The sequence below is a fragment of the Eubacterium sp. An3 genome (genome assembly GCF_002159465.1).
Lineage (GTDB): Bacteria > Bacillota > Clostridia > Lachnospirales > Lachnospiraceae > Anaerobutyricum > Anaerobutyricum stercoris.
In genome coordinates this window covers 1-57,671 of sequence record NZ_NFIR01000017.1, presented here as the reverse complement: position 1 = coordinate 57,671, position 57,671 = coordinate 1, and the positions used below count along the sequence as shown (strand labels likewise).

The following is a 57,671-nucleotide window of genomic DNA, read 5'->3' as shown; positions in this document are numbered from 1 at the left end:
CATCAAGCGGATCGCCGACATTTCCACCGCCGCCGTTTCCATTTCCGCCGCTCTCAGATAATTTGATGTAGATGAATGCCAGTGACAGAGCAATAGCACCAAGGGCGATCAGTGTCAGATCGGAGATTGCTGCCAGACAGAAACCGATGGCAAAGAATGGCCATACTTCCTTGGTAGCCATCATGTTGATAACCATTGCGTAACCTACAGCAACTACCATACCACCGCCGATAGACATACCGTCTGTCAGCCATGCAGGCATGGACTCCAGGAATCCCTGTACAGTCTCAGCCGGGATAACCAGAAGTGCGGCAGCAGGAATGGCAATACGAAGTCCCTGCATGATTACAGCAACGATGTGCCATGCTTCAACACCCTTGAAATTACCCTTTTCAGCAGCTGCATCCATACGATGTACACATGCAACAGAAAGAGTACGAACGATCATTGTTAAGAACAGACCGGCTACAGCCAGCGGGATTGCCACTGCGATGGCTGTGCTGACACCTTCTGCACCCTGTCCGCCCAGAACAAGGATAATAGCGGATGCAACGGAAGCTAACGCTGCGTCCGGTGCGATGGCAGCACCAATGTTTGCCCATCCAAGAGCAATCATCTGGAGAGTACCGCCTAAGATAACGCCGGCTTCCAGATTACCTGTAACAAGACCAATTAATGTACAGGCTACCAGCGGCTGATGGAACTGGAATTCATCCATGACTCCTTCCATTCCGGCAAGAAAGGCAACTATTACAACTAAAACGATTGAAATAATTGACATATACTTTTCCTCCTATACTTTTCTTCTTCGAGCTCTAGCAACCAAGCTCTGCTTTTGCTTTTTCAATAATTGCGTCCATATTGTCTTTAGAATCGCTTGGAACCTTGCGGACATCGAAAGAGATACCGAGTTTTTTCAGTTCTTCGAAAGTTTCAACATCCTCTTTGCCCAGAGACAATACTTTGCTGACAGCTACTTTACCGACAGAGTGAGCCATGGAACCAATGTTCAGCTCTTTGATGTCCACGCCGCCTTTAATAGCTTCAAGAGCATCCTGCGGAGTTTCAAAAAGGAGCAGTGCTTTGGTATTTCCAAAACGAGGATCCTTGGCTACCTGAATCATTTTGCTGACAGGTACTACGTTCGCTTTTACTCCTGGAGGCGCCGCTTCTGTAATCATGCTCTTACGCAGATTATCATGAGCCACACCGTCAGAAACAACGATGATACGGTTCGGGCCGGTTGTCTTGGTCCAGGCTGTCGCCACCTGACCGTGAAGCAGACGGGAGTCAATACGCGCCAGCACATATTTGATCTTACCATCGCCTACTACAGTTCCCTCAGGCAGAGCGCCTCTCGGCTGTCCGTCGGAAACTGCCGCTGCCGCCGGTTTTTCTTCCTTCGGCTCCAGAGATTCCGGATAAATTCGAACGCCTTCTTTTGCGCTGCCGGAAATCTGAACGGCAAGTTCATGAGCGGTTTCCATCATCATACGTGAAGCGTATGCGTCAATCAGCATCGGAAGATTTAAGCCGGCAACAATCGCCCACTTATCTTCATGTCCGGCAATCAAGCCATTGGACTGATTGAATGGAGTACCACCCCATAAATCAACAAGGATCAATACCTGTTCCGGATCTTCAAAGGAGGCAACGGCTTCTTCCATTTTCCTTCTTACATCATCCGGACCTTCGCTTGGCTGCAGTGTCACAGCTGCCACATTCGGCTGCTCACCGAAAATCATGGACGCTGACTGCAGGATACCCGTAGCAAAATCACCATGGGTTGCAAGAATAATTCCTACCATTTGTTAATCACATCCTTTCTCTCCTGTTAGAAATCATTCAATATTATCTATCTCAAAATTTGAAACAGTCGTTGTCTGAAAACTTCATCCGGTACATTTTCTTCCGCCTGAAGCTTTCGTATGTTTTCTTCCACATCCGGATTGGCAAGAATCCGGTAAAACGTATTAAAGAGCATCGGCTTTTCTTTGAGCATCTCCGAAGATACCGCAAACAAAAATGCGCACTGTATTCTTGAATCATCCCACAAAAGCGGCTGATTCATTCTCGCAACCACCAATCTGGTAGAATGTACCAGAGCAGGATTCCCATGGGGCAGCGCGATATGACACAGACTGGTGGAAGATATCTTCTCCCTGTCCAGCACCGTCTGCAGGTATTCTTCTTCCACATAATCCTCCTCCATGAGAGGACGCACCATAGCTTCCACCGCCGCAGGCATATCTTTCTCGTCCAGATGCAGTATGATTGCTTCCAGAATATTCATCTCCAGAAGACGATTGATCTGAATCTCCCGGATACATTCACCGATTTTTTTAATCTCCCTGCCCGGAAGAGCCATGGAAATATACACAACCGGCAGTTCTGTTTTGATAATACGTTCCGTGGTAACAATACAGTCACATTCCGGAGCCTCCAATTGAGAAAATTCCTGCAGGGAATACATTCCCGTAATCTCCACATTGGAAAGCTTTCTTTCAATCTTGGCGCGTATGATCTGCGCCGCTGCCGCTCCAAAGTGACATACTATAATAATTTTTGTTTTTTCCCTCTCATCCTTCGCCCGCTCAATGGCAGCCTGAAAATGGATGGCAAGATAAATCAGCTCATCATCTTTCATGGACAGTTTGTACATGTCGGAAATGTAATCGGCTGCGATCGCCGCCATCTCAAATCCGAATGGATACTGCCTTTTCATGGACTTCACCGTATAAAAATCAGTCTCCACGTCCATATGATTGCCCCGTAGCATCGTTGTATACAGATGACCCGACAACCCCTGGATCAATTCTTCATCCTGGCTGAAATCCACGCTGAGCTTCTCACGAACAGCCTGCAAGATCTCTCCCACCGGCAGGCTCATCTTCTCCATAATCTGATCCCGGCAGGCAATCTTCTGCTTACGCAGCGATAAAAGCAGCTGATAGAGATAACGCAGCTCTTCTTCGTATTCCGGAAGATGAAGCGTATGACAAAGCGTGCGAATCCATTCGTACAGTCCTTCAAATTCCGGTTCTTCACCGGAGTCTCTGCTGTTAATCTTTGCCTTTTCTGTGCTGGCACTCTCCCCATGACGGGCCATGAACAGAATATAAAGAAAAATCTGCTGCATGGATTCATCTGTAAACCGGAACCATTTCACTTCCTGAAGCAGCTGAATCGCTTTCTGCGCCCGCTCTGTCTGGTCTTCCGTAAAATAATCCAGAATCGGAAAATGCAGTTGATGGAACTGCTTAAGCGCCGCCCCGTAATCTTCTCCAAACAAATAAGGGAACATGATTTTCACAAAGAGTTCCCTCCTTCTGTTCTGTGACGCAGCGTACCTGATACCATAGTGACGCTGAGACTGGACGTCGTCCGGATACTTCTTCATAATAGAAGCAAGCTGTTTTTCCGCATAAGATTTGCTGACCAGAAGCGTATCCGCAATATCCTGAATGATGAGAAAATCATCGTGAAGTACGAGAAGAAGCAGTACTCTTCTCTCAAACTCCATCTCGAAGCGGGGGATACTCATGTTCATCACGTCGGCGAACTTCTCATGACCACTGATCATCACGCGATTACCGGACATAAATTGAATGATGATCCCAAACTCTTCCAGAGCTTCAGATAAATCTTTCAGCTGATTCTTCAGAGTCTTTACGGAAACCTCCAGATAATCCGACATGGAGGACAGATCCACCACATCGTAGTCTTTGAGATATCCGATCATCTCCATATCTCTCTTTGTGAATCTCATGATTACACACCACACCTCACTTCTATAGAATTTATCAAAATTATTCTTAAGATAAAACTCATTGTTTTTTCATTATCTGACCAAAACATGTGCTTAACTTACAATTTTATTTCATCACATTTACAATTTTTTTTCAAGGGAAAATTCATTTTTTTATAAAAAAAATGTGCTTTTTATACGAATTCTTCGTCATTTACCCTCTCTCTGCCGGCTTTTTGTCAATAAAACTATCGTCGTTGAGACAAGAACGCCCAAAACAATGCAGAAGAAATATAGCATCACATGATTTGTCGCTCCGATAAAACCTATGATGGGTCCCCCATGAGGAGCTGCCGAGGTCACCCCCAGAAAGGCTGCCGCCGCTCCGGACACGGCGGAACCGATGATTACCGCCGGAAGCACATGTTTCGGGTCTGACAGGGCAAAAGGAATGGCTCCCTCGCTGATGCCTATCATTCCCATAAATATTGTATATACCCCTGCTCCCCGTTCTTCTTTTGTAAACATTTTGCCTCCCACAAGCGCCGCCAGTCCCATGGAAAGCGGCGCCACGCCGATGGCGGCTGACGCAATGCCCATTATCTGCAGATTTCCTTCGGCTATGGACGCCACTCCAAAGAAAAATGCCACCTTATTGATGGGGCCTCCCATATCGACGCCAATCATGGCTCCGAGCACTATACCGAGCGGGATCGCCGTAGTCACATTTTCTGATAAATATACCAAAAGTCCGTTGAGGCTGCGCATAGCAAATGCGATGGGCCCTCCAAGAATACATATAAAAACCAGCGCTGTGACGCTGACTCCCAGAAAAGGAATCACAAAAATCGGCATCATAGGTTTTATGGATTTGGGAATTTTCATGGAATTGATACCTTTTACCAGATAGCCGACCAGGTAGCCAACTACAATACAGCCAAGAAATCCGGTTCCCTCTCCCGTCCCCAGCAGTTCTCCGTTTGTGGCGATCATGGCTCCAAGCATCGCCGGCGCCAGCGCCGCTCTGCCGGATATGGATACGGCGATAAAGCCGGCCAGTATTGGGTACATCAATTCAAAAGCCAGCAGACCGATCTGATGCATTTTGTTCCAGAAAACAGAATTAATGAGCAGACCGTTCGAGGAACTTTCGCCTGCAAACGCCTGAGATAACGAGATGAACAGCCCTCCTACCACGACAAAAGGAATCATGTAGGACGCTCCATTCATGAGCTGATGCAATACTGCCGACTGCTCTTTGCCGGAAGATGAGAACAAAGAGGTTTCCCCTGCTTCTTTTTCATCGTCTCCTGCCGTTTCTCCCATCTTCTCTGCCTTCGCCTCCATATCGAGAAACACCTGTCTGGTATCTTTCAACACCGGTTTGATGGATATCCGGTATATCTTTTTTCCCCGGAACCTCTCTATTCCCTCTATGGCAACATCCGCAGCGATTATCACATAATCTGCCTCGGCAATCTGCCTGGCTGTCAGCATATTCTCCGTTCCCTGAGATCCCTGGGTCTCGATGTGCATCTCGTAGCCTAATTTTTCCCCTGTAATCTCCAGCCGTTCCGCAGCCATATAGGTGTGAGCAATACCTGTGGGGCATTTGGTGACCCCAATGATCTTCATGCTTTTCACCTCATTTCACGCAGCATATAATCATATAACTGATTCTTGTCCGTACAATGTTTAAGATTATACACAAATTCATCGTTCATCAGCTTCCTGGCAAGCATCGCCAGTGTTGGAAGATGTTTATTTTTCTCCGGTTCCGCCGGAGTGATGGCAACCACCGCAAGATCCACAGGTTCTCCGTCGATGGCCTCCCATTCCACCGGCCATGCAAAACGTACGACAGCAAATACCGGGTCGCATAACCCCCGAATTCTTGCGTGGGGCATAGCGATTCCGCCGCCGAATCCCGTGGAATCAAGCAGCTCTCTTTTGCGAAAGGCATCGATCAGCCGCAATTCATAGGCTGCATTGTGCCTGGAGCAAAGATGGCTGATAATACGAATCGCCTCTCTTTTATCCCTGGATTCTACCTTTATGTTGTCAAAAATCATTTCCCTCTTTACTATCGTGCTCACTTTCCTCACCTCCGGTCCTCGTATCCTGTCTTGTCGATACATACAATGTATCAGAATTATATGTGAAGTAAAACTCCTGATTTGTCTTGCTGGTACCTGTGTATTTACGGTTTATATCCGCACAGCAAAACACAGCGGAAACAACTATTTTAATAAACAGTCATTTCCGCTGCGCCACACCTGTTATTCAGATCAGTTTCAGCAAAAACTCCACAATGAGCACAGCCGCGCAGGCGCCGGCTGCCACCACGATCAGGCTTCCTTTTCTGTATGCCAGGATCACCGCCGCGACCAGTCCCGCCACTGCAGAAATCATACTGCCTGTGGCGTAAAGAATCGCCGGAAAAGTCATAGCCGCCAGCACTGTATAGGGTATGTAATATAAAAAAGAATTCAACAGCCGGTTTTTTATTTTCTTCCTCACCAGAACCAGGGGAATCACCCGAATCAGATAGGTCACCCCCGCCATGACGATAAGATATGGCAAAAAAATCATAAAATCCATTCAGACTTCCTCCTCCACCGGAAACAGCACTGCACCGGCTGCCGAGGCGATAACCGCACAGATAATGATAGCAAATCCACTGGAAATCCCCGCAAATACCGGAACATATTTGAGCAGGACGCTGATGGCAACTGCCAGCAGCACCACTGCGGACACTTGTTTATCCTCGACTGATTTGGGCACCACAACGGCGATGAACATGCCGTAAAGGGCAATACCCAGCGCATTGGTGAGAATTTCCGGAAGTACATTTCCCAGAAAAGCGCCAAAAAAAGTGCCCGATGTCCAGCCGATCACCGGCAGAAACATCAAACCCCCAAAATAACTTTTTGCGATGGGCTCATCCCTCTGGATAGCCGCTGCAAAAATCTCATCGGTAATGCCAAAACCGAGAATCCACCGCCATATCCCCCGAAAACCGCTGTCGACTTTCTGGGAAAGAGCGATGGACATGAGCATATACCGTGCATTGATGACAAGCTGCGTCAAGGCCATTTCCAGGAGCGTTCCCGCCTGAGCAATAACTGTTAAGCCGGCAAACTGACCGGCGGAAGTCAGGTTGGTAAAAGAAATCAGCACTGACTCGAATATGCTGCACCCGCTCTCCACCGCCAGAATTCCAAAAGCAAAGGAAACAGCAAAATACCCAAAACAAATGGGTATTCCGTCACGAAGCCCCTGCTTTAAATATTTTCCTTTCATCAATCTTTCCACCCATTGATTCTCATGGCAGGCATGCAGCCGGAAACAGCCCTCGCTGCTCCGTCCTGCGCGCCCTGTCCTTCATTTATGCTTCTATTATGCTTCGTCAATGGCCTTTCCGATATCATGTCTCATATATTTGTTATCAAAATTTACCCACTCGGTGGCCGCATAAGCGTTCTTTCTGGCTTTCTTCAAGTCCGCACCCTTGGCGGTGATGCCGAGAACCCGGCCGCCGTTGGTTACGATGCCTTTGTCAGTCTTTTTGGAACCGGCATGGAAGCAGTAATAGCCGTCTTTATCCTTGAAGTTCTCCAGTCCCTCGATGACAAAGCCTTTCTCATAGGATACCGGATATCCATCGGAGGCAAGAACCACACAGACTGCCGCGTTATCTTCAAACTGCAGATCAATCTCATCGAGCCGTCCGTCAATGCAGGCTTCCATCACGTCAATAATATCGTTCTTCATCCGAGGCAGCACCACCTGTGCTTCCGGATCGCCAAAACGGGCGTTGTATTCCAGTACTTTCGGGCCGTCTTCAGTGAGCATAAGACCCGTAAACAGCACGCCCACAAACGGACGTCCTTCCGCTGCCATAGCGTCCATGGTCGGCTGATAAATGTATTTTTCACAAAATTCTTCCACTTCTTTTGTGTAGAACGGGCTCGGAGAAAATGTACCCATTCCTCCGGTGTTAAGACCGGTATCCCCGTCCCCGGCTCTCTTGTGATCCTGGGCGCTGGTCATACATTTGATAGTCTTTCCGTCACAGAAGGCCAGCACGGACACTTCCCGGCCGGTCATGAACTCTTCGATGACCATGGTATCGCCGGCGTCGCCGAACTTCTTCTCTTCCATGATGGTCTTCACGCCTTCTTTTGCTTCTTCCAGCGTGTTGCAGATGAGAACACCTTTACCGAGAGCCAGTCCGTCCGCCTTCAGCACGATCGGCATCTTAGCTGTTTCCAGATAAGCCAAAGCCTCTTCCTTAGAGGTAAAGTTCTCATAGGCCGCCGTCGGAATCTTGTATTTCTTCATCAGATCCTTGGAAAATGCCTTAGATCCCTCGATGATAGCTGCATTTTTTCTAGGGCCGAATACCCGGAGGCCTTCCGCCTCAAAGACATCAACCACACCGCCCACCAGCGGGTCATCCATGCCGATGATGGTGAGATCCACTGCATTTTCTTTGGCGAAAGCCGCCAGTTTTTCAAACTCCATGGCGCCGATATCCACGCACTCCGCATACTCCGCAATACCGGCGTTGCCCGGCGCGCAGTAGATCTTATCCACTTTATCACTTTTGGCAACCGCCCATGCAATGGCGTGTTCTCTTCCGCCGCTTCCAACAATTAATACTTTCATCGCGCATCCTCCCTATTCGTCTATGGTAACCTTACGTCCGTCCACATGTACTTTTCCATTGGCAATGAGGTCAATGGCTTTCGGCAGAATGACCCATTCCGCCTGTTCCATGATCCGCCGCTGCAATACTTCCGGGGTATCGTCCTGCTCCACCATCACCGGCTTTTGCAGAAGAATCGGCCCTGTATCCGTACCCTCGTCCACAAAATGCACGGTAGCTCCGGAGACTCTCACGCCCCGCGCCAGTGCTTTCTCGTGGACATGAAGGCCGTAACATCCCGTTCCGCAAAAGGACGGGATCAGGGACGGATGAATATTGATGATCCGGTTCTCATATTCTTCGATGACGCAAGGCGGCACCACAACCAGATAACCGGCCAGCACCACCAGGTCGATTTCCCGCTCTTTTAACGCTTCCAGCAATTTCTGATTAAACTCTTCTCTTGTGTCAAAGCTTTTCGGAGACAGCAAAAGGGCTTCCACGCCGTATTTTTCCGCCCGGGTGAGGGCGTAGGCTCCGGCGTTATTGCTGATGACCACCCGGATCTCCGCATTGGTGATCCTGCCGTCGTCAATGGAATCCATGATGGCCTGAAGATTAGTTCCGCCGCCGGACACAAGCACCGCCAGCTTTAACATATGGTCACTCCCTTTTCTCCGGCTTCCACTCTGCCGACAATCCATGCTTTCTCTCCGGCCTCGGTCAGCGCCTGCACTGCCTTGTCCGCATCCGCGGCATCAAGGGCCAGCATCATACCGATACCCATGTTGTAAGTGTTGTACATCATTTCCTCGGCAATGTCGCCTTCCTTTGCCAGAAGACGGAAGATCGCCGGTACTTCATAGCTGTTCTTATCCACAACGGCCCGCACGCCTTCCGGGAGCATCCGCGGGATATTCTCATAGAAACCGCCGCCGGTGATATGGCTGCACCCCTTGATGGTTACATCGGCGTTCTTCACAGCTTTCAATGCTTTCACATAAATTTTTGTCGGAGTCAGCAGCGCTTCTCCCAGGGTCATCCCCAGCTCTTCTTTATACTCTTCCAGTGCCTCCCTTTCCATCGGAAACACCTTTCTTACAAGCGAGTAACCGTTGCTGTGAATACCGGAGGACGCAATGCCCACCAGCACATCGCCGGCCTTGATGTTCTCTCCGGTGATCATATCTTTTTTATCACAGACGCCCACGGCAAATCCTGCCAGATCATACTCATCTTCTGCCATCAGTCCCGGATGCTCTGCTGTCTCGCCGCCAATGAGCGCCGCCTCAGACTGGAGACATCCTTCAGCAACTCCCTTTACGATCGACGCGATTTTCTCCGGATAATTCTTGCCGCAGGCAATGTAATCCAGGAAAAACAGAGGTTCTCCTCCGGCGCAGGCGATATCGTTGACACACATGGCAACACAGTCGATGCCGACGGTGTCATGCTTATCCAGAATCATGGACAGCTTCACCTTTGTGCCGCAGCCATCTGTGCCTGACAGAAGAACAGGCTCTTCCATCTCCTTAATCTTACTTAATGAAAATGCACCGGAAAAACCTCCGAGACCTCCCAGCACTTCCGGCCGCATGGTCTTTTTTACATGTTCTTTCATGAGTTCCACCGACTGATAGCCGGCCTCAATATCCACGCCTGCGTTCTTATAATCCATAACAGACTCCTTTCTTCTCTGACATCTGTATATTGAAGTGTATTTTTGTTCCTTTTTCTCATTGTAGTCTGAGCCGGACTCCGCCGCGCAATCAGACAATTACATCTGTTTCAGGTACTCTTTATATCCGATGGAATCAAGTTTCTCCGCTTTCTCTACCACCTGGTCTTTGAGCTTCGCAGAATATTCTTTCAGCCTGCCAAGAAGCTCCGCGTCGGATGTGGCAAGAATCTTCGCCGCCAGAATACCTGCATTGGCAGCTCCATTGATAGCGACTGTGGCAACAGGAATACCGGACGGCATCTGCACGATGGAATAAAGTGAATCCACACCGCCCAGATCGGAGGTCTTCATCGGAACACCGATGACCGGCATCGGAAAGATGGCCGCGCACATGCCCGGCAGATGCGCTGCCTTACCTGCGCCGGCGATGATCACCTTATATCCTCTTTCCTCTGCGGATTTCGCATATTTAAAAAACTCTTCCGGCTCTCTGTGCGCAGAAATAATCGTCATCTCAAAATCAATACCCAGTTCTTCCAGAATATCCGCTGCCTTGCTCATGATCGGCATATCGGAGTCGCTTCCCATTACAATACCTACTTTTGCCATGTTATGTTCTTCCTTTCTTTTTCTATACAAATGCGTTCTTCAGATCTTCCTTCATATCGAGGACTGCCTGACGGCTGGCGTCTCCGAAGTTCTCCGGTCCGTACACATCAGACTTCTGATATGCACAGATGATACCGCGGCTGGAGTTAACGATAGCTCCCAGTCCATCCTCATTGAAAAATGGAGCAAGGTCTTTGCCGGTTCCTCCCTGCGCGCCGTATCCCGGCACCAGAATATAGTTCTTCGGCATCAGCTTACGAAGCACAGCTCCCATCTCCGGATAGGTCGCGCCCACAACGGCTCCCACGTAGCTGTAGTCGTCGCCCATGTGCTCCTCGCCCCACTGAGCCACCTTTTCCGCCACGATCTCATAGAGCGGCCGGCCGTCGATGAGACGATCCTGGAACTCGCCGCTGGACGGATTGGAGGTTTTGACAAGAATGAACATGCCCTTCTTTTCTTCTTTACAAACCTTGATGAACGGTTTTACTCCGTCGGAGCCCAGATAAGGGTTCACTGTGATGAAGTCCTCTGTAAAAGGAGAGTAGATCTTATCGCCCACCTGCACCTTTCCCACATGACCGATGGCGTAAGCCTCGGAAGTGGAACCGATATCACCGCGCTTGATGTCGCCGATGATCACAAGTCCTTTGCTCTTTGCATAGTCACAGGTACGCTTGAACGCCTGCATACCCGGAATACCGAACTGCTCATACATGGCCACCTGCGGCTTCACCGCCGGAATCAGATCGTATGTGGCGTCAATAATTCCCTTGTTGAACTGCCAGACAGCCTCAGCGGCTCCCTCCAGTGTCTCCCCATATGCATCAAAAGCGTCTTTTCTGATGTGCTCCGGCACATAGGAAAGCATCGGATCCAGTCCGACAACGATAGGGGCATCTTTTTCCTTAATGTTCTTAATTAATTCCTGAATCATCTTGTCCCTCCATATCTTTTCTTGGTCAGTCTCAGCGCGGCTTCATACCGGCTTTCGTTCCGCCGTCATGCCGCTCGCTGAAAACCCATTGGTACATTCTAGCATACTTTTATCCGGCTGTATACACAATCTTCCCGCCGCAGATGGTAAAGCGCACCTTTCCGCAGAGCTGCGCGCCCAGGAACGGGGAATTGCTGGCCTTGGAGGCAAAACGTTCCACCTGCCATACCTGCTCCGGATCAAAGATCACCAGATCCGCCGCCTTTCCCACCGAAATGTCTCCGCAGTCAAACTGATAGAGCTTCGCCGGATTGACGGTCATTTTCTCCAGCAGGCTCATCATGGACAGGTATCCACTTTTTACCAGGTTGGTAATTCCCAGCGCCAGCGCTGTCTCCAGCCCGATGATGCCGCTCGGCGCGGCAGTAAATTCTTTCTCTTTCTCCTCCGCAGAATGAGGCGCGTGGTCGGTGGCGATCATGTCAATGGTGCCGTCCATGAGCCCCTCGATGATCTTGGTCTTATCCCAGCTGGTCCGTACCGGCGGATTCATCTTGCACATGGTTCCGTAGTTTGGCACGTCCTCCTCTGTGAGCGTGAAATGATGGGGCGTCACTTCAGCGTACACTTTCGCGCCTTTGCTTTTGGCGTAGCGCACCAGATCCACCGATCTTCCTGAAGAAATGTGCTGGATATCCACCTTTGCGCCGGTCTCCAGAGCAAGCATCACATCCCTTGCCACCATCACATCCTCAGATACTGCCGGCGCGCCGCCGATGCCCATCTGCTCACTGATCACACCTTTGTTAATGCCGTTTACTTCATTTAAGGACGGATCCTCCTCATGAAGGCTGATCGGCATATCCACCTTAGCCGCCATCTCCATGGCTTTCCTGATAAATCCGGCGTCAGTAAGCGGGATCCCGTCATCGGTAAACCCGCAGGCCCCGTGACGAACCATCTCCTCAAAGTCCACCAGTTCCTTTCCGCCGAAGTTCTTCGACACGGCGGACACCTGCTTCACATGGACAGGCAGTTCCTTCGCCCGCTCCAGAATGTCATCAAGGACCTCCGGACAATCCACCACCGGCTTTGTATTTGCCATGCAGACCACCGTAGTAAAGCCGCCGGCTGCCGCCGCCGCACTTCCGGTCTGCAGATCTTCTTTATAGGTAAATCCCGGATCCCGGAAATGTACGTGCACATCCACCAGTCCCGGCGCCACCACGCAGCCGCCTGCGTCAATGACCTGCTCCGGCTCTCCAAAGTCTCCCTGCTGACCGAAACCGGCTATCTTTCCATCCTTCACCCACACATCGGTCACTTCATCCATGCCGGTGGCGGGATTCATTACTCTTCCATTTTTTATAAGAAGCATATGGACTCTCCTTTTTCATTCTAATCTATAGCATCTTCATCGGTATTACTGCTGGCGCCATCTTCCTGCAAAATGTCTTCCACCAAACCTCCGGCGCCCGTCTCCATCTCGCTCTCGCTGGTCTCCGTCTTCTGAAACGCATCATTGAGCCGAAATGTTCCGTCAAGCACAAAGCGGCCGTCGAGGATAATCGGTACCTCTACCCGCTCTTTATTGACAGCCACGATACGGCCCAGGGCTTCATATGGAATCGTGATATCCGTATGGCAGTTAAAATACGCCTTTTTCGGATTCTCCTTTCTGAGCACAGAGCACTCATTATCCTTGGCGATGATCTCTTTGCCATCCGGATTAAACACGCGCACATCTTCCGAATAAGAATAACATGTATCGCCAAGAGCCACATGAGGCCCCATTTTTTCTGCAATGAGAATCGGCAGTTTGGACATAATATCATATTTAGCCGCCATCACATAGGCAGTGGTATTTGTTCCGATGGCGAACTCTCCCATCGGAAGAGTATCCCGGTTGAACAGCAGGTTTTCTTTAATAAACTTCCTGCCTTCCTCTTCCTCCGCAAAATTATCGCAGGAATACTCAGTCACCATACCATCCTCAAACTGAATCCGCAGATTCTTGTAACACAAACCGTTCAGATAAACTTTACCCACATGCAAAAGTCCGTTCGTTCCCTTCAGCCTCGGAGTAGTGAAGACTTCTCCCACCGGAATATTTACATCTGCCAGACAGTTTTCAAACTTTGTCTGCGTCTCCGGATCCTCAAGATCCGTAAGGGCAATGGTCAGGTTGGTCATGTTGCTGCCCCGGCCCATGATCTTCACAAAGGCCGCGCGGTCCAGTACCTGAATCATATTCTGCTGAATCTCTTTATATTTCTCTTTATCCAGATTATTGACCTTCCGGACTTCCTCAAAAATCTCCTCAAACTGCTCCCCGATGGAAGGCAGCGGATAGGCGATGATCGTAAAGCTCCGCTCATCCTGATTGATAAATTCATTCATCAGCGCATTGGATTCCGCCGAATATTCCACCAGCAGGTTCTGCTGCCGCTCGCTGAGACGATAGGCCTCAGGCTTGCTCTCCGGCTCAAACGGAACCTCTCCGAACACCTCGAAGCAGGCCGGCCCGGCAAAGCCCTCCGCCTCCTCGGCAAATGTTTCATAGGCCTTGCGCATGCAGGTCAGCTTCCGGTCCAGCATCCGCTTGTCAAAGTAAATGGCCTCGTCAAACCGGTGATCATAATCGTACTGCTCATTCGGGTTGGAGGAAATGTATCCCACCTTCAGGTTCTGTCTCTTATTCAATGTATTGACCGCAGCCCGGTAAATGACCGGCTCCAGTCCCATTTCCCGGAACTGATAAACCGCAGCCCGGATGATCCTCTCAAATCCGATATTATAACGGATATTGACCGTTTTCTTTTTGGACAGATCCACATTTTTCAGGGCAAAGCCTTCCCGGTAGCCGTCCGTAAATGTAAAGGCGATCTCATCGATCTCCTCCTGCAGCAGGCTGCTCAGATACTCCGCCATGCGAATCTCATTTTCTGATATATATTCTCCATAAGAATACAGATAACGGATATTTGTAAGATCTGCGCCCATTACGATAGATGTGGCAAAAGAAAGGGATGTATCAAACATCTCACGTACTCTCCAGCCAATCCATTCCTCGGCATAATCATATAAAAACCAGTAAATTGCATCCTTCACCTGATGATAGCTCACATCTCCGCTTTCAAACATACAGTAAATCTCAATGAACAACTCATTAAGATATGTCATTTTTTCCAGATTCTGCTCAAAACAAAATACTCTCTCTGAACGGAGTTCCGCATACAGAAAACTCAGAATCCGTCCATATTCTTCTCCAATAGACTTTACGGCGTACGCAGGATTGGCAAAAGAACTCTCATAATTTTCCGGAAAAAGCTCTTCATAAAACTTGCGGTTCTCCCTCTGCAGCTCTTCGAGAGTACAGCTGTCCAGAATTCCGTCATACACAGCCGCATAGATAGCTCTGCATTTTTCAAGAAAAGCCGCCGTCTGCTTAAAATACCGGGACACTTCTCCCTCCGGCAACTCATTTTTGCCGGAAGCGATCTCGCGGATACGCTCTGCCGCCAGTTCAAACCGCTCTTTCACCGCTTCATTTTCTTCTTTTAATAATACTCTGTAATCCATATAACACTCCGTCCTCCCTGTCAATAACTGTTCACATCCATATCATTGTATTACAGCATAATCAATGTAATACCCAGAAAAATAACTGCGACATTCAGACAGATACCTGATATCTTAAATCTCTGATTCGTCTTTACATCGTCATAGCTGAGTACGCCCCAGATGACGCCAAAAAAAGCAAGAATCACCAGAAGGCATCCAATAAGCCCTCCTGCAATGCCTATATTTCCATGGCTTACTATGGAAACCAGCATTAATATTATAAATCCGACAAGTTCCACTATTCCCATAATCAATGTTATGACTGCGTTTTTGGAAACCTTTTTTTCTGTAAAAGATAAAGCATTTCTCGAAATCATTTTCTACTCCTTTTCCCTTCTGCTGTTTTTCCGGCAACGTTTCCGCACGATCCGAAACACTTTAAGCGCCAGACAATAGCAGACCCAGCCTGCCAGTCCGCCCAGGGTGTTCATCAGCAGATCGTCCACATCGAACACACCGACCCTCGTCACAAGCTGCAGGCTCTCTATACAGAGCGTAAACAAAAATGTATATATCAAAATCCGGATAAAACCGGTTTTTTTCGTTCTCCACAAAGGTATCAGCATTCCCACCGGAAAAAAAACCAGAAGATTTCCCATCAGATTCAGCAGAAATGCTTCCGTGCTGACATAATTCCGGTACAAAATAAAACGTCGTATCTCCGCAAATGGTATCAGATTATATCGATACGTACTGTATCCTTCTACCCGGCCCAGCCGGTCACTGAATAACACAAAATATAACACCACACAGCCGTATATGATTAAAAGGAAAAAACTAACTGCACCAATCTTCTTTCTGGTTATTTTATTCAATATCCCCATTTCCTTCCATCACATAATACACGCAGGAACCGGTTTCTAAAAAACCGGCTCCTGTTTCTGTCTGTCATACGGCCAATCCATGCCGGGGCGGTCTCCCCGAAGATTAAATCATAATATTTTTTCTGGCAGACAGCGCCCGCGCCCCATTGATGATCGTCAACACTCCCAGACTGATTCCCACAGCCATGCAGAGAATGCCCACAACAATTCCTGAAGCGCCGATTTGATTCAAAGTCTTAAAAACTTTTTCATTCATAAAAGCATCAAGCCTCCTTATTTCACACCATACTGCTCATAATAAGCGTCAATTGCTGCCTTTATCTCGTCATTAATAATTATTTGACCTTTGTAAGGTTTATTATACAAATGTTCCACAACTTCTGCCATGGTCACGATGGCCGTGGTCTTAAATCCATAAGTATCACGAATCTCCTGCAGGGCGCTCTTCTCGCCCTGACCTCTTTCCATACGGTCCACAGAAACAACCAGTCCGATCACCTTCACATCTCCCTGAGCCTTTACGATCGGCAGCGTCTCCTGAATAGAGGTACCTGCTGTAGTCACGTCCTCAATGATCACAACTTTATCGCCATCCTGAATCGGGCTTCCCAGCAGGATTCCTTTGTCGCCGTGATCTTTAATCTCCTTGCGGTTGCTGCAATACCGTATATCTTCGCCATACTTTTCAGAAATAGCTATGGTCGCTGCAACGGACAGCGGAATACCTTTGTATGCCGGTCCAAACAGCACGTCAAAATCCAGACCGAACTGATCCTTGATTGCCTGTGCATAATATTCTCCCAGCCTCTTCAACTGGGAACCTGTCCGGTAAAATCCTGTATTCACAAAAAACGGCGTCTTTCTGCCACTCTTGGTCACGAAATCGCCAAACTTCAAAACGTTGCAGTCAATCATAAACTCAATAAACTCTTTCTTATACTGTTCCATATATTTCAACCTCCGTATTGATGGACGCGGGCTAAGCCCCGCTGCGCCCTTATTTTCTTTTTGCATTTCTTTTCCATCATAACATACCCTCTGGATATTTTCAATTGAGGAAATTTTTTTATACAAACAAAAGAAAATACGTTATAATATAGCCAAATCCAGACACATATTATATATGGAAGGAGGCACAGCCGTGGGAAGATTCGTTAATCCGGATATTCTTTTTCCTGACATATCATCACTGGCTGATGCTCTGTCGGGTATCCACACCGCGACCGGCACAAAATTTATCTGCCTTGCCTACCTGACAGGCATCCTTCCCATCAAAAAGGTAAGAACCCAGTCTGCCCTGAATAACTTTGAATAATATGGTAACTTTTAAGCGAAAAGATGATGTGTTGACGCTGCTCATTCACCTCGGCTATCTGGCTTACAATCAAAATACCCAGACTGCCTTTATTCCAAACGAAGAAATTCGCACGGAACTGGCAAACGCGGTGGAAATATCTTCCTGTCCTTAAACAGTATACCGGTGACATTCTTTTAATCGGAATTAATTATGATAAGAAGAGTAAGACACATCAGTGTGTGATTGAGAGAATTGAAGGGTGAGTTTTCAATTGTGAAAACCAAAAAAAGAGCTGTTTTATGAATCTTTCTCCAATTTCTTGAATTTCAATCAAACTTTCGGAGCAGATTCATAATATAGCTCTTGTACTTATATTTTTGTTATATAATCATTTTTTATAAATTATTTTCCATAAAATCCAGCAAGGCTTTAGGCAATTTCCCCACCTGCCTCTCTGAATTTCTTCACATATTTTTCTCGATGGAATTACTTACCAGAATCAGTATCACCGGCTGGACGGCCACCATTACCCCGGTAAAGATTGCCGGGATAATGTAATCCATAAAGATAAATGCCACTGTGATTATGCCCAGCAATGTCATGTTTATCATATTTGTAATATTTCCTGCTTTTTCTTTGATGGCAATGTTTCTCTCGTCCATCACCTCAATGCGGTAATCTTTATCTTTCTCCATCATTTTATCATGCCAGAGACTGACGTGAGAAGCTGAAAAGAGAACTGCAAACAGAATTGCCAGTCCCGCATCTGCCACTTCCGGCAGATCCGTCACTACAATAATCAGAATAACAAGCGCCGCAGCAATGTAACCGCCATACCATATGATTTTCTTATTTTTCATCGTCATCCTCCTCATAAATAAAAATATCTTCAATGCTCATTTGAAAGTATCTCGCAATTTTAAATGCCAGAATAATAGAAGGATTGTACCGGCCGTTTTCCAGAGAGCCGATGGTCTGGCGGGAGACTTCCAGAGCCGCCGCCAGTTCTTCCTGTTTGATGCCTCGTTCTTTTCGCAGCTTTTCCAGATTATTTTTCACCATGTCCCCCTTTCATAGCTGTTTTATTACGCCCAATGCAGTTTCTATGATGTTTTGTTCTATTTTCTCTTGCAGTAGCTTTCAATGGAAAGTTTGCTTTCCATATTTTCATTATACAGGATTACGGACAAATGTCAAGTTTACTTTCCATAAAAAGCGCATAAAAGGCGCGTTGTTTTTTGTCATCCTGACGTTTCCAAAAAAATGTTTCTCCTTTCTCCAATATGCATCACCTCACAAAAAAAGACATGGCCGTCTGCCCCTCCTCTCCCGCACAATCAGATCTGCCATCTGACACAGGAAGAACAGTTTCATCTGCCATGTCTTTTTCCAAAATATTTAATTATCAGCCATCAGCGATTTGAACAGCCATTACATTTTCCCGGCCATTCCCGGTTTGGCCGCCTACATACACCCGATAATCTCATTGATATCCTCGATATGATACCGCTCCATATATGCCTTGATGCCGTCCAGAACTTCCATGGTCGCCCGTGGATTGTGGAAGTTAGCTGTACCGACCGCCACCATGGTGGCTCCTGCCATCATGAGCTCTATGGCGTCTTCACCGGTCATGACGCCGCCCATGCCAATGATCGGCAGGCTGCAGGCTTTGTGCACCTGGTAGATCATTCGGACCGCCACCGGTTTGATGGCCGGGCCGGACATACCGCCGGTCTGGTTGGCCAGGATAAATTTCCTCCGGTGAATGTCGATCTTCATGCCGGTGATAGTGTTAATGAGGGAGAGGGCGTCGCTGCCGCCGGCCTCCGCTGCCTTTGCCATCTCGGTGATATCTGTGACATTTGGACTTAACTTCATGACAATCGGCTGTTTTGCTTTCGCCTTGATGGCCTTTGTAATCTCATAGAGGGCGTCCGGATTCTGTCCGAAGGCGATGCCGCCCGCCTTTACGTTCGGACAGGACACGTTGATCTCCAGCAGGTCTACCGGCTCGTCGGAAAGACGTTCCACCACTTCCACATAGTCTTCCACGGTGCGGCCGCAGACATTGACGATGATGGATGCATTTTTTTCTTTCAAATGCGGAATATCTCTCTCGCAGAACAGCTCGATGCCCGGATTCTGCAGACCGACAGCGTTTAACATACCGCCGTAAGTCTCAGCGATCCGAGGGGTCGGATTACCCTCCCACGGCACGTTGGCAACGCCTTTGGTGGTCACGGCGCCGAGAGCGGAGAGGTCAACAAATTCTTCATATTCTGCGCCGGAGCCAAAGGTTCCGGAAGCAGTTGTCACAGGATTTTTAAATGTCACTCCTGCCAGCTTCACTTCTAAATTCATGAAAATACGACCTCCTTTGCGTCAAATACCGGACCATCCTTGCAGATGCGCTGGTTGTTCACGTTGGTGTGATGATCTTTTTTCTTTGTTTTGCAGATACAGCCAAGGCAGGCGCCGATACCGCAGGCCATTCTCTCTTCAAGAGAGATCTGCGCTTCCATGTCATGGGCTTCGGCGTATTCTGCCAGTGCTTTTAACATCGGCATCGGGCCGCAGGCGTAAATCACTTTTCCATCCACGCCGGCCTCTTTGATGGCGTCGATGACGGTTCCTTTTGTGCCGCAGCTGCCATCCTCCGTGGCAACGACCACATCGGCATAAGATTCAAATTCATCCTTTAAGAACAGCTCGTCTCTGTATCCAAGGACCACTGTCTTTTCACAGGAGAGCTGCTTAGCCAGCTCAAGCATCGGCGGGATTCCGATACCGCCGCCCACGATGATCGCTTTCTCCTCTTTCATGGTAAAGCCGTTGCCCAGCGGTCCCAGCACCTCCAGAGAATCGCCTTCTTTCATCTCAGAAAACAGTCTGGTTCCCTCTCCGGCAATCCGATAAACGACCCGGAGCGTTCCTTTCTCCGCGTCAATGCCGCAGATACTGATAGGGCGAGGCAGAAGCTTCGTGCCATCCTCACAGTACATGGCAATGAACTGTCCCGGCTTTGCCTCCTTCGCTCCCTTCGGAAACGACAGCACCATATCGTAAATATCCGTGCCAATGCATTTCTGGCTGACAATAACTGCCCTTTCTTTCACCATATGCATGTACCTCCATTTTTTCTTCTATCTGACGCACTTGCTGCGTCAATAATGGTAGATTTGGAAGTTTACTTCCAAACTTTCATACTTTTGTAAATCTACTCTTTTTAACCTTTATCTTGTGATTCATTTAGTATTATAATCCGGATTTTCTCAGCTACCCGAGCTTCCTAACGAATACCGGCAGCGGCGGATTATTTGGCCGGTTATAAAATGCTTCCACCAGAACCATATACTGCTTAGGGTCAAGTTCCCGCAGCCAGGCAAGCACCCGCTCCTTTTCCTCGAAGCCAGAATCCCCGCCGCTGTAGATCATCAGCGAAAGAAGACCGCCCTCTTTCAAGAGCGCCAACGCTTTTTCCAGCGCCGGCAAGGTTGTGTCAGGCTTTGTGGCAAGACTGTGATCGCCGCCGGGCAGATAGCCGAGATTAAACATAATCAGGTCTGCGGAGCCTTCCGGAAAATATTCATCCATATGCTCATGGCCGCAGAGGACGAGCCTCACCCGCTTTCTGCCCGATTCATCCTGCAGAAGCGCCCAGACATTTTCGCCCGCGCTGTCACCGGCGGCATCTTCGCCCGGATTCTTTCCTCCATTGTTATCATCACTGGCGGCCGGTCGCTGCTCCAGGCGCTCTTCATAACCATTTTTAATCATCCGTGCCTTTGTCTTCTCCAGTGCCATTTCCTGAATATCCATGGCAAGAATCTCTCCGCCTCCCTCTCCGAGCAGATCACATAGAAAAAGGGTATCCTTTCCGGTTCCCGCCGTGGCGTCGATAAAACGCGGAAGCGGAAAACACGGCTCTGTTTCCGCTCCACAGTTCTCCAGCATCTGCCGGATTCTCATCTGGCACCAGTCTGTAATCGCAAATCGATTCATCATGCCAGCAGGAAATATCCTGCCACCAGGATACCAAGCACAATCCGGTAGACGCCGAAAGCTTTAAAGTCATTTTTCTTCACATATCCAAGCAGGAACTTGATGGCAAGGATGGATACGACAAAAGCCACCACCATGCCTACCAGAAGAATAGTTATCTCATATCCGGTGTAATTGAAGCCGAATTTGATCATCTTTAAAAGGCTGGCTCCAAACATGACCGGAATGGAAAGAAAGAAAGAATATTCTGCAGCCACATATCGGGAGGTTCCGATGAGCACCGCTCCGAGGATAGTTGCACCGGAACGGGAGGTTCCCGGGATCAGCGCAAGAATCTGGAAACATCCGATAAGAAAGGCTGTTTTTACACTGACAGATTCCAGCGTGGTCATTGACGGGGTTCTGCTCTTATTGTAGTTTTCAACGACAATGAACAGGATACCATAAAGAATCAATGTAAACGCCACGGTCTGCGGATTGTAGAACAGAGCGTCAATCTGGTCATTAAACGGCAGACCTATGATAGCCGCCGGCAGACAACCGATGATCACCTTACCCCACAGACGAAAAGTATCTTTTTTCTCCACTTCTGTTTTTTTGGGACTGAATGGATTCAATTTATGGAAATACAACACACAGACCGCCAGGATAGCGCCAAGCTGGATCACAACAAGAAACATTTCCATAAAGGCATCAGAAACATTGAGCTTCACAAATTCATCCACCAGGATCATATGTCCTGTGGAACTGATGGGCAGCCATTCAGTAATACCTTCCACGATACCCAGCAAAATTACCTTTAACATCTCTAAAATCATTTTGTTACATACCTCCTGTAATCATACGGCAGTACCGGCTCTGCCAAAAATACAGTTTATTGTATCACATATGTCTGCTCTTGTGGGCACCTATTTCTTTAGACTTCCTTTCAATGCCCCGGCCGAACGGAAACCGGCCGCACAATCAGGAAATCGTTGCGATCATTCCCTGTTCTGTCAGAAACCGAAGCGAAAATATCTTTGTACGGGGATTTTTATCAAAACGCAGCGTAACTTTATCTCCGTCAATCTGCACAACGGTTCCCGTACCATATTTTTTATGTTTTATCCGCTGCCCCGCTCGAAAAGACTCCGTACTATAACGTATTTCGGCAATATACCGGGAAGGCTTCGCCTCTTTCTGGTACATTTCTTTCACCGAATAGAGAAAAAGGTAGGTTTTCGCCCGGGTCAGCGCCACGTACATGAGCCGCCGCTCTTCTTCCAGATCCGCGTCTTTCACCGCCTTTTTGTGCGGGGTGACGCCCTCGTTCATATCCATGACAAAAACCACCTCATATTCAAGGCCTTTGGCACTGTGCATGGTGGTGAGCGTCACCCCCTTATTGTCCATGCGGCGTCCGGCCTCTATCTGCTTTTTGAGTTCCTCTCCATATTCTTCTATATATGCGAACCATTCTTCTACCGTATGGTACTCTTTGGCACTTTCCTGGATTTGATCAAGAATCTCCGTCAGATCATCAGGATTCATTCGACGAAAAGATGCGTACTCCGCCAGATATTCCTCATAACCGACGCTGTTTCTTATGTACTGAACAGCAGCGTAGGGTTCCATTTTTTTGAGCAGATACAAATCCATCTCCAGCTTATCAATCTTTTCATAAAGCCAGCGTTTGCCGAAAGTCTGCTGCTTAAGCGCCTTCAAGTCCACTTCCGGATCCGGGAGCATTTTCCTTGAAATGTACCTTTTCGGACGATTCATGATCTGAAGAAACAAGCTTCGATCTCTGGCTCCCATGGCAAGCTTCAGATAAGTCACAATATTTTTTGCGATCCAATGTTCAAAAATATTAGGCAGGATATCCCTCATCTGAAAAGGAATATTGTATTCCATGAGACGCCCGGCAAGGAGTCTCGGCTGAGTATTTGTCCGGAAAATAACCGCGATTTCTTCCGGCGGAATCTCTTTTTTCAAATAAAAACGAATGCCATTTACAATATCGCCGCACTCGGCACTCACTGTGTCAAACTGCCGGTATACGATGGGCGCCCTGCTTCCCCGGGCGGCTGTGAGATCCTTATCAAACCTTTTTGTATTGTGACTGATCAGTCTTCTTGCCCCGTCCACAATCTCCTGGCTGCACCTGTAATTGATACGCAGTATCATCTGTTTTGCCGCTGGATAATCTTTTTGAAATCCCAGCATAATTTCCGGCTTCGCTCCCCGAAAGCGGTAAATAGACTGATCGTCATCACCGACAATAAAAAGATTCTCTCTTTCTCCCGCCAGCATTTTCACGATCTCATACTGAATCCGGTTGATATCCTGAAACTCATCTACCAGAATATACCGAAACCGTTCCTGCCACATTTTCAAAATATCCGGTCTTTCACGAAGCAGCTCATAGCAGAATACCAGCATGTCGTCAAAATCCAGCATCTGGCGGCTGCGCAGCCGCTGTTCATATCCATTATATATTTCCTGAAACAAATCATCAGCGCAGTTGCTGCTGTGATACAGGGACAGATCCATCATCTCGCCTTTGACATAACTGATCTCATTTAAAATACCTGTGAGAAATTCCGCCTCATCTTCGATTTCCAGCTCTTTCTCATCAATCATTTCCTTGACATAATTCCGCCGTTCTTCTTCTCGGACAATATTCCTTCCTGTATACCGGTACGCATAACGAAGTATCATGAAAAAAACAGAGTGAAAGGTACCAAACATCACCGGAGTCTGTTCACTCTCCATCAGTTTTTTAAATCGCTGCTCCATTTCTCTGGCCGCAGCTCTGGTAAATGTGATGACCAAAATATTGGAAGGATGTATCCCCGCCTGCTCTATGAGCCATTTGACACGGTATGTGATCACCAGCGTTTTACCGGAACCCGGACCTGCCAGAACCATGGCGGGGCCATCTTTATGGGTAATTGCTTTTTTCTGTTCTTCATTAAATTCTGCGCTCATGTTTCTCATCCTTTATGTTTCCGCCGGGGTTCAAATTGCCTTCCGGTTAAAATGTATACTGCGTCAGAAAAAGGGTGTTTGTACAAACACCCTTTCTCCTCTGTTCCAAAAAATCTTTCTGCGATATCATACTGCCAGAAAAATAATTCTGAATATATTTTTATTTTGCAACTGATTCCAAATATTCTTTGACCTCTGCCTCTGTAACCAGCGACATTGCCTTCTCAGCAACGGCGTTAGCTTCCTCCATAGTCCAGAGAGAAATTGTCTTTCTGGTTGCCAGAATGGATGTTGCGCTCACGCTGAACTCATCCAGTCCAAATGACAGCAGCAATGGTGTCAGCAGCGGATCAGCAGCTGCTTCACCACACATGCCTACCATAGTTCCCTCTGCCTTACCGGCTTTGATCACTCTCTCAATGGAGCGGAGTACTGCCGGATTATAAGTGGAGTACAGATAAGCTACATCCGGATTACCACGGTCAACCGCCATAGTATATCCTGTAAGGTCGTTTGTTCCGATGCTGAAGAAATCCGCTTCTTTTGCAAAAGCATCTGCCATCAGGCTGGCTGCCGGTGTCTCCACCATGATACCAACCTGGATATTTTTATTGTATGGAATTCCCTTCTCGTCAAGCTCTGCCTTAATCTCATTGAGCATTGCCTTCACTGCACGAAGCTCATCCACACAGGAAATCATCGGCACCATAATTTTGATCTCGCCGTAAGCGCTCGCACGAAGCAGGGCTCTTAACTGCGGACGGTATAAATCTTCTCTCTTGAGACAGAGACGAACGGCACGGAATCCGAGGAAAGGATTCTCTTCTTTGCCAAGACCCAGATATGGAATCTCTTTATCTCCGCCGATATCCAGAGTACGGATGATGACCGGTTTACCTTCCAGTGTCTCAGCCACCTTCTTATATGCCTCAAACTGCTCGTCCTCTGTAGGAACCTGTGGACGATCCATAAAAAGGAACTCTGTACGGAACAGACCTACTCCTTCTCCATCGCACTCCACAACCTTCAGAGCATCTTCCGGTTTTCCGATGTTTGCACAAAGCTCAACTACATGTCCGTCGGCCGTTGCGCTTTCTTTTCCTACAAACGCCTGGAGAGCAGCCTTCTCAGCCAGATATTCTTCTCTCTTGGCAGTGTACTCCTTGAGCGTCACCTCATCCGGAGATACGAATACCTGTCCGCTGGAACCGTCCAGAACAACGGTCTGTCCGTTTTCCACCTTGCCCACAATTCCTTCGATACTTAATACAGCCGGAATCTCCAGGGCTCTTGCCAGTATTGCAGAATGAGAAGTCTTGCCGCCAATCTCAGTCAGAACTCCGGCCACATTAGCAGGGTTGATGCCCGCTGTCATTGATGGAGTTAAATCCTCTGCTACAAGAACAGTTCCCTCCGGCACCGCTGCCAGATCGATATCTTCCACATCGAGAAGAATCTTTAACAGTCTTGTCTTAATGTCACACACATCTGTCGCTCTCTGCTGGAACATCTCGTCTTCAATAGAGGAAAACATCTGTGCGTACATGTCGCATACCTGCTCAACTGCAGCTTCTGCGCACATTTTCTCATTTTCAATATTTGAGTTAATCTGCCCGGTCATTTCCGGATCCATTAACAACAGGACATGTCCTTCTAATATTTCTGCCTCTTTTGCCCCCACGCGAGTCTTCATGTCTTCTGCCATCGCCTGCGTCTTAGCAATACATTTCTCCAGTGCATTGTTAAAACGTTCTTTCTCAGCAGCGATATCGCTGACTGCAACGTTATCATATGCCAGAGACGGTTCCTTCACAATCACTACGGAACCGATACCAATTCCGGCAGATGCACCAATACCAGTATACATGATTTCCACCTCTATATTATTAACTTATTCTTATTCTCCCAGACCAGATTCGATTAATTCGACTGCTGTCTTTAAAGCTTCTTCTTCGTCTGGTCCGTTACATTCCAGTTCAATTTCAGAACCGCATTTAATACATGCGCCAATAATATTGAGAAGGCTCTTTGCATTGATGTCTTTGCCGTTGAAGTGAATTGTTACATCGCTCTCAAACTTAGCAACGCCTTTGGCAAAAACGCCTGCCGGTCTCATGTGAAGTCCCTGTGGATTGTTGATTGTGATTTTTTGTGATACCATAATGTTCTTCTCCTTTTCTTTAAAAAGTTATGGAACAGCTTCACTGAAAGCTGCCGTCATGTTATAGAATAACAGAATAAAAATAACCGGATCAATTCACTGCTGGTAGATGCATTCGATTAGTATTATACGTATTGCTGTCCACAGAAACCTGCCGACGGCAACCTGCACACGCGATACCGCAGAACCGCATATTATTCCTTTATCATTCCTTTTGAAATGATACTCACAACATGCAGTATAAACAAAAAAAGAACTGTCATACATCACATTTTAGATAAAAATACAATGATATCTGCTCCCTGTGAAAATATCTACAGACTTTTTTTCATTTTTTGCTCCCCTTAGTTATTTTATAAGACTAATTTTACCATTGTTTGGATATAGTGTCAACCGATTGCCCGGCAAATATCTTTATATCCTTGTGGATAAAAAAGTCATTTCTTTCTGCGCATTCTCATCGTCAGGAAACAGTCCGCAATATTCCTGCACCGCCTCATAAGCCGCCTCATAATCCTGAGAACGTTCATAGATAATAACCTTCTGATACATGAACTCTCCCTTGTTTTCTCCTCCGGCAGCAATTCCCTGCTCCGTAAAAGCGAGAGCATTTTCATAATCTTCCTGCTCAAGATAAATATCGCAGATGTCCTTCAAAAATAAACTGTCCTCTGTTTTTTCCCAACCCTGCTTGTAAATCTCCATGGCCCGTTCATAATCGCCGGCCTCTCTGGCACATCTGCCTTTTAACTGATAATATCTGGACTCGCCGGGATCTGCAGCTATGAGACTGTCATAAATCTCCTCAGCCTTCTCATAATCAGCAAGCTGATAATAGCTCTCCGCCAGATAGCACGTCATATCATGATCGAGGCTGCCCGCCAGCAGAGAATGTCTGTTAAGAGCTTCCTCCAGATACTGGATTGTCTTGGAATAGTCCTGTTCCTTAAAATATAACAGCGCATTATCCCTGAGTTCTTTCTTTGCGCTGTATTCTCTCCACTGCCAAAAACCGGCAATGACCAGCAGCACCACGGCTGCGGCTATGATTCCTCGTAATAATCTGCTCATATATAACCTCGCTGTCCTGTCTGATCTTTTTGTTCTCTGTGCTTCCCGGCGTCTTCTCTGTCATTCTGCCGGAATATATACTTTCTGTTTTATTTTATCTTACTTCACACAAAAAAACAACTATAGAAAAAGCGCTGTCCCCGATGAAAGGTACAGCGCCTTTTTGTCTTCTGTATTATTTTCTTAAACCTAACTGCTCGATTAAGGTTCTGTAACGCTCGATATCTTTTGCTTTCAGATATGCAAGGAGATTTCTTCTCTGACCTACCATCTTCAGAAGACCTCTTCTGGAGTGATGATCCTTAGGGTTAGCCTTGAAATGATCCTGCAGATCATTGATTCTTGCTGTAAGAATAGCAACCTGTACTTCCGGTGAACCGGTATCTCCTTCTTTTCTGCCATATTTTGCAATCAGTTCCTGTTTCATTTCCTTTGTAATCATGTTCCAATCCTCCTTAAATAATAAACACCTTTACGAAGACAAGGTCGGAGTAACTCCATATCCTGGCAAAGGTTAATCCCGCCCACGGCTTCTTCTCCCGCAGGCACTTTAGCCAGTTTACCATATGGGAAAATGTTTGTAAAGAACTTTTTTCACCTCAGTATCTGATATTTTCAACGGCCGGCGTCTTATTCTCTCAGCTTACGCAAAAGTTCCCGGAAATATTCCGGAAGCGGCGCTTCAAACTCCATATACTCGCCAGTCCGCGGATGAATGAATCCAAGTATCCGGGCATGGAGACACTGCCCCCGGAGTCCTTTCCTTCCACTCTTTGGTCCATAGATTTCATCACCGAGAAGCGGATGTCCGATGCTTGCCATATGAACGCGGATCTGATGAGTCCGCCCGGTCTCCAGCTGACATTCGATATGATTAAACTGATGATTCAGGTGATCAATCACCCGGTAATGGGTGACAGCTTTTTTCCCATTTTTATATTCCACCGCCATCTTTTTTCTGTCCGCAGGATTTCTGCCGATGGGGGCATCCACGATACCTTCTTCCTCCGGAATATTGTTATAGACGATCGCCTCATATTTTCTGGTGATGGAATGTTCTTTCAGTTGTTCTGCCAGATTCCGGTGGGCCAGATCTGTCTTGCACACTACAAGCACGCCGGTGGTATCTTTATCAATCCGGTGAACGATGCCCGGTCTCAGTACGCCGTTGATACCGGAAAGGCTGTCCCCGCAGTGAGCGAGAAGACCGTTGACCAGCGTTCCGGAATATCTTCCCGGACAGGGATGCACCACCATATCTTTCGGTTTATTGATCAAAATCACATCTTCATCTTCATAAATAATGTCCAGAGGAATGTTTTCCGGCAGCACCTCAAGCTCTTTTAACGGCGGAACCATCAGAAGAATCCGGTCATCTGTCTGTATTCTGCTGCCCGCCTTTGCCGCCTTTTCATTTACAGTAACCTTGCCGCCTTTGATCAGTTTCTGGATATAAGAGCGGGAATGTTCTGTGAGTTCCGCCGCCAGAAATTGATCCAGCCTGAGTCCCTCCTGTTCTTTCTCCACAGTATAATAATAGCGCCGGTCTTTTTCTTCTTTTATCTCTTTCATTCTGTTCCTCATCTGCCTTTCTTTGAAAAAAGCCGGTCAAAATCTTCCTCTTTATAGAGGAACACGATGAGAAAGATCAACACGATTGCCGATGTGGTCACATAAATATCCGCCACATTGAATACCGGGAAATCTATCAGTTTAAAATAGAAAAAATCTACCACATATCCCCGGAAAATACGATCTATCATGTTTCCTACGGCTCCTGCACCTATAAAGCAAAGACACAGTCTGAGCGGCAGAAAATGTCTCTCACGTGACATCCGGGGCAGTGCCCATATAAGCGCCGCCAGAACAATGGCCGTGATAATCAGGAACACCCACTGCTTATTCTGCAGAATGCCAAAGGCAGCCCCCCGGTTTTCCACGTAGAGAAGCTGAAACACATCCGGTATGATCGTGATCGGTTCTTGTCCTTTCAGATTCTGAAGCGCCAGCACTTTCGTAAACTGATCAAGAACAACCAGAAGCAGACAGCCGATAAATGCTTTTATTCCCTGTTTCATGCCTGTCCTCCCGCTTCTTTTTCTTCATTGCGGCTTCGAAAAACCGAAAGCATCTCCTCTTCTGTCACATCTTTATAAATATCGGCTTCACCTACGGCACGAAGCAGAATAAATTTGATAGCGCCATGTTCCATTTTTTTATCATGCCTGGTCTCACGGACGATATCTCTGCTGTCAAGCTCCTGCGGAATCTCCGGAAAATCAAAATATTTGAAAATATTTACAATGTCCTCATATTCTTCCTGCGAAATATAATTTCTTCTGCGGGACATGTCTGCTGCCAGTATACAGCCGATACCAACACATTCTCCGTGGGTCAGGCGGAAATCCATCAGTTTCTCAATGGAATGTCCAAATGTATGTCCAAAATTCAGGAAGGCGCGTATTCCCTGCTCTTTCGGATCTTCTTCCACCACGGCCCGCTTAATCCGGCAGCTTCCTTCCACCATGACTGCCATAGCCTCAGGATTTCTTGCGGCAATAGCTTCCCTGTTCGCCTTCACCCATTCATAATATTCCCTATCCTGAATAAGTCCATGTTTGATAACCTCGCCGAGACCGCTGTGAAACTCCCTTTCTGACAGAGTCTTTAAAGTATTAATATTAATATATACTAATTTTGGCATATAAAAAGCCCCTACCATATTTTTATATGACTGGAAATCCACGCCGGTCTTTCCTCCGATACTGCTGTCCACCTGAGAAAGCAGACTGGTTGGAACCTGTACAAAATCAATGCCCCGCAGATAAGTGGCAGCGGTAAATCCTGTCAGATCGCCCACTACGCCTCCTCCCAGAGCAATGAGCATATCTTTTCTGTCATATTCATGCTGAATCAGATAACGGTAAAGCTGGCTGACCGTATCCAGATTTTTGCTGGCTTCCCCTTCCTGAAAAATAAAAATATCCACCTGCCTGCATGCCTCGTTCAACAACTCATGAATCTCATTGAGATAGTAGGACGACACATTTCTCTCTGTCACGATACAGAGCCTTTTTTTCTCTATATCAAAAGCTTCCAGTTCTTCTGTCAGCCCCTGGAACGTATCCTTTATTACGATATCATATACTTTCTTTTCATCCTGCTTTACTTCCAAACGTTTTTGTACCATATTTTCCTCCTGCATATTTCTCTCCTGACGGGTATTGTCTGTATTCTGCCGGCATAAGAAATGGCAGAGCCGCATCGCGCCGGAAGTCCGTTGTTTTCTTCAAAACAACAGTCTCTCCGACTGCACATGAGCCCTGCCTGTCATGAAACATTTTCTCTAAAACTTCGTTAATTCAGGAGAAATCATGCTGTCACTGATAATCTCATCCCGCAGATCACCGGACACTTCGATATTGCCCGGAGCAACGATAAAAATATTATTGGAGATGGCCTTAAGTGTTCCGTCAATGGCAAAACATGCGCCTCCGATAAAATCAGCGATTCTCTGGGCTTCGCCAATCTCAATACCTTCCAGATTAACAACAACGGTAATTCCGTCTTTTAAAAACTCAGCAACAACGCGCGCCTCGTTAAATAACTGTGGTTTTACAACTTTCACGACTTCACCTTCTTCTTGTCTTCCATGAAATGGGATTACTCTTCTTTCTGTCTCTTCTTCTTCCACCGGTTCTTCTTCCGGTTCTTTTTTCCTGCGGCGGAAGGAGAGAATCGGTTTTTTGGACTGCTGCGGCGGTTCTTCTTCAATATCTTCTTCGTCTGCTTCTTCCGTCACTTCGTCGTATTCTTCATCAAATTCTTCCGTGGCTTCTTCTTCCGAATCATTCAGCGTCATCATGTTTAAAAACTTCTCCGCGAACTTTACCATTCCTTTGTTCCTCCCTGTCATTTATTGTAATTGCGCTCACCAAAGATACCGGTCCCCACCCGAACCATGGTGGCTCCCTCCTCAATGGCGACCTCATAATCATTCGTCATGCCCATAGATAAGATATCCATGGTTACATTATCAATGTTTTTATCTCCAATGTCAACAAATAATTTATGTAATTTTCTAAAATAACAGCGGTTTTCCTCCGGATCATCCACAAACGGCGCACTGGTCATGAGTCCCCGGATATGCACATGAGGAAAATGACTGATCTCTTCCGCCATCTTAATGACTTCGTCAGTGTCCATTCCAAACTTTGTATCTTCTTCCGCGACATTTACCTGGAGCAGAATCTGCGCGGTAAGGTTTCTCTTCGCCGCCTCCTTCTCAATCTGCTTTGCCAAATGTACGGAATCCACAGAATGGATCAGTACTACTTTGTCAAGGATATATTTTACCTTATTGGTCTGCAGATGCCCGATCATATGCCAGTGTACCGGCGCGCTCACATGCTCCTCTTTCTCACAGAGCTCCTGCACATAATTCTCCCCAAATTCCATCTGACCAATTCGCCGCAGAACTTCTATATCCTCCAGCGGCTTCATTTTGCTGACTGCCACCAGAGTGACTTCTTCAGGATCTCTTCCTGCTTTCCGGCAGGCGTTTTCTATGTTTTTCTTAACCTTTGCCAAATTATCCTCCAGCATGTTTCTATCCCTCCATTTTCTGTCCGGCTTCACTTCCGCCGTACCGTTCTTTCTGCTGCCATCACCCGGCTGACGGCTTTCAGCCGCCTTCCGTCATCTAATATATGACCTGATTCTCCTGAATGGTGTCACTGTTCAGAATCACCCTGTCGTAAATCTCCACATCGCTGTCATCCGGAGAAATAATACAGTAATCTTCTGTCCTTTCCAGAATAGTCACCGGTTTAAATTCCGCATATCCCCGGTTCACCACATAAACTCCCTGAAGGACACTGGTCTCTTTCAGCGTATATGTTTTGGCTTTTTCCACATCAGAAATTTTATCCCCTGCCTTCAGCTGATCCGATGTGATCAGAACATTATCTCCTTCTGTCCGGTATCTGGTCACGGTGACCTGCGTGAGGATTTCTTCTCCTCTTTTGTTTTCAGATAAAACATTCACCTGATTATCATCGCTGCTGTTGCTTCCTTTTGTCAGATATTCGGCCGGCACCTTATATACATCTTTTTGTACCAGAGAACTGGCAGGAATCTGCAGACCTTCCGTCTCGGATAACTGCAGACGTACGGAAAGATATCTCTGATTAATATATCGCTGCACATAATTATCAAATTGCAGCAGAATGTAACAATTTCCCTCTTTCTTCTGGCATTCAAAAGAAACATTGGTTGTAAAATTATCCTGATGGAAAGTGACCTGCACCGTATGCACGTCTTTCTTTTCCAGGTTTTTCATGCGTTTGTAATCATTCTTATTTACCGGAATCGCCAGCGTCCAGCTCTGCCCTGTCACAATGCGGTAAACAGGCGAACCTGCTGACAGTTCCTCTCTGCTGCGCAAATCTTTCATTTTGGCGCTGTTATCAAAATCTTCCGGACTAAAAGAATCCGGCGTCACCTCTTCTTTGCCGTCAGAAAAAAAAGAAACCAGACCAGACTCTCCTGCTTTCACTTCGACATAACTTCCACTTCCGTACTTTTCTTCCAGCTTGTTCTTATTTTCTGCAAGAATTGTGTCTGTATAGGACATCAGGTCATGATTGATTTCATTTTTCGCCTCGTATATTGCAGAAAAATTATTATCGGTAAAACTATCGGAAAAAGTTCGTAAATCTTCATAAACCTGCTGCGTTTCTTCTGCGCTGACCGTATCTTTTTCTTTCAGCAATTCATTTAGGTAAGACTGCAGCTTACCGGTTGTATCCAGCATGTATACAGTTCCATCTTTTTTTACCCGGGATCCGTCTTTCACAAAATAATTCACATATCCTTTTTTATCCGTAGTAATCAAAGATTCCTCTCTGAGTATCATGCCTGTTCCACTGATATTTTCTGAAATATTACTTTCACTGACCTCGTAAATGGCAAGTTTTTCCTTTCCCAGATACTGAATCACGTAGGCCGTCAGATATATGATGATTACTAAAAATACTATCGTACCGAGATTTATGACAGATACCCGTTTTTTCTCTTTCTTTTTTGCCATCATTATAGTCCCCATCTGTTCAACGCTGCACCGTTTAAATAATCACAATGGATTCCCTGCACATACTGCTTTTCCTCCATCAGCGCCTTCCATTCATCCATGAGCTTCCACCAGCTGTGTCCCCAGTTGCAGAAGGCAGAATCCTTTTCCGGTATTCGGGCAAATAATCGTTCCACCGCTATATCCGGACGAAGCAGTGCGATAAATTCCGCTAACCGCTCCAGATATTCTTCTTTCGAGCATATGCTTATTCTACCATTTCTGTATTCCTGATACAATACAGATTTTTTCGGAATATATAACGAATGAAGCTTTACCATAGAGACCGGAAGCGCAGATAAAATCTTTGCTGCTTCTTTTGCATCCTCCATGGTATCGCCGGGCAGATTTAATATCATATGTACGCAGACCGGAAAATGATAGGGAGCAATAGTCAGCACCGCATCCAGAAACTCGGCCAGTCCATGTCCCCGGTTGACGGCACGGAGAGTATGATAATTCACAGTCTGAAGCCCCAATTCCAGCGACACCTGTATTCCCGTCTTTTCTCTGAAATCCGCCATTGCCTCAAGATAATCCCGCCGGATACAGTCAGGTCTTGTGGAAAGACAGATTTCCACAATATTATCCACATTTCCCGCTTCCCTCATATATGCCATCAGTTGCTCAAGCGGGAGGAACGTATTCGTATAATTTTGAAAATAGGCAATAAATCTTTTGGCATGGTAACGCTTTTCAACCTTTTCCCTGGATGATTTCAGCTGCCCGCTCACTGTCTCCATGGAATCCGCCGCCTCAAAGCCGGTTCCCTCCTCGGCACAAAAAGAGCATCCCGCCCCTTCCTTCCTGTTCGGACAGGAAACCGGCAGATTAACCGGCAATTTATACACCTTCTGCCCATATTTTTCTTTCAGATATTCACTATAGGAATAATACATCCTGTTCTCCGCCATGATGTTTGTCGTCCTTTCCACTTTTGCTGTTCTGCTGCAACAGAAAAAGGGTGTTCCAAAAGATTGTCCGCCAGCCTTTCCAAACAGGAATATCTAAATTCCCGCCGGCTGCCTTTCTCCTTTTTGCAACACCCTCATAATGATTCTGTCATTTGTCTGCAGATCGTTCGACCACAATCCACAGGAACACCGGCTCCCAATATATACCGGTGTGTTTCTCTGTACTTTCTTACCGCGTTCTCTCTCTATGTATTCTTATAAAGAAACCGTTACGTACTGCTGTACTTCTTCCGGCATATCTTCCTTATCAGCAGATGCACTGATCACAAAATCCACATCAAACTTCTCAGATAATACATTGAGCTTGCTTACTGCGTAGTCCAGATTACCGTCAATGCATGCGGTTGTCAGGAAGCTGTCCAGATAAATCTTATCCAGATCGTGATCCTGTGATAAAATTCCTGCTATGAAACCGATGAACATGTCCGTATTCTCAATATTGAACTCCGGAACAACAATGAGGCGAATCTGATTACTCAGTTCATACATATGTTTATTATTTTTGTCCAGATAGACAATAGTACCTTTGGTGAGCTTGATATCATCATTGACTTTCTGAATTAATATTTTGGTTTTACCGTGTCCTTTCAGTCCTGCAATAATTTCAATCATGTTGGTGTCCTCCTTAAATTATATTGTCTGCCTGTCGGAGGGTAAGGCTCTTCATCTCAAAAGCCCTGCCCTCCGGCAGACAGTTATTGTATTGATTGCTATATACATTATAGTTGAAATAGCGTAAAATCACAACCATTAATTCAATTATTCACAATATTTTCTAACAATTTCGTCATGGAATTGTACAAATCTTCATGAGTCGCCGCTCCCATCACCACAGAAAAGAAACGTTCTCCAGCTTCATTTTCCGTCAAAAGAATCAGACAGGATTTGGCCATGGATGTGGTTCCTGTCTTACCTCCCAGCAGAGTGACACCGTTTGGAACAGAGTACGTATTTAAAAGGAATTCATCTGTACTCTGCATATACTCGCCGACTTCTCTGCCGTCGGCAGTTACGTAAGTCATCGTGTAATCTTTCTTGGAAGCAGTCTCAAGGTATGCGTCATGTTTTACCACTTCCTTAAATATTAAATATAAATCGTAGGCCGTAGTATAATGATTGTCGTCATGCAGTCCATGGGAATTGGCAAAATGCGTGTGGGTCGCGCCCAGCTCTCTTGCCCTCTCGTTCATCATTTCGACAAACTTCTCCTCACTTCCGGCAATGTATTCCGCCAGAATTACCGCACAGTCGTTGGCAGATTTTACCACCAGGCCATGGAACGCCTCATTGACAGTCAATGTATCTCCTTTGGAAAGCGTCGTGGCCACCGCACCGTCCTCGTTGAGCTCAATATCATGATCCAGCGTGATCTCATCATCCAAATTTCCATTTTCCAGCACTAAAAGCGCCGTCATTATCTTTGTAACACTGGCAGGATATACACGTTCAAAACAGCGATACGATTTCATAACCTCATTTGTACTGTCATTGATCAACAGCTCCGCATAATTGCTGCTCTGGTAACCGGGCGTATTCTGACTTTCTGCGTCCAATACAGCCAGATCAGCCGCCATTCCTTCTAAGTTATCTGTCTCCGCTTCCTCCTCCTTCGCATAGTAGGATTCATAGGAGTTTGTGATCTGAAAAGGATTCTGTATACATCCGGATACACTCACAGCCAGAATAACCAGCATCAGAATCCAGCCCAAACGGGCAAATCTTCGTTTCTGTCTCATATGCCTCTCTTTTCATTTTATGAATTTATGCGTCAGCGATACATCTCCCGCCATTCCAGGTCACCGCGATCCAGTGCCATCACCAGAAGCTCCGCCGTTGCAAGATTAGTCGCCAGAGGAATATTATGCATATCACACAAACGCATAACATTAAATAAATCCGGTTCATGTGTCTTCTGATTCAGGGGGTCTCTCAAAAAAATCACCATATCAATGAGATTGTGTTCTATCTGTGACCCCAGCTGCTGTTCGCCTCCCAACGGGCCTGCCAGATATTTGTGCACAGTCAGGTTGGTCACTTCCTCAATCAGCCTTCCGGTCGTCGCAGTTGCAAATAATTCATGTTTGTTTAAAATGCCTCGGTATGCGATGCAGAAGTTCTGCATCAGTTTTTTCTTGCCGTCATGTGCAATCAATCCTACATTCATCAAAACCCCTCCTATAATTAATAATGTCGTTGCAAACCGACGTTCAACACCAGTCCGATTCCCGCCATACAGCTCAGCAGCGATGTCAGTCCATAACTCATAAACGGAAGCGTCAGCCCGGTATTCGGCAGAAAATGTGTCGCCACGCCGATATTAATGAATGTCTGGAATCCAATCCAGGCGGCCACCCCTGTGGCAATCAGTCTCCCGCTTATATTTTTGGCACGTTGAGCTATTATTAAACATTGTATCACTATTATTGCGTATAATGCAATAACAATAATACTTCCTATAAAACCAACTTCTTCACCGATCACAGAAAAAATAAAGTCCGTCTGCTGCTCTGAGACAAGTCCGGTATCTGTCACCGTCACTTCTGAAATAGTATTATTATTGATTCCTTTTCCATAGAGCTGTCCGGAACCAATGGCCATCTCTGAATTCTGCTGCTGGTAAGCAGTAGTATCCTCATATTTGGAAGGATTTAAAAACGTCATAATCCTCGTTACCTGATATTCGCGAAGCAAAATCTGATTTGGCGTCTGTATATACCAGAGAAACAACACCAGCAGCGGCACACCGATAATAAAACATCTGCGGATCAGTTTGCCATCCAGACCGCCAACAAAAATAACTGCCAGCAGAATCACGGTAATAGCGATAGTCGTCGACAAATCAGGCTCTATCACCACCAGAAGAAGAGGCACAGCGCATAACGCCGCCAGTTTAATGAGATTTTTCCATTCGTTCAGATCCTCTTCATGTTCCTGGATATATACCGCCACAAATATGATCATAATGATTTTTGTAAACTCTGACGGCTGTACTCTGGTAAAGCCGAGATTCAGCCATCGTCTCGCTCCACCGACACTGACGCCTCCTATTTTTACAAACACAAGAAGCGCCAGATTCAGCACGTACAGAATTCTGCTGAAATCACAGATAAAATTATAATTGATCACAGACAGGACAAACATCACGGCTGCACAAAACAACATTCCCAGAAATTGCCGGCTGGTATAAGAGCTGTCTGCACTGTTGATAAACAATACGCTCAGCCCGCACAAAATCAGCACAGCAATTATCAATGTCCAATTATAATTTTTAAACTGATATTTCTGTCTTAACATGCAAGCCTCCTAACATTATCTGTGAAAGCGTACCTCTTTAATAGGGATATTGGCATAAAGTGCCGGGCCGTTCCCATTTCCTTCTTCTGTTTCGGTCTGGGTGATCTGGATATCCAGTCCCTGGGTATCAATCTCCATATATTTTGATATCACCTCAATGATATCGTTCTTTATCATCTCCATCGTCTCCGGAGAACAGCTGGCTCTGTCAGAAACCAAAACCAGCTTCAGCCTGTCTTTCGCCATTGTCCCGGAAGATCTTCTTCTGAAAAAAGTATCTATGAAACCCATGTGTGTGTTCCTCCTTTAGTATCCCCGTTTAAATAAACCGATGATTTTCTTAAATATTCCATCCACATCAAATTCCATAAACGGTACTTTTTCTCCGAGAATTCTATGGCAGATATTCTCAAATGCCTTGCCGGCCTGTGTATCCTTTCCAACCAGAGGTTCTCCCTCATTGGTAGCAACTACAATGCTTTCATCGTCCGGTACCACTCCAATTAAGTCTATCGCAAGAATATCGATAACATCCTCCACAGACATCATATCTCCCCGTTTCACCATATCCATGCGGATACGGTTGATCACCAGATCGATTCTCTTTAAATCATTGGCTTCCAGCAAACCAATGATCCTGTCTGCATCACGGATGGCCGATACCTCCGGAGTTGTCACGATAAGCGCCCGGTCAGCTCCGGAGATCGCATTCTTAAATCCCTGTTCAATTCCTGCCGGGCAGTCCAGCAGTATGTAATCAAACTCCTCTCTGAGCTCATCCACCAGCTTTTTCATCTGTTCCGGACTCACAGAACTCTTATCTCTGGTCTGTGCGGAAGGAAGTAAAAAGAGATTGGAGTATCTTTTATCTTTGATCATCGCCTGTTTTATCCTGCAGTTTCCTTCAATGACATCCACAAGATTATAGACGATCCTGTTCTCCAGCCCCATGACCACATCCAGATTTCTTAATCCGATATCTGTGTCAATCATGACAACTTTCTTGCCCATTTTTGCAAGACCTGTACCAATGTTGGCCGTGGTTGTTGTTTTTCCCACACCGCCTTTTCCTGATGTAATAACAATTACTTCACTCATCTTCAATCTCCTTTATACCCTTAACTAATGCTTATCTCACTGATCAACGACCGGGTGATCGTTTCAATGAAAATGCTGTCGTTTTCCACAAAAGCCAGTTTTGCTTCCAGCTGTTTTTGGTTCTTTTTTCTTCCTGTCTTCTGTTTTTTCGCTTTCTGGTCCGGAGACCTGGCAATGCAGTCACCAATCTGAATCTGCATAGGCTCCATCATCAGCGACGCCACAAAGGCTCCTCTGTCCTGGGGATATCCCGCATACACAGTTCCTTTCAGGCAGCCGAGGACAACTACATTTCCCCCGGCGACAATCTGTGCTCCGGGATTAATATCTCCCAGAACGACAATACTGCCTTCGACTTCTATCTTCTGACCGGAACGCAGAGTCCCCCGGTAGAACTGCCCGTTTTTTCCTACAATACTTTCCGGAAAATTCAGTTCTTCCTGTATCGGTTCTTCCTCTTCTTCCTGATCTTCCTCCTGAGCATCTGACAGAGCTTCCGCAAATTCTGTTTCCACGGCCTTCCCTCCATTGATAATATAATTGATCTTCAGGCCGCTGTTCTCCACTATGGTATCTACGAGTAAATTCTGTTCTCCCTGTGTAAGATCTCTTCCCTCAAAGCTTACTGCGATAGACTGACTGAAATCAAAAAACCGAATGGATTCTTTAAACTTTTCTGCCACCTCGCGTAGTAGTTCCTCAAAAGGAAGGGTAGGATTCAACACAATCTGGAATCCATACTTATTTCCTTTAATAATAACGGAACTTTTCATAATTCCTCCTGTTTCTAATCATTATTGCTGTCGCCTCCGGACGGCATTAATGCAGTGGTTGCTTTTTCCTCTTCCTTACTGGTCTTGTTGAAATAATATTTATAAATGTCTCTTGCAATCTCAGCCGCATTGGTGGACGTATAGCCGTTTGGCACAACTACTGTCATGGTAATATCCGGATCGTCATACGGAGCGTAAGAAATGAACAGCGCGTGGTTCGGACGCTCGGTATTTTCCTGGGCAGTACCGGTCTTGCCGGCCACCTTCAGATCCTGTTTTTCATAGAGAAAACGGATGGTACTGTCTCTGCCGTTTACCACGTCTCTCATTCCCTGTTTAATCAAACCGAATGTCTCGTCGGAAACATCCAGCTCGTCCTCCACCTTTGTCTCATAGGTGGTGAGCTCATTACCTTCCGTATCTGTGGTCTTATCCAGAAGGGTCAGCCCCAGAAGATTATCTTCATTTGCCAGAGAAGTCACATAACGTGAAATCTGAACCGGCGTATAGCTGTGCGTACCCTGCCCGATAGCGGAACGAACAGCGTCCTCATCGGAAATCTGAGGCTCATATTCTGTGATCTCCACGCCCGATTTTCTGTCCAATCCATAGTAAGCGGCATATTTTGCCAGCTTCTGCAGACCGGTCTCACTGCTGTACACACCATTGGTCGTACCCAGATTGTATCCCATCTGATAGAAGAAATAGTTACAGGATACGGCGATGGCTCCGCTGACATTCAGCGAACCATGGGCGCTTGGATAAATCCAGCATCGCGGGCTTGGCGAGATGTCTTCAAAAATACCCACACACCGGACATAATCGTTACCGTCAATTATGCCTTCCTCCAGCGAAGCTGTGGCGGAAACCGGTTTAAAAGTAGAACCCGGCGCCGTTCTGGTCTGGGTGGCGCGGTTTAACATCGGAGAAGACTTGTCGCTGTTTAATGAAGCGTAATAGTCAGAATCAATTCCATTGGCCAGCCTGTTATTATTGTAGCTTGGATAAGATACCATTGCCCGCACATCTCCTGTCTTCGGATCTGTGATAATGACAGAACCGGAACACGGATCAAGAGCAAGCTGTGCCGGTGTAATTTCAATCTTTCTTATCTTCTCATACATAAAAGTATAGGCGGACATCTGGTCAGTCCTCAGCGCATTGTAATCTTCGTCCTTATTTTTATCAAGAACTCCCTGGTCATAGAGAAGCATACACACCCTCTTCCCGCTAAGCTCCTCATTTTTAATCATGTATTTATATAAAATTTTATCAAATGCTTCATCTGATTGCAATGCATTAATAATATAATCAATCAATTCATTATATATCTCATCACTGGAATAATAATCAGATGCAATGTCAAGAGCGGAAATATCCACCCATTCGCTGTTGATGGCGTGCTGCAAAAAGGTTTTCAGACTGATGCTCTCCTCTTCCCAGTTCTGATATGTCTCGTCGTTTTCATCCATCAGAGAAGAGGATAAAATCTCGCTGTCCACAAGCATATCGTAGATGTAATCCACATACTCTCTGCGCTCCTCGTTTAAATCTCCTCTGGACGTGGTTCCGCTGGACAGCTCTCTGCGAAGAGTCTGCATAACTGATTTCTGCTTATTCTGATATATCTGATAGACTTCCTTCTCATTCTGCTCCGCTTTCTTGCGGTTCAAATTTGTTATATCAATGATATTATTATCAATCAGTGCGAAATAAACATCCTTAATCGGAATCATCTTACTGTCCCCGGCGTCATCAGCCGTAGTCAGATGTGCAAGAACAATACCGGCAAGGCGCCGCTCCAGAATATTATAAGCATATTTCTGCAGATCCAGATCGATGGTCAGATACACATCATTACCGGCAGTAGCTTCCGTGGAATCCACTTCCTGGATAATCTTGCCCAAATTATCCACCAACACCTTCTGCGTTCCCTTTTTACCCTGGAGAGTCGTCTCCATCGTTTTCTCAATTCCCGTTTTTCCAACCACATCACTGGCTTCGTAATCGCCGCCGGCGCTGTTGTATTCATTGAGCTCGTCCTCCGAGATCACTCCCGTATAACCGATGATTCCTGCCATATACTTCGCATCATTGTATTTGCGAAGAGAGTCTGTCTTAATCTCCACCCCCGGAAATTCATCTTCACGCTCAGAGATAGCGGCAATGCTTTCACTGCTTATATTGGAAGCCACCGTGATCGGCGTGGTCTGCGAATAACGGTTCATGTAAAGATCATACCGCACGGACATGATCTTCAGCGTATCTTCCATGGAATAACTGTCGGAGATCTCAAACATGCGTCCGGAACCAGTCGGTCCGTCTGTTCCCATACGAAGATATTCGTAGACTTCCTCCGGAGAAGAATTCAGCCATTTTTCCGCCTGTTCTTTTTCATCTCCTGTCAGATTATCCACATTGGTGATTCCGTAAATATCCTGCTTAAATCTTCGCAGCGCGCTTCCGGATTCCGTAAAAACGAGCTTGCCCTTTCCATTGACTTCAAGCGGAAGATCATACTGAATCTCATCGCCGTTTGCTTCCAGAAGCTGTATAAGATTATATATAACTTCATTTCTGACTTCATTTTCTGAGACATCTCTGTTTTCCTGCTTACTGCGCTCCTGCGCAATTTCTTCTGTCCTGTCGGTTGTTTCCAGCGTCACCGAGTAAGCCAGCTGGTTATAGGCCAGCAGCTTGCCGTTGCAGTCATAGATATTTCCTCTGGAGCCGCTGGTCTCAATGGTTCTCTCCACCTTATAATTAAAACTGTCCAGATGTTCCTGACCTTCCACTATCTGAAGAACAAAAAGCCGGTACACCAGAAGGCAAAATAAAAAGAGAACAAAAATCCCTATAATAATCACACGGTTAGATACGATTGCTTTCAGCTGTTTCTTCACTTTATTTCCGTCTATTTTCAGGTTGTTCTTAAACAAAATCTGCACTTCCTTTATTTTTCTTCTCAAGCCAGTCATTGATGCGCAGCAGAATCTGGTATAAAATTATTCCCACTGCCACCGTATAGACCATTTCCGGTAATATAATACTTCTGATATAAAATAATATGTGCATATGGTTTTGTAAAAGTCCATAGGCGATGTACATAATGATACCGTAAACAAGATCATTAACTCCAATCATGATAATCGGAAGAAAATTATCGTCCGAATAATAGATCTGATTAAATAATCCGTCCACAAAACCAAACAACATATAAATAAATGCAAATCCTCCCAGCCAGGAACCATAGAAAATATCCAGCAGCAGACCGCCGAAAAATCCTGTAAGCATTCCTTCTTTCTGTCCCCTCATGACAGATACGGATGACACAAGAATAAGCAGAACATTTGGTACAGTATCCGCCAGCTTAAATAAATCAAACACCGATGTCTGCAATAAAAAGCACACCAGAATGGTGATGGCTGTCACAACTATCCGCCTCATAAATACCCCTTCTTATACAATCAGCGGAAAGAACGGCATCCTCTTTGATGCCGAATTTCCGCCAATACATTTCTAATCTGCAGTTTCACTGCCTGCCGGCACCTCTTTTAACTGTGTGATCACCAGCACCTCATCAATATGCTGAAAATCCACCACCGGCGTAATCACCGCCGACTTGGTCAGATTGGAGGAATCCATCTCGATGCCGCTCACTGTGCCAATCTTAAGTCCCGGAAGATATTTTGAGCTGATATTCGAAGTTACCAGTTCATCTCCGTCAACCATAGTGGCATCTTTACTGATATAGGTTACATCAATGACCCCGTCTCTGCGTGCCGACTGACTGTTTCCTCTCACTACGCAAGTATCTGAGGTATTAACGGACATAGCGCTTACATTACTGTCGTCACTGATAATGGACTGCACTTTCGCATAATTGCTTCCAACTTCTGTCACAATACCCACGAGACCATCACCTGCAAGCACGTTCATATTGACCGCAATGCCGTCATCCGAACCTTTATTAATAATAAAATTCTCGTACCAGTTACCGCTGCCGCTACTGATTACCCGCGCGCCCACCTTCGTATAGTTTGCATACTGCTGGCTCAGCGAGAACAACGACCTCAGGTCCTCGAGCTCCTGCTGGTCACTCTGCAGGCTTTCATTTTGCTGCGTCAGATTCTCCACCTGCTGTCTCAACTGCTCGTTTTCCGTCCGGAGTTCCTCCATACTCTGCATGGAAGTGAAGCGGTCGTTGACCCACACCCCTACAGAATTAATGCCATCCTGCATCGGTATGACCACAGCCGCAACAATATTTGTGAACGGCCGTGTCACATCTTTAAAAAGGACGCTCACCGACACAAGCAGCATGCAGATCACCGTGAGCACGATCAGAAGCATTTTGGGTGAGAATTGAAAATTACGGCGATGTTTCATAAGTCCTCCCAAATATACTGTCTAATTGTTACCGGAAATCAGACTCCAGAAAATTGTTGGCAATTCTCTCGTAGTCCGGATTCTCCATAATCATTCCAAGGCCTTTGACAACCGTAAGCTCCGGTTCTTCCATTTTCATGATGGAAAGACCTGTCTCCTGCTGAATCAGCAGATCAAGATTTTTAATATGTGTCGAACCGCCGGTCATGCAGATTCCGTCATGCATGATATCCATAGATAATTCCGGCGGAGTTTTTTCCAGAATAAATTTGATGGCGTCAATAACGGAAGACATGCTCTCGGACATGGCCTCATAAATCAGATGATTGGTTACTGTCACCCTGTTTGGAAGACCGGTGATCAGATTACGCCCCATCACGTCATAAGTCACTTCCTCGTCCTCTTTGATGCCGCTGGCAAGCTGCATTTTCAAACGCTCTGCACTTTTCATACCGATGACCAGATTATGTTTTTTCTTGACGGCCTGCTGAATGGCCTCATCAAATCTTGTTCCACCAATCTTAAGGAGGCGGCTCTGCACAATTCCGCCAAGACTAATCAGACTGATCTCTGTAGTATCTGCGCCGATATTGACGATCAGCCGTCCTGTGGCATCCATCACATCAAGACCCGCGCCGAGCGCATCCGCAATTGGTTTTTCCACAAGACGGATCTTCTTGGTCTTTAATGAAGAGCTGGCGATCAGATCATGGAACGCTCTTTTCTCCACCTCTGTGATATCTGTCGGAACTGCTATATAAAACTCCGATGTTCCGTTTGCCGTCAGCCCTTCCGCAGCTTTTTTACCCTTAAAGCCTTTGAAATAAAGCTGAATCATCGTCTGCATTGCCGAGAAATCCGCAATTACTCCATTTACGATCGGATGCTTCACCTCTATATTCTTCGGCGCCTTTTCATACATGGAATAAGCCTCGTCTCCCATGGCCATAGGATCGCTCTTTTTCACCATGGCAATCATGTTCTTCTGATGTACAACTACTCCTGCAGATTTCTGATAAATTTTAATGGAATTCGTTCCCATGTCAATTCCATATATTTTTTCGGACATCGGTATGTCTCCTTTCCTAATCTTTATGAATCTCCGGCGCCGGCCGCCGACATAATCTTTATCGTCAGCGCCATGCTCCGGGCTGTTTCTTTTCTTTCCTTTTTAATATCTCTTTCGACTGCTCATCATCAGAAAATCACAGACAGCTTGTCCGTGCGCGGCCTTTACATCATTCCCTGTTCCCGTAAACTGGTAAAACAGCGGTCTCCGATGATGATATGGTCTGTAAGCGGAATCCCCAGCAGTTCCCCCGCTTCCCGGATTCGTCTTGTGAGTACCAGATCTTCTCTGCTTGGCTCCGGGCATCCCGAAGGGTGATTATGCAGCAGTATGATATGCACCGCCTCATGGCGGAATGCTTCTACAAAAATGGTCTTCACCGACACATAAGCGCTGTCCGCCGTCCCCTGAGACAAAAAAATCTCTTTTCTCAGGTGATGCTTGCCATCCAAAAGTAAAAGAAGGACTCTCTCCTCTTCAAGATGTCTCATGGTCTCCATATAATATGCCGCAATGGAGTCCGGAGAATTAAAACTGATCTCTCCCACAGCAGACGCCCGGGAAAGCCGTTTAGACAACTCAAGAATACACAGAATCTCAATGGCCTTCACGTCGCCAATTCCAGGTATCTCTTTGAGCATTCCTATCCTCATATGATACAACCCTGCAATGCCTTTGTAAACCGGATGCTTTTCAAGAATCTTCCATGCAAGCTCAAGCGCACTGCACTCTCTGGTTCCGGACCGAAGGATAACCGCCAGAAGCTCTCCGTCGCTCAATGCTTCCGGTCCATATTCCAGACATTTTTCATAGGGCCGTTCCGTAACCGGCCGCTCTTTCATAGTTTTAAACCGCTTCTCCATCTTGCCTCCCCTGTCTCTCCAGGCGCAAATCAGAAAGCTGGCCTAGTAAAATATTTTAACATATAAAACAAGGTTTGTATATACTTTCCCGGCGGCGGTTTCCTTAATTTTTTGTGTAATATGTTACAAAAAAATGACGTTGGGGACGGCTGCTGTTCCGGACAGATTTACTCTTTCCCGTCTTAGTCTTCTGTTTCCGGCAGACGGACTTTTCCTGTCTCATATATTTTCTGCAGCGACATCATAATGCCGTACTTGGCATGTTCCCAGGTAAGCCCTCCCTGAAAATAAACGGCAAAAGGTTCTTTCATTGGCCCGTCGGCGCTCAGTTCAATGGAAGAACCGGAGACGAAGGCTCCCGCTGCCATGATGACCTGGGAATCATATCCCGGCATATCCCACGGCTCGGGCCGGACAAAACTGTCCACCGGTGCCGCTGCCTGAATTCCCTCGCAGAAAGCCGTCATCAGCTGCGGATCATGAAATTCCACCTCCTGGATAATATCGTGGCGGCTCTCCCGGCTGTCCGGTATGACGGTATATCCGAGAGTCTCATAAATATTCGCAGCAAAAATCGCGCCTTTTAACGCTCCCTTTACTACCGTAGGAGCCAGAAACAGTCCCTGGGTCAGAGTGGAAGTAACGCCCAGAGTGGCCCCCACTTCTTTTCCCAGCCCCGGAGAGGTCAGGCGGTATGCAGCCCGTTCAATACATTCTTTCGTTCCGCAAAGGTAGCCGCCGATGGGAGCCAGCCCGCCGCCCGGATTCTTGATGAGAGAACCTACCACCAGGTCTGCCCCCACCTCCGACGGCTCCGTGAGCTCCACAAACTCTCCATAGCAATTATCCACCATACAGAGCACATCCGGCTTTCTTTCCTTAATAAATGTGATCAGTTCTCCGATTCTCTCCACAGACAGCGTAGGTCTTGAAGCATATCCCTTGGAGCGCTGGATGGTCACCATTCTGGTCTTATCATTGAGCGCGGCCTCGATGCCGTCCCAGTCAAAGCCTCCGTCCGGCAGCAGATCCACCTGACGGTAGCTGATCCCGTACTCTGCCAGAGAGCCGTTGGACGGCCGGATACCGATGACTTCCTCCAGAGTATCATAAGGCTTTCCCACCGGAGAAAGCAGTTCGTCTCCAGGACGAAGCTGACTCATCAGCGCCAGAGCCAGCGCGTGGGTACCGCAGGTAATCTGCGGACGCACAAGCGCATCTTCAGTCTTAAAAACATCCGCATAGATTTTTTCCAGTGTTTCGCGGCCGATATCATTGTAACCATAACCGGTTGTCGGCGCGAAACAGGCTTCGCTGAGACGGTTTTTACGCATGGCGCCAAGAACCTTCATCTGATTGCATTCCGTAATGGCGTCGATCTGCGCAAAACGCTCTTTCAGTCTTTCTTCTATCTGTGAACAAAACCGGAACACCGGTCTGCTTATTCCCATGGATTCATAGTATTGTTCCAAAATCTGCTGTTCTTCATTCATCTTTTTTCTTTCCTCTCCTGCAAATGCCTCTTTCTTCCGCCCGGCGCAGCATTTCCGCCAGCAGCGCTTCTTCGCTGTCGTAGTCTCCTTTATCAAACCAGATCACTTCTTTTTCCCGGCGGAACCAGGTAAGCTGCCGTTTTGCAAAATGTCTCGTATCCAGTTTAATCTGTTCCACTGTCTCTTCCAGCGTCTTTTTTCCGTCAAAATAGTCAAAAAATTCTTTATAGCCGATTCCCTGCATGGACACCATATCTCTTTTACATCCTTCTTCCACCAGTCCTTCCACCTCTTGCAGCAGACCTTCCTGCATCATGAGATCCACTCTGCCATTAATCCGCTCATAAAGAAGTTCTCTTTTTTCATTGAGAACAAAATAAGCAAACTGATACGGTGAGTATTTTTCCCGCTGACTGGCGTTATGGACAGAAAGCTTCTCTCCGGTCTCATGAAAATACTCCAGCGCCCGGATCACTTTTTTTACATTATTGGCGTGGAGAGCCGACGCATACTCCGGGTCAACCTTCCGGAGCATCTCATACAGATACTCCTTTCCTCTCTCCTCCGCCAGCTTTGTCAGTTCCCGGCGGTACGTCTCCTCCGACTCATGGACAGAAAAATCAATGTCATATAGAAGAGCCTGAATATAAAAGCCGGTTCCTCCCACAACAACGGGAATATGTCCCCGCTCATAAATCTGCTCCATGGCGTCCTTTGCCATCTCCTGGAACCGGACCACATTGAATTCTTCCTTCGGGTCCAGCTGATCCACCAGAAAATGCGGCACGCCCTGCATCTCCTCCGGCCGGATCTTCGCCGTTCCGATATTCATTTTTTTATAAATCTGCATGGAATCCGCGCTGATAATCTCCCCGCCCACAGCCTTTGCCAGCTGGATCGACAATGCGGTCTTTCCGGCCGCCGTCGGCCCTGTAAGAATCAGCAGCGGTCTCTTTTCTGTTTTCATATTCATATCCATTTATATTCTACAATTTATGATAATATTCCACAAATGTGATTTGCGGGTGATTTTTTGCCTTCCTCCGGGATTTGGCGGACAGACGACGGTGACGCGCCATGTCGTTTCGTCCGGCCATTCCCATTTCACACAATCCTCTTAAACTTCTTCTCCAGCTCGTATTTTGTCATGGAGATGATGGTCGGCCGACCGTGCGGACACTGGTAAGGATTCTCCAGTTCCAGCAGCTGGTCCATGAGGCTGTCCATCTCCTGAAAGCTCATTTTCTGGTTGCCTTTCACCGCCGCCTTGCAGGCCATGGAGGCCAGCTTGTCGGTAATGATGTCAAGGTTTAATTTGCTGCTGCCCTCATCGAGGCTGTCCAGAAGCTCAATGAACAGATCCTGCTGGTTGATGCCGAAAAGGTTAGCCGGCACCGCGCGGATGCAGTAGTCTCCGCCGCCAAATTCCTCAATCTGGAAGCCCAGTGCCGCAAAGGCATCCTGAAACATCAGATATTTCTCCTTCTCTTTGATGGAAAAAGAGAGGATGATCGGAGGCGCCACCATCTGCTGATCGATGGTCTTTTCCTGAAGATTCTTCCTGAGCCGCTCGTACATGACCTTTTCATGGGCGGCATGCTGGTCCACAAAAAAGAGCTGTTCCTCGTATTCCACGATCCAGTAGGTCTTAAACACCTGTCCGATGAGCCGATGCCGCGGCCGCGCCTCTTTCGATAAAAGCGGCATATCCGTAAGGCTCATCTGCTCGCCCACCACATAGCCCTGTGCTTCCTTCACCGGAAGAACTGCGGCCTCCTGTGATATGGTTTCCGTAGACGGATATCCTGCCTGCGCCGGTGCTGCAGCCTCGCCTTCCTGTGGAGCAGCCGGGCTCTCCGCAGCTGGCTTTGTTTTTTCGGATACCTGCCGGCCGGCGATGGCCTGGTCGATCTCCTGCTTAAGCTGCGGCATCTCTCCCACGTTCATGCTGGCGATGCGCCGTTCTGCCTCTCGGTCTGCCAGAGTGGAAGTAGACGCCGAAGCCGCAGGCTGCGATGAAGGGGATGAACTGTTTTCTTCCTCCTGCTTCCGTCTTTTGATCTCCTCGAGACGTTCCTTTGAGAGATTGGAAAAACGTTCTTCAATCTCCCGGCGTTTCTTTTCAAAAGGCTCCGGTGTTTTCTTTCTTAACGGCAGGCTGCTGCCCTGTTCTCTGGAAAGGGAAACCTTCGGTATCAGGTCTTTTTTTACAAAGCTTCCCCGCACGGCGCTGACCATGGCGGAGTAGAGCTCCTCGCCGTTTTTAAAACGCATTTCCATCTTGGCCGGGTGTACATTTACATCGAACAGACGGGAATCCATCTCAATCATCAAAGCCGTGAACGGGAACTTATGCACCATGGAATGGCCTTTGTAGCCCTCCTCGATGCCCTTGGTGATGATGTTGTTCTTCAGGTATCTTCCGTTGACAAAATAATTCTCGTAACTCCGGTTTCCCCGGGAAATCACCGGCTTGCCCACGAAGCCGTCGATGGAAATACCGCTCTCCTTAAAATGTACTTCCAGCAGGTTCATGGCAATGTCTCTTCCATATAAATGATAAATAACATCTTTGAGGTTGCCGTTTCCCGAGGTGGATATTTTATTCTTACTATCGCAGATAAATTTGAAGGAAATGTCCGGATGGCTCAGCGCCAGCCGCTGCACAAAGGCCTCCACATAGCCCGATTCTGTCATGGCAGACTTCAAAAACTTCCGCCGGGCCGGCGTATTGTAAAAAAGATTGCGCACCACAAATGTGGTTCCCTCCGGGCAGCCGATTTCTTCGAAGGATACCTCCTCGCCGCCTTCCATCACATAGCGGACGCCGGAGATCCCCTCGTCGGTCTTGGTTATAACCTCCACCTTTGCCACGGCGGCGATACTGGAAAGAGCCTCGCCCCGGAATCCCAGAGAACCGACGGTCTCCAAATCTTCCGCCGAAGAAATCTTGCTGGTGGCATGCCGGAGGAACGCCTTCTTAATCTGTTCTTTCTCAATGCCGCTGCCGTTGTCGGTGATGCGGATAAAATCAATGCCGCCGCCCTTGATCTCGATGGTCACCGCCGTGGAACGGGCGTCCACCGCGTTTTCCACCAGCTCCTTCACGATAGAAGCCGGCCGCTCCACTACTTCGCCCGCGGCGATCTGATTAATCGTATTCTGATCCAGTACATTTATTACAGCCATGGATTCCTCCTTTCTGCCGGCGATTCCCCGCCCGTACATTTCTTATGTTACTATTCTGCCTGTATATTTCTTTTATCAATCCTGCCGCCAGCATCGTATTCTTCATACACCTTCCCGCAGAATTCTTTGCCTCCTACGCAGCTACCTGCATTTCTGCTGCAGCTCATACAGCGCATTGAGCGCCTGGATCGGCGTCATATTCCCCAAATCCATCTCTTTTAATTCTTTTTCCACAGGGCTTTCTTTCACTTCCACCGGCATGATTCCCATGGTATCGAATAAAGAAAGCTGCACCGGTTCTTCGCCGGTTTCTGTTTTCCCGATAATGTTTCCGGTATTGGCAGCGATGTCGGAGCGTTCCAGCTCCTCGGCGATCTCCTTCGCACGTTCGATAACTGCCTCCGGCACGCCGGCCAGCTTCGCCACCTGAATTCCGTAGCTCTTATCGGCGCTTCCTTTGATGATTTTCCGCAGGAAAATGATATTGTCGCCCTTTTCCTGCACGGCAATACAGTAATTGTTGACGCCGGAAAGCTTGCCTTCCAGCTCGGTCAGCTCATGGTAGTGGGTGGCAAACAATGTCTTGGCGCCGGCAAGACTGGAGCCCGCAATGTATTCCACCACAGCCCAGGCGATGGACAGTCCGTCATAGGTGCTGGTTCCCCGGCCGATCTCATCGAGGATCAGCAAGCTGTCTTTAGTGGCATGGCGAAGGATATTGGCTACTTCACTCATTTCCACCATAAATGTACTCTGCCCGGAAGCCAGGTCATCAGAGGCTCCTACTCTGGTAAATATCCGGTCCACCAAACCGATGCTCGCAGACTTGGCCGGCACAAAAGAGCCGATCTGCGCCATCAGTACGATGAGCGCCGTCTGACGCATGTAGGTGGATTTTCCTGCCATATTCGGTCCGGTGATCACATTTACCCGGTTCTTCTTATGGTCAAGAAGCGTATCATTCGCCACAAACAAATCGCCCCTCATCATTTTCTCCACCACCGGATGTCTTCCGTCCTTGATGTCAATGACGCCTCTCTGATTGATGGAAGGACGCACGTAACCGTTCTGTTCCGCCACCACCGCCAGGGAAGCAAAAGCATCCAGCCACGCGATGATGTGGGCGGTCTTCTGGATTCTCTCCATCTGAGACGCCAGCTGCTCCCGGATCTCCACGTAAAGTTCGTATTCCAACGCGCAGAGTTTCTCCTCCGCGCCGAGAATGGTCCGGGCCAGCTCCAAAAGCTCTTCCGTCGTATATCTCTCCGCGTTGGCGAGGGTCTGGCGGCGGATGTAATAATCCGGCACCAGGTCTTTATAAGAATTGGTCACTTCTATGTAATAACCGAACACTTTATTGTATCGCACCCGGAGATTTTTAATGCCGGTCTTCTCCCTCTCCCGTTCCTCAAGCTCTGCCAGCCAGGTCTTTCCCTCGGTCTTGGCTTTCTTGAGATGGTCGACCTCCTCATGATATCCCTCTTTCAAAATACCGCCTTCCTTGATTGGGATCGGCGGGTCTTCCTCGATAGATTCCTCCAGCAGAGTGTACAGGTCTTCCAGGGTATCCAGGTCTTCTCCCATCTTCGCCAGCACACCCTTGCTGAACTGCCCCAGAATATCTTTAATGTATGGCAGATACTGAATGGAAGTCTTAAAGGAAATGAGATCCCTCGGATTGGCGGAACGGTAGCTGACCTTCATGGTCAGTCTCTCCAGGTCGTAGATGGAGTTCATGTACTCCCGCAGCTCTTCTCTGGCCATTACATTTTCTTTGAGCATCTCCACGGCGTCCAGCCTCTCCTGGATGGCCTGCTTGTGGATGAGCGGCTGCTCTACCATATTACGGAGCATCCGGGCGCCCATGGCAGTCTTTGTCTTGTCAAGTACCCAGAGAAGGCTTCCCTTCTTGGTTTTCTCCCGCAGAGTCTCGCACAATTCCAGATTCCGCCGGGTGGCGCTGTCCAGCACCATATAATTCTGAGTGGAATAAGGCGTCAGCTCCATGAGATGGGACAGGGATGTCTTCTGAGTCTCATGAAGATATTGCAGCAATCCGCCGCTTGCCACGATGCCGAACGGGTAATCGGCAAGACCGATGCCCTCCAGATTGATCAGGTGATACTGCTCCTTGATCATCTTCTCGCAGTGTTCCGTCTCAAAATAGTAGCTGGCCACCGGGGTGATGACCGTTCCGATTTTTTCTTTTATATATTCAAAATCCACACCGCAGATACAGAAGCCGTCGTTGCAGATAATCTCTGCCGGCTGAAACTTGTTCATCTCATCCAGCAGGGCGTCCTGATGTTCCAGCTGGGTTGTCCGGAACTCTCCCGTGGACAGGTCGCAGACGGCGATACCGAACTTATCATCTTCGCAGAAAACGCTCATAATATAGTTGTTTCTGCTCTCGTCCAGACTCTGGGTCAGCGTATTGGTACCCGGCGTCACCACCCGGATGACGTCTCTTTTTACGATTCCCTTTGCCGCCTTCGGATCCTCCACCTGCTCGCAGATGGCGACGCGGTATCCCCGCTCCACCAGTTTGTTGATATAAGGTTCACAGGAATGAAAAGGAACGCCGCACATCGGCGCCCTCTCCTCCTGACCGCAGTTTTTTCCCGTCAGAGTGATCTCCAGTTCCTTGGACGCCGTCAGCGCGTCATCAAAAAACATCTCATAGAAATCCCCCAGACGGTAAAACAAAATGCAGTCCTTATATTGATTTTTTATCTCAAAATACTGTTCCATCATGGGAGTAAGTTTAGCCATTGCTCAACCTCCCCAGATAGTAGAATCCTTTCGCTTCCTCAAGTACCACCGGCACGATCTTACCGATGACGGACGAATCAGCCGTGAAATGTACCACGTTATTATTGGACAGCCGTCCGGTGATCATGGACGGATCTTTCTCATCAATGGCTTCCGCCAGAACCAGCTCCGTTCTTCCCTGAAGTCTTGCATTTTTCTCCCTTGCCACCTCATTGACTACTTTCAGGAGGCGGTCAAATCTCTCATGCGCCACATCTTCCGGTACCTGGTTTTCCATCTTCGCCGCCGGAGTGCCGGAACGTTTGGAATAGATAAAAGTAAATGCACTGTCGTACTCTGCTTTGCGTACAATGTCCAGCGTCTCCTGAAAATCTTCTTCGGTCTCTCCCGGGAAGCCCACGATGATATCCGTGGTGATAGCCAGATCCGGCATGGCTGCCCGAAGCTTTCCTACCAGCTCCAGATACTGTTCCTTCGTGTATTTCCGGTTCATGAGATTTAAAATGCGGCTGCTGCCGGACTGTACCGGCAAATGCAGATGCCGGCAGATCTTCTTTGACGCCGCCATCACTTCGATGAGTTCGTCAGACAGATCCTTCGGATGGGAAGTCATGAAACGAATCCTCTCAATGCCGTCCACCTTCTCCACCATCTGAAGAAGCTTCGCAAAGCTCACCGGCTCATCCAGGTTCTTTCCATAGGAATTGACATTCTGTCCGAGAAGCATGATCTCCACGACGCCTTCCTGCGCCAGCTTCTCCACCTCGGCAACGATGTCCTCCGGTCTGCGACTCCGCTCTCTTCCCCGCACATACGGAACAATACAGTAGCTGCAGAAATTGTTGCAGCCGAACATAATGTTTACGCCGGCCTTAAAATCAAACTTCCGGTCGCTTGGCAGATCTTCGATGATCATATCCGTCTTTTCCCAGACATCGAACACTCTCCGCTTGCTGCTCAGCGCCTCGTACAGAAGCTCCGCCAGCTTGAAAATGTTGTGGGTGCCGAAAACGATATCCACAAATGTATAGACGTCTTTTACTTTCTGAACCTCTTCTTCTTCCTGCATCATACAGCCGCACATGGCAATGATCATATCAGGATTCTTCTTTTTGTACGTCTTCAAAGTGCCCAGACGTCCGTACACACGGATATTGGCATTTTCCCGCACGGTACAGGTATTATAATAGACAAAATCCGCGTCCTCGTTGTCCGTCGGCACATAGCCGATCTCCTCCAGAATCCCGTTGAGCTTCTCTGAATCCTTAAAGTTCATCTGACAGCCGAAGGTCTGGTCATGGAAGGTGAGCTTCCTGCCCAGTTCCTGCTCTCTCATCTTCACCAGTTCCCGGCACTTTGCCATAAACCAGCGCTGACGCTGCGGTTCCTGCACCGGAACAGATTCATTTATATCAATGTTACTATGATTTGCAGTCATATTGTACTCCTTAACTAAATCAGGGCAGCCCTGATGGTTTTCTTCTGAATATAATAGTTTGTTACCTGCTTTTTTGCAAACAGAATAATTATAGTGTAACACCCTTTTTTTTTCAAGAAAAAGTCTTCGCTTTTTTGTTTTCCTTCGTATATTAAGGATAAACGGGCGCCCGTTGTTATTGTTCGTTGTCGTCACGGAAGAGGAGGCCGGCCCGGCCTATGGATTTTTCTCCGTATTTGCTGCGGATTTTGTCCATAGCGGCATCCAGCTGCTCCATTTTTCGGTGGTGTTTTCTTGCATTTTCCTCTGTCGCCTGTTTTTTCATTTCATTGGTTTCTCCCGCATGTTTGCGTTTTGCTGTGTTCTCTGACTTTTTAGTGTTGTCTGTTTCGTTCTGCTGCGGCTGCATTTCCTGCATCCAGAAGTCCATGGTTATCTGGCCGGACTTTTCATTTTCATACAGGAATGGAATCGGTTCCTTTTCTTCGGGCTTTTTGGGTTCTATTTTTTCTTCGGTAAGTTTAGTGCATCGGACGCCGAGAAGCCGGATCGGCGTGCCGTCCCACAGTTCTTTAAAAAGCTGGCAGCTTATACGGTAGAGGTCATCTGTTGTGTTGGTGGAATAATCAAGCACTTTCTGGTGCGAACGCTTCCGGAACTGATAGTCCTTAATCTCCACGTCAATGGTCTGAGCGTATATCTTATCGATACGCAGCCGCCTTGCCACAGTCTCGCTGAGCTGCAGCAGTATCTTTGCCGCTTCCTCGTACTCGGTCACATCTTTGCTGAGGGTAGTGGAATTACCGTATCCCTTGGCCTGGTCCCGTTCCTCTTTGACCGGCGAATCATCGATGCCATTGGCATACCGCCATAACACCTCGCCGTGGCTTTTCAGATGAGATTTAATGAAGGTCGGATCGCTGTTTGCCAGATCGCCGATGGTCCGGATGCCCAGGCTGTTTAATCTGGCTGCTGCCGCCGCTCCTGTAAAGAATAATTCTCTTACTGGCAAGGGCCACATTTTATCTGCAATCTCTGATGTAAAAAGTGTATGTATTTTATCGGGTTTTTCAAAATCAGACGCCATTTTCGCCAGTACTTTACAGTTAGAAATGCCAATATTGACGGTAAATTTCAATGTCTCCCGAATTTCTTTTTGTATCAGCTCGGCAGCTTCCGTCACATTTTTATAGAAATAATGAAGCCCGCTCATGTCCAGATACGCCTCATCGATAGATACCTGCTCCACTACGGGCGCATATTTTTTTAAGATTTCTATAAATGCTCTGGAATATTTTTTATATAGTTTGAAATCAGGCGAAAAACTTTTCAATTCCGGACATTTTTTCAGAGCGTCAGTCACCGGCTCACCGGTCCGGATTCCATAGGCTTTCGCCGGAATGGACTTTGCCAGCACGACACCTTTTCGCCTTGCCGTATCGCCGCCGATGATGGCAGGAATATCTCTGATATCAATCTCGGCTCCATTTTTTAACTGTTCTGTAGCTTCCCAACTCAGATAAGCGCTGTTGACGTCCACATGGTATATCAAACGTTCCATTTTACCCCTTCTGCTCTCCGTTTCCTCAAAATACTATTCGTGCAAAAGAAAAAGCTGCTGCAAAACGTTCTGTCCGCACAGGTATCATATATTCGTGGCAAAATATACAGAATATCAATGCAGCATACGTTTTTTGCAACAGCTTCATCAGGGCAACGACCATTACTCTTCCCGGGCAATATCACTATCGCCAAAATGGTCATCATCATCCTTGAAATCGATTATTTTTTCTTCTTTTAACTCCGCATCAAATGCAGCGGCTGTACCACATTTCGGACAGTAATCATCCGATGAAGACATTTCCGCACCACATTCTGTGCAGCGAACTTTGTCATACATTTTCTGCAGATCCTGCTCTTTTTCGGCCAGAGCTTCTTTTACTGTTTTTAATGACTGAAAATATTTTTCATATTCTTCTTCATAGTCATTTTGATGAAGTTTAATATAAGTCTTTCCAATCCTGTAAGTGATATCCCGGATTTCTCTTTTGTCCTGTCGAATCTGTTCTTTCAATTTCAGAATATCCGTCGTTTTCTTTGCTTTGTCTGCCACTGTCTGCCCCGCCTGGACTACATTTTTCTTTAATTGTTCAAAAAAATCCATAATTCTTCCCTCATTTTCCTGTTTCTGTTTATTATAGCACAAAAACGTTTAAAACTTATACAAGTTCTAAACGTCTCTATTGAAGTAGTCCATAGGGGAATCGAACCCCTGTTTCCGCCGTGAGAGGGCGGCGTCTTAACCGCTTGACCAATGGACCATATATTCTGTTGAAGGAATTTGGTTTAACAGGGGATGAGAGAATCGAACTCCCACCAAAGGTTTTGGAGACCCCTATCATACCATTTGACCAATCCCCTGTATTGAAGATGTACCTTCAAAACTGCACACATTATATCAGACTTTTTATCTTTTGTCAATAGTTTTTTTATTTTAGGTCAAGCTTTCGACCGATTAGTAGCAGTCAGCTCCATGCATCGCTGCACTTCCACCCCTGCCCTATCTACCTCATCGTCTCTAAGGGGTCTCTCACATTTCTGCTAGGAGATC

The 57,671-nt window shown here is 47.0% G+C and carries 56 protein-coding genes, 2 tRNA genes and 1 rRNA gene (1 of these 59 running past the window's edge); 1 reads left to right on the top strand and 58 read right to left on the bottom strand.

Translation table 11 applies throughout. The annotated features are described in order from the left end of the window. From B5F87_RS13380 to pyrE, 18 genes are all read right to left on the bottom strand, one after another. Positions 1–781 carry the 5' portion of a PTS mannose/fructose/sorbose transporter subunit IIC gene (locus B5F87_RS13380; protein ID WP_087281846.1) on the bottom strand. 20 nt of this gene lie to the left of the window's left edge, so 781 of the gene's 801 nt are visible here — the first part of the coding sequence; its start codon is at positions 779–781; its stop codon lies beyond the left edge, outside the window. A gap of 34 nt (positions 782–815) precedes the next feature. Further along, complete coding sequence (locus tag B5F87_RS13375; protein ID WP_087281844.1) at positions 816–1,808, bottom strand: mannose/fructose/sorbose PTS transporter subunit IIA; 993 nt, start codon at positions 1,806–1,808, stop codon at positions 816–818. A gap of 47 nt (positions 1,809–1,855) precedes the next feature. Continuing rightward, positions 1,856–3,769, bottom strand: a complete 1,914-nt coding sequence (locus tag B5F87_RS13370; RefSeq protein ID WP_087281842.1) for a PTS sugar transporter subunit IIA — start codon at positions 3,767–3,769, stop codon at positions 1,856–1,858. A gap of 189 nt (positions 3,770–3,958) precedes the next feature. Beyond that, complete coding sequence (locus B5F87_RS13365) at positions 3,959–5,383, bottom strand: fructose-specific PTS transporter subunit EIIC (RefSeq protein WP_087281840.1); 1,425 nt, start codon at positions 5,381–5,383, stop codon at positions 3,959–3,961. Positions 5,384–5,388: 5 nt separating this feature from the next. Further along, positions 5,389–5,844, bottom strand: coding sequence for a PTS sugar transporter subunit IIA (locus B5F87_RS13360; protein WP_158097053.1), 456 nt, complete (start codon positions 5,842–5,844; stop codon positions 5,389–5,391). Between the two features lie 187 nt (positions 5,845–6,031). Next, the gene (locus tag B5F87_RS13355) at positions 6,032–6,349 is read right to left on the bottom strand and encodes an AzlD domain-containing protein (protein ID WP_087281836.1); all 318 of its coding nucleotides are present in this window, start codon (positions 6,347–6,349) and stop codon (positions 6,032–6,034) included. Then, positions 6,350–7,051 (bottom strand): AzlC family ABC transporter permease, encoded by a 702-nt coding sequence (locus B5F87_RS13350; RefSeq protein ID WP_087281834.1) that lies wholly within the window; start codon positions 7,049–7,051, stop codon positions 6,350–6,352. A 96-nt stretch (positions 7,052–7,147) separates the two neighbouring features. Further along, a complete protein-coding gene (gene purD, locus B5F87_RS13345; RefSeq protein WP_087281832.1) occupies positions 7,148–8,419 on the bottom strand; it encodes a phosphoribosylamine--glycine ligase in 1,272 nt (423 codons plus the stop codon). Positions 8,420–8,431: 12 nt separating this feature from the next. Then, on the bottom strand, positions 8,432–9,058 hold the full coding sequence (purN, locus tag B5F87_RS13340) for a phosphoribosylglycinamide formyltransferase (protein ID WP_087281830.1): 627 nt from the start codon (positions 9,056–9,058) through the stop codon (positions 8,432–8,434). Beyond that, positions 9,052–10,077, bottom strand: coding sequence for a phosphoribosylformylglycinamidine cyclo-ligase (gene purM, locus B5F87_RS13335; RefSeq protein WP_087281828.1), 1,026 nt, complete (start codon positions 10,075–10,077; stop codon positions 9,052–9,054). The genes purN and purM overlap by 7 nt, the downstream gene beginning before the upstream one ends. Before the next feature lie 99 nt (positions 10,078–10,176). Beyond that, positions 10,177–10,689 (bottom strand): 5-(carboxyamino)imidazole ribonucleotide mutase, encoded by a 513-nt coding sequence (purE, locus tag B5F87_RS13330; RefSeq protein ID WP_087281826.1) that lies wholly within the window; start codon positions 10,687–10,689, stop codon positions 10,177–10,179. Between the two features lie 22 nt (positions 10,690–10,711). Next, positions 10,712–11,626 (bottom strand): orotidine-5'-phosphate decarboxylase, encoded by a 915-nt coding sequence (gene pyrF, locus B5F87_RS13325; RefSeq protein ID WP_087281824.1) that lies wholly within the window; start codon positions 11,624–11,626, stop codon positions 10,712–10,714. A 109-nt stretch (positions 11,627–11,735) separates the two neighbouring features. Next, positions 11,736–13,004: a dihydroorotase gene (locus tag B5F87_RS13320; protein WP_087281822.1), complete on the bottom strand. Its 1,269-nt coding sequence runs from the start codon at positions 13,002–13,004 to the stop codon at positions 11,736–11,738. A gap of 20 nt (positions 13,005–13,024) precedes the next feature. Then, a complete protein-coding gene (locus B5F87_RS13315) occupies positions 13,025–15,208 on the bottom strand; it encodes an aminopeptidase (protein WP_087281819.1) in 2,184 nt (727 codons plus the stop codon). A 50-nt stretch (positions 15,209–15,258) separates the two neighbouring features. Then, positions 15,259–15,567, bottom strand: coding sequence for a DUF6142 family protein (locus B5F87_RS13310; protein WP_087281817.1), 309 nt, complete (start codon positions 15,565–15,567; stop codon positions 15,259–15,261). 3 nt (positions 15,568–15,570) lie between these two features. Continuing rightward, a complete protein-coding gene (locus B5F87_RS13305; RefSeq protein WP_171900468.1) occupies positions 15,571–16,065 on the bottom strand; it encodes a VanZ family protein in 495 nt (164 codons plus the stop codon). Between the two features lie 112 nt (positions 16,066–16,177). Beyond that, positions 16,178–16,330: a hypothetical protein gene (locus B5F87_RS21205; RefSeq protein WP_171900467.1), complete on the bottom strand. Its 153-nt coding sequence runs from the start codon at positions 16,328–16,330 to the stop codon at positions 16,178–16,180. A gap of 17 nt (positions 16,331–16,347) precedes the next feature. After that, on the bottom strand, positions 16,348–17,022 hold the full coding sequence (gene pyrE / locus B5F87_RS13300) for an orotate phosphoribosyltransferase (RefSeq protein ID WP_087281813.1): 675 nt from the start codon (positions 17,020–17,022) through the stop codon (positions 16,348–16,350). A gap of 193 nt (positions 17,023–17,215) precedes the next feature. On the opposite strand from pyrE, the gene B5F87_RS21020 reads away from it, so the two are divergent. Next, positions 17,216–17,389, top strand: coding sequence for a hypothetical protein (locus tag B5F87_RS21020; RefSeq protein ID WP_158097052.1), 174 nt, complete (start codon positions 17,216–17,218; stop codon positions 17,387–17,389). A 446-nt stretch (positions 17,390–17,835) separates the two neighbouring features. Here B5F87_RS21020 and B5F87_RS13295 read toward each other — a convergent pair whose 3' ends face one another. From B5F87_RS13295 to B5F87_RS13100, 40 genes are all read right to left on the bottom strand, one after another. Further along, the gene (locus B5F87_RS13295; RefSeq protein WP_087281811.1) at positions 17,836–18,231 is read right to left on the bottom strand and encodes a hypothetical protein; all 396 of its coding nucleotides are present in this window, start codon (positions 18,229–18,231) and stop codon (positions 17,836–17,838) included. Next, positions 18,221–18,430 carry a helix-turn-helix transcriptional regulator gene (locus B5F87_RS13290; protein WP_087281895.1) on the bottom strand — a complete coding sequence of 70 codons (210 nt, stop codon included), beginning with the start codon at positions 18,428–18,430 and terminating at the stop codon, positions 18,221–18,223. Before B5F87_RS13290 ends, B5F87_RS13295 begins: the two co-directional genes overlap by 11 nt. A 405-nt stretch (positions 18,431–18,835) precedes the next feature. Further along, a complete protein-coding gene (locus tag B5F87_RS13285) occupies positions 18,836–19,735 on the bottom strand; it encodes a dihydroorotate dehydrogenase (RefSeq protein WP_087281809.1) in 900 nt (299 codons plus the stop codon). After that, positions 19,732–20,499, bottom strand: coding sequence for a dihydroorotate dehydrogenase electron transfer subunit (locus B5F87_RS13280; RefSeq protein ID WP_087281807.1), 768 nt, complete (start codon positions 20,497–20,499; stop codon positions 19,732–19,734). The genes B5F87_RS13285 and B5F87_RS13280 overlap by 4 nt, the downstream gene beginning before the upstream one ends. 151 nt (positions 20,500–20,650) lie before the next feature. Beyond that, complete coding sequence (locus tag B5F87_RS13275; RefSeq protein WP_242964477.1) at positions 20,651–21,379, bottom strand: class I SAM-dependent methyltransferase; 729 nt, start codon at positions 21,377–21,379, stop codon at positions 20,651–20,653. Next, on the bottom strand, positions 21,376–22,194 hold the full coding sequence (locus B5F87_RS13270) for an undecaprenyl-diphosphate phosphatase (protein WP_171900466.1): 819 nt from the start codon (positions 22,192–22,194) through the stop codon (positions 21,376–21,378). Before B5F87_RS13270 ends, B5F87_RS13275 begins: the two co-directional genes overlap by 4 nt. Positions 22,195–22,339: 145 nt before the next feature. Then, positions 22,340–24,346 carry an ATP-dependent helicase gene (locus B5F87_RS13265; RefSeq protein WP_087281805.1) on the bottom strand — a complete coding sequence of 669 codons (2,007 nt, stop codon included), beginning with the start codon at positions 24,344–24,346 and terminating at the stop codon, positions 22,340–22,342. 160 nt (positions 24,347–24,506) lie between these two features. Beyond that, a complete protein-coding gene (ptsP, locus tag B5F87_RS13260; protein WP_087281803.1) occupies positions 24,507–26,213 on the bottom strand; it encodes a phosphoenolpyruvate--protein phosphotransferase in 1,707 nt (568 codons plus the stop codon). 30 nt (positions 26,214–26,243) lie between these two features. Further along, positions 26,244–26,507 (bottom strand): HPr family phosphocarrier protein, encoded by a 264-nt coding sequence (locus B5F87_RS13255; RefSeq protein WP_087281801.1) that lies wholly within the window; start codon positions 26,505–26,507, stop codon positions 26,244–26,246. 414 nt (positions 26,508–26,921) lie between these two features. Further along, positions 26,922–27,578, bottom strand: a complete 657-nt coding sequence (locus tag B5F87_RS13250) for a tetratricopeptide repeat protein (RefSeq protein WP_087281798.1) — start codon at positions 27,576–27,578, stop codon at positions 26,922–26,924. A 175-nt stretch (positions 27,579–27,753) separates the two neighbouring features. After that, on the bottom strand, positions 27,754–28,020 hold the full coding sequence (gene rpsO, locus B5F87_RS13245; RefSeq protein ID WP_087281797.1) for a 30S ribosomal protein S15: 267 nt from the start codon (positions 28,018–28,020) through the stop codon (positions 27,754–27,756). A 188-nt stretch (positions 28,021–28,208) separates the two neighbouring features. Then, on the bottom strand, positions 28,209–29,150 hold the full coding sequence (locus B5F87_RS13240; protein WP_087281795.1) for an RluA family pseudouridine synthase: 942 nt from the start codon (positions 29,148–29,150) through the stop codon (positions 28,209–28,211). An 8-nt stretch (positions 29,151–29,158) separates the two neighbouring features. Continuing rightward, positions 29,159–29,656, bottom strand: a complete 498-nt coding sequence (gene lspA, locus B5F87_RS13235) for a signal peptidase II (RefSeq protein ID WP_087281793.1) — start codon at positions 29,654–29,656, stop codon at positions 29,159–29,161. Beyond that, entirely contained in the window at positions 29,653–30,768 is a 1,116-nt protein-coding gene (gene aroB, locus B5F87_RS13230; protein WP_087281889.1) for a 3-dehydroquinate synthase, read from the bottom strand. The genes lspA and aroB overlap by 4 nt, the downstream gene beginning before the upstream one ends. A 156-nt stretch (positions 30,769–30,924) precedes the next feature. Beyond that, the gene (locus tag B5F87_RS13225; protein WP_242964476.1) at positions 30,925–31,473 is read right to left on the bottom strand and encodes a cell division protein SepF; all 549 of its coding nucleotides are present in this window, start codon (positions 31,471–31,473) and stop codon (positions 30,925–30,927) included. A gap of 17 nt (positions 31,474–31,490) precedes the next feature. Beyond that, positions 31,491–32,183, bottom strand: a complete 693-nt coding sequence (locus B5F87_RS13220; RefSeq protein ID WP_087281790.1) for a YggS family pyridoxal phosphate-dependent enzyme — start codon at positions 32,181–32,183, stop codon at positions 31,491–31,493. 97 nt (positions 32,184–32,280) lie between these two features. Continuing rightward, positions 32,281–33,672 (bottom strand): HlyD family efflux transporter periplasmic adaptor subunit, encoded by a 1,392-nt coding sequence (locus B5F87_RS13215; protein ID WP_087281788.1) that lies wholly within the window; start codon positions 33,670–33,672, stop codon positions 32,281–32,283. Further along, the gene (locus B5F87_RS13210; protein WP_087281786.1) at positions 33,672–34,622 is read right to left on the bottom strand and encodes a TIGR01212 family radical SAM protein; all 951 of its coding nucleotides are present in this window, start codon (positions 34,620–34,622) and stop codon (positions 33,672–33,674) included. The genes B5F87_RS13215 and B5F87_RS13210 overlap by 1 nt, the downstream gene beginning before the upstream one ends. A gap of 255 nt (positions 34,623–34,877) precedes the next feature. Next, positions 34,878–35,294, bottom strand: coding sequence for a twitching motility protein PilT (locus B5F87_RS13205; RefSeq protein ID WP_087281784.1), 417 nt, complete (start codon positions 35,292–35,294; stop codon positions 34,878–34,880). Between the two features lie 143 nt (positions 35,295–35,437). Then, a complete protein-coding gene (locus B5F87_RS13200; protein ID WP_087281782.1) occupies positions 35,438–36,418 on the bottom strand; it encodes a serine hydrolase in 981 nt (326 codons plus the stop codon). Between the two features lie 32 nt (positions 36,419–36,450). Next, positions 36,451–36,846, bottom strand: coding sequence for a methylglyoxal synthase (locus B5F87_RS13195; RefSeq protein WP_087281780.1), 396 nt, complete (start codon positions 36,844–36,846; stop codon positions 36,451–36,453). A 17-nt stretch (positions 36,847–36,863) separates the two neighbouring features. Continuing rightward, complete coding sequence (locus B5F87_RS13190; protein ID WP_087281778.1) at positions 36,864–37,976, bottom strand: FtsW/RodA/SpoVE family cell cycle protein; 1,113 nt, start codon at positions 37,974–37,976, stop codon at positions 36,864–36,866. A 15-nt stretch (positions 37,977–37,991) separates the two neighbouring features. Next, positions 37,992–38,267, bottom strand: a complete 276-nt coding sequence (gene minE / locus B5F87_RS13185; RefSeq protein ID WP_087281776.1) for a cell division topological specificity factor MinE — start codon at positions 38,265–38,267, stop codon at positions 37,992–37,994. 15 nt (positions 38,268–38,282) lie between these two features. Next, the gene (minD, locus tag B5F87_RS13180; protein WP_087281774.1) at positions 38,283–39,074 is read right to left on the bottom strand and encodes a septum site-determining protein MinD; all 792 of its coding nucleotides are present in this window, start codon (positions 39,072–39,074) and stop codon (positions 38,283–38,285) included. 20 nt (positions 39,075–39,094) lie between these two features. Next, entirely contained in the window at positions 39,095–39,847 is a 753-nt protein-coding gene (locus B5F87_RS13175; protein ID WP_087281772.1) for a septum site-determining protein MinC, read from the bottom strand. Between the two features lie 14 nt (positions 39,848–39,861). Continuing rightward, positions 39,862–42,786, bottom strand: a complete 2,925-nt coding sequence (locus B5F87_RS13170; protein ID WP_343215769.1) for a penicillin-binding transpeptidase domain-containing protein — start codon at positions 42,784–42,786, stop codon at positions 39,862–39,864. Continuing rightward, positions 42,779–43,294 carry a rod shape-determining protein MreD gene (gene mreD / locus B5F87_RS13165; RefSeq protein ID WP_087281768.1) on the bottom strand — a complete coding sequence of 172 codons (516 nt, stop codon included), beginning with the start codon at positions 43,292–43,294 and terminating at the stop codon, positions 42,779–42,781. The genes B5F87_RS13170 and mreD overlap by 8 nt, the downstream gene beginning before the upstream one ends. Positions 43,295–43,366: 72 nt before the next feature. Continuing rightward, entirely contained in the window at positions 43,367–44,236 is an 870-nt protein-coding gene (gene mreC, locus B5F87_RS13160; protein ID WP_087281766.1) for a rod shape-determining protein MreC, read from the bottom strand. Positions 44,237–44,264: 28 nt separating this feature from the next. Then, positions 44,265–45,305: a rod shape-determining protein gene (locus B5F87_RS13155; protein WP_087281764.1), complete on the bottom strand. Its 1,041-nt coding sequence runs from the start codon at positions 45,303–45,305 to the stop codon at positions 44,265–44,267. A gap of 164 nt (positions 45,306–45,469) precedes the next feature. Next, positions 45,470–46,168 carry a DNA repair protein RadC gene (gene radC / locus B5F87_RS13150; RefSeq protein WP_087281762.1) on the bottom strand — a complete coding sequence of 233 codons (699 nt, stop codon included), beginning with the start codon at positions 46,166–46,168 and terminating at the stop codon, positions 45,470–45,472. 182 nt (positions 46,169–46,350) lie between these two features. Beyond that, positions 46,351–47,661 carry a methionine gamma-lyase family protein gene (locus B5F87_RS13145; protein WP_087281760.1) on the bottom strand — a complete coding sequence of 437 codons (1,311 nt, stop codon included), beginning with the start codon at positions 47,659–47,661 and terminating at the stop codon, positions 46,351–46,353. Then, on the bottom strand, positions 47,654–48,628 hold the full coding sequence (gene miaA, locus B5F87_RS13140; RefSeq protein WP_343215768.1) for a tRNA (adenosine(37)-N6)-dimethylallyltransferase MiaA: 975 nt from the start codon (positions 48,626–48,628) through the stop codon (positions 47,654–47,656). The genes B5F87_RS13145 and miaA overlap by 8 nt, the downstream gene beginning before the upstream one ends. Before the next feature lie 137 nt (positions 48,629–48,765). Beyond that, positions 48,766–50,850: a DNA mismatch repair endonuclease MutL gene (gene mutL / locus B5F87_RS13135; protein ID WP_087281758.1), complete on the bottom strand. Its 2,085-nt coding sequence runs from the start codon at positions 50,848–50,850 to the stop codon at positions 48,766–48,768. A gap of 141 nt (positions 50,851–50,991) precedes the next feature. Beyond that, on the bottom strand, positions 50,992–53,622 hold the full coding sequence (gene mutS, locus B5F87_RS13130; RefSeq protein ID WP_087281756.1) for a DNA mismatch repair protein MutS: 2,631 nt from the start codon (positions 53,620–53,622) through the stop codon (positions 50,992–50,994). After that, positions 53,615–55,060, bottom strand: a complete 1,446-nt coding sequence (gene miaB / locus B5F87_RS13125) for a tRNA (N6-isopentenyl adenosine(37)-C2)-methylthiotransferase MiaB (RefSeq protein ID WP_087281754.1) — start codon at positions 55,058–55,060, stop codon at positions 53,615–53,617. The genes mutS and miaB overlap by 8 nt, the downstream gene beginning before the upstream one ends. Before the next feature lie 175 nt (positions 55,061–55,235). After that, positions 55,236–56,621 (bottom strand): DNA polymerase IV, encoded by a 1,386-nt coding sequence (locus tag B5F87_RS13120; protein ID WP_087281752.1) that lies wholly within the window; start codon positions 56,619–56,621, stop codon positions 55,236–55,238. A gap of 162 nt (positions 56,622–56,783) precedes the next feature. Next, a complete protein-coding gene (locus B5F87_RS13115; RefSeq protein ID WP_087281750.1) occupies positions 56,784–57,224 on the bottom strand; it encodes a zinc ribbon domain-containing protein in 441 nt (146 codons plus the stop codon). Positions 57,225–57,309: 85 nt separating this feature from the next. Further along, positions 57,310–57,381: transfer RNA gene (locus tag B5F87_RS13110), tRNA-Glu, on the bottom strand. 29 nt (positions 57,382–57,410) lie between these two features. Continuing rightward, positions 57,411–57,481 (bottom strand) — tRNA-Trp (locus tag B5F87_RS13105). Positions 57,482–57,555: 74 nt separating this feature from the next. After that, positions 57,556–57,671: ribosomal RNA gene (locus tag B5F87_RS13100) — 23S ribosomal RNA — on the bottom strand; the annotation flags it as partial.

Coding starts and splice junctions, on each gene's coding strand:
- B5F87_RS13375 (WP_087281844.1), bottom strand. CDS start 1,808: ATGGTAGGAATTATTCTTGCAACCCATGGTGATTTTGCTACGGGTATC.
- B5F87_RS13370 (WP_087281842.1), bottom strand. CDS start 3,769: ATGAGATTCACAAAGAGAGATATGGAGATGATCGGATATCTCAAAGAC.
- B5F87_RS13365 (WP_087281840.1), bottom strand. CDS start 5,383: ATGAAGATCATTGGGGTCACCAAATGCCCCACAGGTATTGCTCACACC.
- B5F87_RS13355 (WP_087281836.1), bottom strand. CDS start 6,349: ATGGATTTTATGATTTTTTTGCCATATCTTATCGTCATGGCGGGGGTG.
- B5F87_RS13350 (WP_087281834.1), bottom strand. CDS start 7,051: ATGAAAGGAAAATATTTAAAGCAGGGGCTTCGTGACGGAATACCCATT.
- purD (WP_087281832.1), bottom strand. CDS start 8,419: ATGAAAGTATTAATTGTTGGAAGCGGCGGAAGAGAACACGCCATTGCA.
- purN (WP_087281830.1), bottom strand. CDS start 9,058: ATGTTAAAGCTGGCGGTGCTTGTGTCCGGCGGCGGAACTAATCTTCAG.
- purM (WP_087281828.1), bottom strand. CDS start 10,077: ATGGATTATAAGAACGCAGGCGTGGATATTGAGGCCGGCTATCAGTCG.
- purE (WP_087281826.1), bottom strand. CDS start 10,689: ATGGCAAAAGTAGGTATTGTAATGGGAAGCGACTCCGATATGCCGATC.
- pyrF (WP_087281824.1), bottom strand. CDS start 11,626: ATGATTCAGGAATTAATTAAGAACATTAAGGAAAAAGATGCCCCTATC.
- B5F87_RS13320 (WP_087281822.1), bottom strand. CDS start 13,004: ATGCTTCTTATAAAAAATGGAAGAGTAATGAATCCCGCCACCGGCATG.
- B5F87_RS13315 (WP_087281819.1), bottom strand. CDS start 15,208: ATGGATTACAGAGTATTATTAAAAGAAGAAAATGAAGCGGTGAAAGAG.
- B5F87_RS13310 (WP_087281817.1), bottom strand. CDS start 15,567: ATGATTTCGAGAAATGCTTTATCTTTTACAGAAAAAAAGGTTTCCAAA.
- B5F87_RS21205 (WP_171900467.1), bottom strand. CDS start 16,330: ATGAATGAAAAAGTTTTTAAGACTTTGAATCAAATCGGCGCTTCAGGA.
- pyrE (WP_087281813.1), bottom strand. CDS start 17,022: ATGGAACAGTATAAGAAAGAGTTTATTGAGTTTATGATTGACTGCAAC.
- B5F87_RS13295 (WP_087281811.1), bottom strand. CDS start 18,231: ATGAAAAATAAGAAAATCATATGGTATGGCGGTTACATTGCTGCGGCG.
- B5F87_RS13285 (WP_087281809.1), bottom strand. CDS start 19,735: ATGAATTTAGAAGTGAAGCTGGCAGGAGTGACATTTAAAAATCCTGTG.
- B5F87_RS13280 (WP_087281807.1), bottom strand. CDS start 20,499: ATGCATATGGTGAAAGAAAGGGCAGTTATTGTCAGCCAGAAATGCATT.
- B5F87_RS13275 (WP_242964477.1), bottom strand. CDS start 21,379: ATGATGAATCGATTTGCGATTACAGACTGGTGCCAGATGAGAATCCGG.
- B5F87_RS13270 (WP_171900466.1), bottom strand. CDS start 22,194: ATGATTTTAGAGATGTTAAAGGTAATTTTGCTGGGTATCGTGGAAGGT.
- B5F87_RS13265 (WP_087281805.1), bottom strand. CDS start 24,346: ATGAGCGCAGAATTTAATGAAGAACAGAAAAAAGCAATTACCCATAAA.
- ptsP (WP_087281803.1), bottom strand. CDS start 26,213: ATGTATACTGGTATTGGTGCATCTGCCGGAATTGGTATCGGTTCCGTA.
- B5F87_RS13255 (WP_087281801.1), bottom strand. CDS start 26,507: ATGGTATCACAAAAAATCACAATCAACAATCCACAGGGACTTCACATG.
- B5F87_RS13250 (WP_087281798.1), bottom strand. CDS start 27,578: ATGAGCAGATTATTACGAGGAATCATAGCCGCAGCCGTGGTGCTGCTG.
- rpsO (WP_087281797.1), bottom strand. CDS start 28,020: ATGATTACAAAGGAAATGAAACAGGAACTGATTGCAAAATATGGCAGA.
- B5F87_RS13240 (WP_087281795.1), bottom strand. CDS start 29,150: ATGAAAGAGATAAAAGAAGAAAAAGACCGGCGCTATTATTATACTGTG.
- lspA (WP_087281793.1), bottom strand. CDS start 29,656: ATGAAACAGGGAATAAAAGCATTTATCGGCTGTCTGCTTCTGGTTGTT.
- aroB (WP_087281889.1), bottom strand. CDS start 30,768: ATGGTACAAAAACGTTTGGAAGTAAAGCAGGATGAAAAGAAAGTATAT.
- B5F87_RS13225 (WP_242964476.1), bottom strand. CDS start 31,473: ATGGTAAAGTTCGCGGAGAAGTTTTTAAACATGATGACGCTGAATGAT.
- B5F87_RS13220 (WP_087281790.1), bottom strand. CDS start 32,183: ATGCTGGAGGATAATTTGGCAAAGGTTAAGAAAAACATAGAAAACGCC.
- B5F87_RS13215 (WP_087281788.1), bottom strand. CDS start 33,672: ATGATGGCAAAAAAGAAAGAGAAAAAACGGGTATCTGTCATAAATCTC.
- B5F87_RS13210 (WP_087281786.1), bottom strand. CDS start 34,622: ATGGCGGAGAACAGGATGTATTATTCCTATAGTGAATATCTGAAAGAA.
- B5F87_RS13205 (WP_087281784.1), bottom strand. CDS start 35,294: ATGATTGAAATTATTGCAGGACTGAAAGGACACGGTAAAACCAAAATA.
- B5F87_RS13200 (WP_087281782.1), bottom strand. CDS start 36,418: ATGAGACAGAAACGAAGATTTGCCCGTTTGGGCTGGATTCTGATGCTG.
- B5F87_RS13195 (WP_087281780.1), bottom strand. CDS start 36,846: ATGAATGTAGGATTGATTGCACATGACGGCAAGAAAAAACTGATGCAG.
- B5F87_RS13190 (WP_087281778.1), bottom strand. CDS start 37,976: ATGTTAAGACAGAAATATCAGTTTAAAAATTATAATTGGACATTGATA.
- minE (WP_087281776.1), bottom strand. CDS start 38,267: ATGGGTTTCATAGATACTTTTTTCAGAAGAAGATCTTCCGGGACAATG.
- minD (WP_087281774.1), bottom strand. CDS start 39,074: ATGAGTGAAGTAATTGTTATTACATCAGGAAAAGGCGGTGTGGGAAAA.
- B5F87_RS13175 (WP_087281772.1), bottom strand. CDS start 39,847: ATGAAAAGTTCCGTTATTATTAAAGGAAATAAGTATGGATTCCAGATT.
- mreD (WP_087281768.1), bottom strand. CDS start 43,294: ATGAGGCGGATAGTTGTGACAGCCATCACCATTCTGGTGTGCTTTTTA.
- mreC (WP_087281766.1), bottom strand. CDS start 44,236: ATGAAACATCGCCGTAATTTTCAATTCTCACCCAAAATGCTTCTGATC.
- B5F87_RS13155 (WP_087281764.1), bottom strand. CDS start 45,305: ATGTCCGAAAAAATATATGGAATTGACATGGGAACGAATTCCATTAAA.
- radC (WP_087281762.1), bottom strand. CDS start 46,168: ATGGAGAAGCGGTTTAAAACTATGAAAGAGCGGCCGGTTACGGAACGG.
- B5F87_RS13145 (WP_087281760.1), bottom strand. CDS start 47,661: ATGAATGAAGAACAGCAGATTTTGGAACAATACTATGAATCCATGGGA.
- miaA (WP_343215768.1), bottom strand. CDS start 48,628: ATGAAAACAGAAAAGAGACCGCTGCTGATTCTTACAGGGCCGACGGCG.
- mutL (WP_087281758.1), bottom strand. CDS start 50,850: ATGGCTGTAATAAATGTACTGGATCAGAATACGATTAATCAGATCGCC.
- mutS (WP_087281756.1), bottom strand. CDS start 53,622: ATGGCTAAACTTACTCCCATGATGGAACAGTATTTTGAGATAAAAAAT.
- miaB (WP_087281754.1), bottom strand. CDS start 55,060: ATGACTGCAAATCATAGTAACATTGATATAAATGAATCTGTTCCGGTG.
- B5F87_RS13120 (WP_087281752.1), bottom strand. CDS start 56,621: ATGGAACGTTTGATATACCATGTGGACGTCAACAGCGCTTATCTGAGT.
- B5F87_RS13115 (WP_087281750.1), bottom strand. CDS start 57,224: ATGGATTTTTTTGAACAATTAAAGAAAAATGTAGTCCAGGCGGGGCAG.